Raw genomic sequence first — 57,135 nt, forward strand, 5'->3', positions numbered from 1 at the left:
GATGGGGACTCAGCAGGCGCTCTGGACCGTGGCTCAGCTATTGCTCAAGCCCGGTCGCCGCCTGGGCATGGAAAACCCGGGGTATGTCGACATGTACAACATCGCCCGCCTTTTGACCGACGACATCCAGCTGCTGCCGGTCGATGCGCAGGGGATGCGCCCGGATGACTCGCTCGGCCAGTGCGACCTCGTGTACGTAACGCCCAGCCACCAGTGCCCCACAGCCGTCACCATGCCGCTGCAGCGTCGCCGACACCTGCTGGATCTCGCAGAAGTGAATAACTTCCTGGTTGTCGAGGACGACTACGACAGCGAGACCAACTATCAAAACAACCCGACACCGGCCCTCAAAAGCCTGGACCGCCACCAGCGGGTGATTTATCTGGGCAGCCTGTCAAAAACGCTGTCGCCAGGACTGCGCCTAGGTTATATGGTGGCCCACCCGACGCTGATTCGTGAAGCACGCGCCATTCGGCGTCTGATGCTGCGCCATCCGCCCACCAACAATCAGCGGACCCTGGCGCTATTTCTGGAGCGCGGCTATCACGACGCGCTGCTGCGCCAGATCCACCGCACGTTTCAGCGCCGCTGGCAGCGCATGAGCGAGGCGCTGGCCACACACTTGCCGGACTTCCACACTTCGTCAACCATGGGCGGCACCAGCTTTTGGCTGCGGGCGCCCCAAGAGCTGGACTTCCGCAAATGGCAGGCACTGGCCAGAAAGCAAAGCATTCTGATCGAATGCGGCGATATCCATTACTTCGACCGCTCCTGCAGCGCCCATTTGCGGCTGGGCTTTTCCGCCATCCACGAAGACAGGATAGAGCCAGGTCTCAAGCGCCTGGCTGACTTGCTGCCGGAGGCCATGACTGCTCGCCGCTGAGCCGGCTTATTTACGCTCGTCCTTGAAGTTGTACCAGTGGTACAAAAAGCGCTGCCCGATACGGCGAAACGGAGCAAACGCCTGGGACTCCACCATCTCCTTGACGTTGGGGTACGGCAGCTTTGAAGTGAAGATCGGCATGTCCAGCCCGCCGCCGTCGCCGGCGATAAGCTGCGCCAGGCGCCGCCCTGCCTGGGCCGAGTACATCACGCCGTTGCCGCCGTAGCCCAGCGCGTAATAAACCGTTCTGGTCGGGTCCGGCTGAAAAATACGCGGCATCAGATCATGGCTGACGTCAACCCATCCCCACCAGGAGTAGTCGATCCGGGCGCCCTGCAAATGAGGGAATTTGCGATGCATGTCGCCAATGAGCATGTCCTCATATTTTTTGTTGGGCGCTTCTTTCCCGGTAATGGCGCTGCGGCTGCCAATCTGCAGCCGGTTGTCCGGCAGCAGACGGTAATAGTGGCGCAGTATCCGGGCATCGGTAATCACCTGGCGCGTATGCAGATGGCTGGCCTGTATTTCCTCGTCGGTCAGCACCCGGGTCACAATCGAGTTGGACAGGATCGGCATCAGGCGATTTTTCAGCTGGGGATGCAGGCTTTGCGACGTGTAACCCCCGGTGGCCATGCCCACGGCGCCGGCCTTGACGGTTCCACCGGGGGTTTTCAGATAGTGTACGCCGTCGCGGGTTTCCCAGCTCTGCACCGGGCTTGAAGGATGAATCTTGACGCCCAGCGCGCGCGCCTTGCGATGATAGCCAAAGGCCAGCTTGCCGGCGTGAACGCCGATGCCTTCGGGTTCGTGCATTGCCCCTACCGTCTCCTGGTCACCCAGCCATTCATTTTTGACGGTGTCGGCGTCCAGAATCTGCGCGTCGTAATGGAACGTATCGCGCAGCAGCCGGGCCTCCTTTTCCAGGTCCGGCATCTGCCGCTTGCGGTGGGCAATATAGAGATGGCCGCCGGGCTGCGGTTCGCAGTCGATGTCCTCGATCAGCTCCTTGAACGTGGCCATACCCGCCAGGCACTCCTCGTGCAGCCGATGGGCGGCATCCAGGCCGTAACGCTCGATCCACTGCGAACGCGACAGGCGCCCCATGGCGCACTGGGCCTGCCCGCCGTTGCGGGTAGAGCATCCCCAGCTGGTACGGTTGGCTTCCAGCACCGTGGCCTTGATGCCATGGTTTTGCGCCAGGAAGATGGCCGCGGTCAGCCCGGTAAACCCCGACCCCACAATCACCACCTCGGCGTCGGTATCGCCCTGTATCGGCCCGTCATCCGCCGGCGGCTCGCCGGCCGTGTCGATCCAATAGGTGGGGGCGTAGTCACGCCCGGTGCCGGGCGTGGGGTTTTTCAGCGGGTCGTACATGGGGTCGTAAGGCAGCGACGGCGCGGTGCTTTGCTGCCCTACGTTACTGTCAGCGGTCGCGTTTTGTTGTGCGGTTTGCATAGCGGGCTCCTCGCGATCGGGTGGCCTTGTCCTGGAACGGACAGTTCCAGCGTGAAAACTCAGGCGTTAACCGGAGGACGGTTCTTGCGGAACGCGTTCTTGACGGCAATTTTGCCATCGCGGAAAGTAAAGACGTCGATCATGCGGGCTTCGGTCCGCGCGCCGTCCGTCGTGGTCCCTTTATAGGTGGTTTCGGAGAACCCCTTGTCGCCGCTGACGTGAAGCTCGGCATCGACCCAGCAGGCGTCCGGCGCCGTTTTCCAGGCGTTTTCCAGACCCGCGCGCACCTCCTGCTGCCCGACAAAGCTTTTGCCTTGCAGCTCCGGGCCGGCCACGGCGTGGAACACGCAGTCATCGGTCATCATTTCCATGATCGCATCGATATCGTGGTTGTTCAGGGCTTCATTGAAAGCCTGGAGGAAAGCAATGCTTGGCTGGCTCATCGTAAACTCCTGTTGGCAGAAAACATTGTCGTTGTTGTCACAAGCGCTGTTGCCACGCTCGGGGAAGGCGCTTAATGACAGCCAGTCTACTCCCCGATTTTTATGCGCATTAGCGCCAGTTACAGGTCTTTATTTGGGCCAGAAGCGCCTTGCTGGCTACGCACCGCGCCACTCAGAAGCCCCACCCGTATCTTAAAACGAAACTTTCCATTCCACTTTTTATATATAGCCAGATAGGCTAGGCTGCACAAAGAACACACAGACGGCTTGAAGGGCCACTGACCGCTGCCCCTGCACCCGGTGTCCCCAAGGAGACAGACATGACAGATTTAGCCGACATGAAGCCTGATACCTTGCGCTCGGTGCGCGATCTCTTCGGCATCGACAGCGACCTGCAGGTGCCCGCCTTCAGCCAGAAAAACGACTATGTGCCCGAGGTTGACGAGGCCTACCGCTTCAACCCGGACGTTACTCTGGCCATTATCGCCGGCTTTACGCGCAACCGCCGCGTCATGGTTCAGGGGCTGCACGGCACCGGCAAGTCGACGCATATCGAGCAGATTGCCGCACGTCTTAACTGGCCGTGCATGCGGGTGAACCTGGACGGCCACATCAGCCGCCTGGACCTGGTGGGCAAGGATGCCATTGTGGTCAGGGACGGCGTACAGGTGACCGAGTTTCAGGAAGGCATTGTCCCCTGGTCGCTGCAGCGTCCCGTGGCGCTTATTTTTGACGAGTACGATGCCGGCCGCCCCGATGTCATGTTCGTCATCCAGCGCATCCTCGAGCGCGACGGGCATTTTTCGCTGCTGGACCAGAACCGGGTTATCCACCCACATCCGTACTTCCGCCTGTTCTCGACCGCCAACACCGTCGGACTGGGCAATATGTCCGGCCTTTATCAGGGCGCCCAGGTGCTGAACCACGCCCAGATCGACCGCTGGAATATCGTCGCCAAGCTGGACTACCTGGACGCGGAGGAAGAGGCCGCCATTGTTTTGTCGCGCGTACCCGAGAAGGATACAACCCAGGGCCACGAGCTCATTGCCGCCATGGTGGGCGTCGCCAACCTGACGCGCAAAGGCTTTGCCGCCGGCGATATTTCAACGCTGATGTCGCCACGCACCGTCATTACCTGGGCGGAAAACTGCGAGATTTTCCGCGATCCGGCACTGGCCTTCCGGCTGTCCTTCTTGAACAAGTGCGACGCCACCGAACGCCAGACGGTTGCTGAATACTACCAGCGCTGCTTTGGCCAGGAGCTGGACGAAGCTCGGTTCATGGAGTAACGCGACATGAGCAGCAGTGTTCAGCAGCAAGCCCGCCGCCAGCAGCAGGTGGAAGCCCTTTGCGCCGCCGCCATCCGTGCGCTCAGCGGCCGGTCGGATCTTCATTTCCGGGGCAAGCAGCTGTATCAGGGCGAGCGCCGACTTCCCATGTACGCCCCTCACCATCGAATCGACACGGCAACAGCGCCGTTTGCCGACTGCCGCGCCGCGGCGGACGGCATGGCCCTGCGGCTGCTTTACAGCGATGCCGACCTGCATCGGGCGAGCTGCCCGGAAAGGCCCGTGGCGCGGCTGGTGTTCGAACTGCTGGAGCAGCTGCGGGTAGAAACCCAGGTGCCGGCGCAGCTGCCGGGCATGGCCGCCAATCTGGAACAGCGCTTTATCCGCTGGTCTCTGGACTTTCATCGCTCGGGACAAACCGAAACCAGCAGCGGCCTACTGGTCTACACGATTGCCCAGATGAGCTGGTCGCGGCTGAACGCGCGTCAGGTGCTCGAGGAAACCGAAGACCTCATCGAAAGCACGCGGTTTTCCCTGGCGTCGTCCATGGGCATGGCGCTGGCCGGCCTGCGCCATCACCGCCACGACCAGGCGGCCTTCATCCCCCATGCCCAGGCCGTGGCCAGGCTGGTCGACGACACGCTGGAATCCTGGCAGGAAGGCGAAGACGACAGTGACCGCGAGCGTCAGGATGACGACGAGGCCGATGACCGGAAAAGCCTGGCCCTGCTGCTGGACTTTGATCAGGAAGGGGATGAAGAGCGCTTTGCCAGCGCCCGCAGCGGCACCAGCAAGGCACTTGGCGAAAGTCGGCAGGGCTATACGGTGTATACCACCGCCCATGACCGCGAAATTGTCGCCTCGGACCTGGTGCGCAAGGCACAGCTTGAAGAATTTCGCCGGCGGCTGGATACCGGCATTGCCGAACAGGGCATCAACGTACCGCGCCTGGCGCGTCAGCTATCGGCCATTCTGGCCACGCCCCAGTACGACGGCTGGCAATACGGCGAGGAAGAAGGACGCATCGACGGCCGGCGTCTGGCCCAGCTGGTGAGCTCGCCGACGGAGCGGCGCCTGTTCTACCAGGATCGTCAGCGCCCGGTTGCCGACTGCGTGGTCACGCTGCTGGTGGACTGCTCCGGCTCCATGCGCCACCAAAGCGAATCCGTCGCCATGCTGGCCGACTGTTTGATCCGCGCGCTGGACATCGCGGGCGGGCGCAGCGAGCTGCTGGGCTTTACCACCAACGCCTGGAACGGCGGCAAACCTTACCAGGAATGGATGCGCCAGGGGCGCCCGCCTGCTCCGGGGAGGCTCAATGAGGTCTGCCATCTGATCTTCAAAAAAGCCGGCCGCGGCTGGCGCCGGTCTCGTCGCGACATCGCAGCCATGCTGAAAGGCAACCTGTTCCGCGAGGGCGTGGACGGCGAAGCCGTGGACTGGGCCTGCTCGCGTCTTTTGGCGCGCGAAGAGCAGCGCAAGATCCTCATCGTGATCTCCGACGGCAGCCCTTCGGACACCGCCACCAACCTGACCAACGACGCCTATTACCTGGATAACCATCTGAAATCCGTCCTCGCTCGGCATGAGCGCCAGGGCGAGATCGACATCCTGGGCCTGGGGGTCGGTCTGGATTTAAGCCCCTTCTATCGCCACAGCCTGGCGACCGACATGTCCCAGGCGCTGGATAACCACTTGTTTGACGAAATCGTGCAGCTGATAGCTCAGCGCATACGCCGCTAATATCAGCTGAACAGAGCCGTCATCAGCTATACGAATACAGGAGTGGCACCTAGGGCGTGTTGACGTTTCACATGGGCAGCCATAAAAAGCCGCAGGCCAAGGCCACCATGCTTTCGTAGTTTCGCTTGAGCTTGTCGTAACGCGTTGCGATGGCGCGATACGGCTTCAATCGAGCAAAGGCATTCTCAACCAGATGCCGATAGCGATATAAGCCTCTGTCCAGATTGGCATTTCCTTTCTTTGAGTTGCGTTTGCGTGGAATGACGGCAGCCATGCCCTTGGCTTCGATCTGTTCACGGATACGCTCGCTGTCATAGCCCTTGTCAGCCACCAATGCATCACCCGCTGGCAAATCGTCAATCAATGCCCGGGCTTCCGTGCTGTCGTGCACCTCACCCCCGGTTATTCTGAAGGTGATCGGTAGCCCATAGGCATCTACGGTCAAGTGGATCTTGCTGGTATTGCCTGCACGACTTTTGCCAATGGCTTCTGCGTCTTCCGTGGCAGCTCCGGTGCTGTCCTGGTGGGCCTTGACGTAGGAGCCATCAATGAACAGCCACTCAACATCAGGCTCCTCCACCAGAGAGCTGAAAAGCCTCATCAGCTTTCCACTCGCTGACCAGGCGTTAAAACGCTTGTAGACCGTGTTCCAGGGGCCAAACGTCTCCGGTAGGTCCCGCCACGGGCAGCCGGTGCGCATCCGATAAAGGATGCCTTCTATCGTGGTACGCAAGTCGGCCTTGTCATAAATACCTTGTTGAAGCAGGATAGGTTTCAGCTTCGACCAGTGTTCATCCGTGAGCATTTGTCGGGGCATGGCAGGCTTGCAGTTTGTTGGTGTGGGAACCTTTATTCTGCGAGCTTGCCCCTATCCTGCCAATACCCCTGCCATGAAACGTCAACAGGCCCTAATGGCCAACGCCCCCTTGGTACATCAGTTCGGCACCGGGACCTCTATCCGCAGCCGCGACTATACTGCAGCCTGCGTCCGGGCCATCCGCGATGCGCTGTGGCACAACTCCCTCAGCGTGGCCGAGGTCTTTGACTCTCCCCGCGAGGCGATGATGATCGACGTACAGCTCGGCATTCCCCGCCCCGAAGAAGTGGACACCCGGAAACTGCCGGATGTCTTTCCCTACGGCAAACCCCGTATCACGCTGACTCGGGGCGGGCTCGAGATTCTCAAACCCGACGGCAGCGGCGCCAGCGTTATCGCCAACGCCGTCCTTACCGTTTCTCTGGCGAGGGAGTCCGACAATGGCTGAGAAGCGACTTATTCTGGCCATGGGCAGCGGCCATGCCGGCCTTCACGAAGGCTATACCCAGGCTGCACGCCACGCCGTCCACGATGCCCTGAGCCACTCTTCGCTGGCCCTTTTTCAATCGCTCAAGCTGGATGAGCGCCAAGCGCGGACCGAAGTGACGATTGGCGTACAGCAGCCGGACAGCATAGACGAGCAAGCCATTATCTCCGAGTTTGCGACCGGGGAGGTAAGCGTTACGGTACGCCACGGCGGCCTTGACGTGCAGGAAACAGACGGCAGCCCATCGCGCCTTGTGGCTGCCGCGGCAGTGGCCGTCTTTTTAACCACGTAGCCAACGCGGCTCGACCGCCTCAAAACGTCAGGCCGGCCGCTATCAGTGACGCACCGATTATCATCAGCATGGCAAACACCAGCCGCCGCATGGCCAGTGCCGAGAGCGGCGGCGGCCAGCGCCGGCCAACCCAGGTTGCCGCCACGACGGCCGGCAAGGACCAGCCGACAAGGGCCAGAATATCCAGGCTTAGCTGCCCCTGAACGGCGATAAACAGGGTGCGCATCCCCGCCGTGACGGCAAAGAGCAGAATCAAGGTGTTACGAATACGCGCGGGGGGCAGCGGCTGGCGATAGTAATGATAAATCAGCGGCGGCCCGGCGATGCCCAAAAGCCCGCCGAGAAAGCCGGAGAAGCCGCCGAACAGGGTGAAGCTGGCAGGGCTGGCCACATGCGCCTGGTGCGTCGGCTTCAGCAGCAGCCCGGCGGCGCCGTAAAGAATGACCCCGCCCAGCACGACCCTGAGCACTGACGAGGCCTCATCGCTGAGATAGTGCAGCATCGCCACCCCGGCCAGAATGCTCGGCACGACGCCCACCATCACCGCCCCCGCCGAAGGCCACTCAATGTGCTGCAGGCGCCCGGGAAGCGCCACCACGCAGTTGATGAGCAGCATCAGGCTGATCACCGCGGCAACCGTTGCCACCGAGGCCACTTCCAGACCGCCGGCCAGGCCCATGACCACCATCCCCAGGCCAAAGCCCGTCACCGTTTGCAAATAGCCGCCCAGGCCGGCAATGAGCAAAAACAGCCACGGCACCTCAGCGACGATATCCATCGGTGCGTCAGCCCTTGGCGCCGGCGCGCTTGTCACTCGCCTGAGCCTGGACCGACGTCACGGCAATGACGTGGTAGATATCGTCGACGCTACAGCCGCGCGACAGATCGTTGGCCGGCTTGTTCAGCCCCTGGAGCAGCGGGCCAATAGCGTCTGCGCCGCCGATACGCTCCGCCATTTTATAGCCGATGTTGCCAGCGTTCAGGTTGGGAAATACCAGCACGTTGGCCTGGCCCTTGACGCGGGAGTCCGGCAGCTTTTTCGCGGCGATGTCGGGCACAATCGCGGCGTCCAGCTGCACGTCTTCATCGATGGCCAGCTCCGGTCGCTGCTGCTTGACTGCCCGGGCGGCATCACGCACGCGATCCACGTGATCGTGCTGAGCGCTGCCGCTGGTGGAAAAGGACAGCATGGCCACTCGGGGCGCTTCATCCAGCAGCGTTTCGGCACTGTCGGCTGCCGCCAGCGCGATCTGGGAGAGCTGGTCGGCGTCGGGGTCGACCATCAGCCCGCAGTCCGCAAAGATCACCCCGCCCTTGGGCTGGTGAAACGGCTGGCACAGCATCATCAGAAAGAAGCTGGATACCAGCGAGTACCCCGGCGCCAGCCCCAGCGTCTGAATGGCGTTACGCACCACGTCGGCCGTCGTGTTGACCGCGCCGGCAACGGAGCCATCAGCGTGACCTTCGCGCACCAGCATGTGAGCAAAGCACAGCGGCTCACGCACGCTGGTTTCGGCCTGCTCGCGGGTCATGCCCTTTTTCTCGCGCAGCGCGTGTAGAGCCTGCGCCAGGCTTTCCGTCAGCGGCGAAGTAGCGGGATCCACCACCTCAATCGCCGAAACGTCAACGCCATGTTCCCGGGCCGCCGCGGCAACGGTTTTTTCCCCGCCTACCAGCATGACTCGTGCAATGCCTGCCTTGGCTGCCTTGGCCGCCGCGCGCAGTACGCGCTCGTCTTCGCTTTCGCACAGCACAATGCGCTTGGGGTCCCGCCGGGCATTATCCAGTATTTGATTCAACGCTTTCATGGTACCTGCCTATACCGCCAACGGGGCGGTAGAACGTAAAACCCCCGGCCAGGCCGGGGGTAAAGACATAATAGCGCTTAGGCCTTATACGTAATCCTGGTACTTCTCGAGCAGACGCACCGGCTTTTTCAGCGCGTCACGACGGAAGGGGTCGCCCAGCTCGCGCGTACACATGATTTCGATGACGGTGGTTTTACCTTCGTTCATCTGCATGTCGACGGCCTTCTTCAGAGCCGGACCCACGTCTTCCAGGCGGTCCACGGTAATGCCTTCGGCCCCCATGGAGCGTCCCATCTCCGCAAAGCTCTTGTTCTCCAGCTCGCCGGCAACGAAGCGGTGGTTATAGAACTCCACCTGGTTCTTCTTCTCGGCACCCCACTGGCGGTTGTGGAATACCACGGCGGTGACCGGAATATCGTGACGTACCGCGGTCATGATTTCGGTCATGCTCATGGCCCAGGCGCCGTCACCGGCGTAGGCAATAGCCGGGCGCTCGGGAGCCGCAGCCTTGGCACCGATGATGGTGGGCAGCGCATACCCGCAGTTGCCGAAGCTCATGGGTGCAAAGAAGCTGCGGGGCTTTTCAAAGCGCAGATAGCTGTGGGCTACCGCGTTGATATTGCCGATGTCGGTAGACACCATCTTGTCTTCCGGCATGGCTTTCTCCAGCTCCCGCAACACCTGGCGTGGATGCAGGTAAGCACCGCCGGAGAAGGGCGTTTCACCCTTGGCTTCATCGATGGCGTCAAGGCTGTAGGGATCGTCTTCGTGAGTCCACTCGTCCAGCTCTTTTTCCCAGGCTTCCTTCTCGCTGGCGATGCGCTCGGCGCGCTCGTCGCGAGTGGAATCGCATGCCAGGTTACGCTCCTGCAGACGCTCGGTCAGCGCATCGGCCGCTTCCCGGGCATCGCCGCAAATGCCGACGGCAATCTTCTTCACCAGGCCGAGCATCTTGTGATCGGCGTCCACCTGGATGATCTTGGCATTCTTCGGCCAGTAATCCATGCCGTGCTGGGGCAGCGTGCCGAAGGGCCCAAGACGAGTACCCAGAGCGAGGACAACGTCAGCGTCGGCGATCAGCTTCATGCCGGCCTTCGACCCCTGATAGCCAAGGGGGCCGCACCACAGCGGATGGCTGGCCGGGAAGGAGTCGTTATGCTGGTAGCTGTTGACGACGGGTGCGCCCAGCCGCTCGGCAAGTGCCTTGCAGGCATCAACGCCGTCCGCCATCACCACACCGCCACCGGAAACGATGACCGGGAAGCGCGCCTCGGCGAGAAGCTCGGCGGCTTCGTCCAGGCTCTTGGGTCCGCCGGGGCCGCGGTCGAGCTCCAGCGGCCGGGGGATCTCGGCTTCAATCTCACCGTAGAAGTAGTCGCGAGGAATATTGAGCTGGGTAGGCCCGATTTCCGTCATCGCCCGCTCAAAGCAGCGGCCCGTGTATTCGGCCATGCGCGCCGGATGCGTCACATGCCCCTGATACTTGACGAATTCCTGGAACATCGGCAGCTGGTTACACTCCTGGAAACCGCCCAGCCCGATACCCATGGTGCCGGTTTCCGGCGTGATGGCGACCACCGGGCTGTGCGCCCAGTATGCCGCAGCAATGCCGGTAACGCTGTTGGAAACGCCGGGGCCATTTTGGCCGATCAGCACGCCGTGGCGACCGGATACCCGGGCATAGCCGTCGGCCATATGGGCCGAGCCCTGCTCGTGCACCACCGGAATCAGGCGGATGCCGGCGGGGGCAAAAATATCCATGGCGTCCATGAAGGCCGAGCCCATGATGCCAAAAATATCGGTAACGCCGTTGGCCACCAGCGTTTCAACAAACGCCTCGGAAGGCGTCATCTTCTGCTTGCCTTCAACAACCTGGCGGTTATCTGTGGGGTTCTGCGTGCTCATGAAACATCTCCGGATCAGTACCGAGGCTCTCGCCTGAAAAATTCATTTTATTGTATGTTGAATTCCGGAAAACGGAATAACTTGAAATCTAGACGTTACTCGGCGCAACGTCAACAGGAATTCCGTAATTTTATTCAAATTGATTTATTTTCCGGAATGGAACATACTTCTGCCATATAAGAGGAATCTGCTATGAGCACCACAAAATCTGAGGCGAGCCGCCTGGAAGGCGATACCCCAGCGCAACGGCTGCTAACGCTGCTTGAGGTAATATCCGAGAAAGATCAGTTCTTTACGTTGCAGAGCATGGTGGAGGAGACCCACATGCCCAAGCCGACTCTGCACCGCATGCTGCAGCAGCTGGAAAGCTCGGGAATGCTGCAGCGAGAAGCTGACGGCCGCCACTACAGCCACGGCAGGCGCTTGCAGCAGCTGGCGGAAAACCTGCTGCTAAACGACACCCTGCGCGGCACGCGCCACGCCATCTTGAGCTCGCTGGCCGAGGAAATCGGCGAAAGCTGCAATATTACCGCCCTGTCGCACGGCGAAGTCCTCTACCTCGACCGCGTGGAAACCTCGGCGCCGCTGCGCTTTTATTTGCAGCCAGGGTCGCGCGTCCCCGTTCACTGCTCTGCCAGCGGCAAGCTTTTCCTGGCGCAAATGACGCCGGCACAGCGTCGCCGTCTGCTGTGCGATCTGCCGCTTGAGCGCTTCACCGCCAATACGCTCACCGATCGCCAAGCGCTGGAAGAAGAAATTCAGCACGTCAAGCAGCACGGCTACTCCTTTGATAACGAAGAATTTTTACCCGGCCTTTTGTGCATCGCCGTGCTCGCCTCAAAGCCCAGCGGGGTATCCAACATTGGCGTGGCCGTTCAGGGGCCGATCATGCGCTTTAATCACGACCAGGCACTCGCCTGCCTGCCGGCTCTCAGGCGCGCTGCAGACGCCATTGCCGATCTCTGTCAGGAAGGCGTCTCGACGGCTGACCAAGCCTGACCCCCGCACCGCTCCGCGCCGCTTGCCGGACGACGGCCCATCCAGCCAGCTAGACATCACAAGGAAACACCATGCCCTACGCACAGCTACTGATGACCAAGGCGTACATCGACGGTCAATGGCATGACAGCGCACGTCATTTTGCGGTGGCCAACCCGGCAACGCACGAAACGCTTGCCCAGGTGCCGGATATGGGCGCTGAAGACGCCCGGGAAGCGATTGCCGCTGCAGATCGAGCGTTTGCCGGCTGGCGTAAAAAAGCCGCCAAAGAGCGCGCGGCTCTGCTGCGTCGCTGGTTCGAGGCCATCATGGCACACCAGGAAGAGCTCGCGCAGCTGATGACGCTGGAGCAGGGAAAGCCGCTGGCCGAGTCACGCGGGGAGGTCGCCTACGGCGCAAGCTTCGTCGAGTATTTTGCCGAAGAAGCCAAGCGGATCGCCGGGGAAACCTTGCCCGGCCACGGGGCCGATAAACGCATCCTGGTATTTCGCGAACCCGTCGGCGTTGTCACGGCCATTACGCCCTGGAATTTTCCCCTGGCGATGATTACCCGCAAGTGCGCGCCGGCCCTGGCGGCCGGCTGCAGCGTAGTGATCAAGCCGGCAGAGGCGACTCCCCTGACAGCCCTGGCACTGGCCAAGCTGGCCGAAGAGGCCGGCTTGCCCGCCGGCGTGCTCAACGTTATTACCGCTTCCACCGGGGCTGAAATCGGTGAAGTCCTGAGTACCGATGCGCGAGTCCGCAAAATCTCCTTCACCGGCTCAACCCCCGTTGGCAAAAAGCTGCTTGCCCAGTGCGCCGATACCGTCAAGAAAGCCTCCATGGAACTCGGCGGCAACGCCCCCTTCATCGTGTTCGACGACGCCGATATTGACGCTGCGGTAGAGGGGGCCCTGCTCTCCAAGTACCGCAACACCGGCCAGACCTGCGTCTGCACCAACCGCTTTCTGGTGCAGGATAACGTCTATGAGACTTTCCTTGAGAAGCTGGCCACCCGGGTCAAGGCGCTCAAGGTAGGCAACGGAATGGAGGATGGCGTGGTTCAGGGGCCGTTGATCAACCAGGCGGCCGTGGAGAAGGTCCAGACGCACATCGGCGACGCCCTGGATAAAGGCGGCCGCCTGGTCTGCGGCGGCAAGACCCACGCCCTGGGCGGCACCTTTTTCGAGCCGACGGTCATTGCGGATGCGACCCCGGACATGCGCGTTGCCCGGGAAGAAACCTTTGGTCCGCTGGCGCCGGTGTTCCGCTTTACCACTGAAGAAGAGGCTGTCGCCCTGGCCAACGCCACCGAGTTTGGTCTGGCGGCCTATTTCTACGCTCGGGATTACCGGCGCATCTGGCACGTCTCGGAGAGTCTGGAATACGGCATGGTGGCCGTCAACGAGGGGCACCTTTCTACCGAGCTGGCCCCGTTCGGCGGTGTCAAGGAATCCGGCCTGGGTCGGGAAGGCTCCCGCTACGGCCTGGAAGAATTCACAGAGCTCAAATACGTGTGCATCGGCAGCCTCTGAGCCATGCTTTTTCCCCAGATTCGATAAGCATCGCTTGGCCCTTTGAGCGGGCATAGATTATCCCGGAAGTGCCTCGCCGCACGTAAAGCTTCGGGGTTATACTCTCGGCCTTTTCAGGACATTCCGCTTTTCTGGAGTAGCACAATGCCTATCACAATAAGGCATGCCGACACTATTCGACGGGCTCCAAACGGCTCGTTGAGTAACTTTGTGCCAATCAGGGCAGCGATGATAACGCTCGTTTCACGAAGCGCCGAGACATAGGTCATCGGCGTTATGACCATGGCCCATACCACCAGGCCATAGGAGCCGACATGCAGCACGCCGCTCATCAGCCCCTGCTTCCAGTTTTCCACTAGCTGTGTCTTCAGCGCACCTTGTTTAAGGATGAATATAACGGCCATAAAGCCGACGCCGTCTATGACAAAAAGCCACGACACATAGCTCAGCGCATTACCCGACAGTCTCGCACCCGTACCATCGACAACAGTGTAGGTGGCAATAGACAAGGCAGTCACAAAGGCACACACCACGGCCTTTCCGCTGGTACGCAGGATGGAGGGGTGCAGCGCCAGCATGCAGATCGCCATGGAAATAATACCGATACTGACAACACCCAGAAAAGTTAGCGTTTCTCCTGCCAGCAGAAAGGCCCCAATGGCTACAAAAGGCGGCGCCGCTCCGCGCGCGATGGGATAAATCAGCGATAGATCGGCCGTACGGTAGCTCAAGGAGAGAAAGGAATAATAAAAGATATGCACGCCCAACGACGTCAGCAGATACGGCCAGCTTTCAGGGGCAGGCAGCTCCAGAAAGAAGACCAGCGGAAGCACTACCAGCGCTGAAAAACCGTTTGTAATGGCTAGCCGAATGGCCGGTTCGCCCCCTACTTTGACAAGGGTATTCCAGCCTGCGTGCATGACGGCAGCCATCAGCACCAGGCCAACAACCGTTGGCTCCATCAAAACCTCCACAAAAAAACGCTATTGCGTCCCTTGAGATGCAATAGCGTTTCTGACTTATTGCGTTATAGCATTCAGGCCCGTCTATCAGGCTTTCTTCCCGGCATGCTCCTGAACAAGGCCTTTCAACAGGGGCATATAGTGGCTGAACGGGGGCGTTTCCATGTTGGCATCCTTGCCTTCATCGTCCCATACGCGCAGCCTGAGCGCATCTTTATAATAAGTATTTTTTTCAAACTCCTCGACTTCTTCCCGACTCATGGGGCCGCCCTGAACGTTGAGCGAGTTGACAGAGGCCGGTGACAGGCGCGAAAAGTAGTCGTCACTTGTGGCACACAGGTAGCGCTTGGCGGCCACATGAAGCTCGATAGGCTGGATAACCGACTCCGGAAAAAAATCTTGCAGTACACGAGCACCAGAGGTTTCGTGGTAGTTATCCTGGCCCTGCTCCAGTGACTCTTCGGGAAACTCGCTGGTGTAATGGCCGATATCATGTAGCAAAGCCGCAGCAACCAGCGTGTCCGGTGCCTTGGCCTTTTCCGCCAGCCGAGCACTCTGAAGCATATGCTCCGACATGGTGACGTCCTCCCCCAGATAGGAGTCTCCACCGCGCCGGGAAAAAATATCGGCAATGAACTCAACGATATTATCGGCGTTAAGCGATTCGAAACTCATGGCGTTTATCCCCACTCCTGGTGCAACGTCGCAAGTTTTGAGCGCAGGCTGTCCGTATCCGCATAGCAGCCCTGAAGCCAGCGGGAACCTGACCCCTCGTAGGCAACTCGCCCGTGCAGCACGCGCGTATTGTCGACGATAAACAGCTCACCGGGCTTCAGCTTGAAGGTAACCTGCAGCTCGGCACGCTCGACGATTTCCGCCAGATGCCGGTAGGCGTCGTAATAGGCCGCCATCTTGTCGAAGGGGATCTCGGTTAATGGCCCGATGGAGCGGTTATTGAAGCGTACCGCCTTCAGCTCACCATCCGGGCCCAGCTCGATCATTGGCCGCTTCGAGGCGAGGTAAACGTCTGCCGCCCCCGCATAGGTATAGCAGGCGGGATAACCGGCCAGCAGATCGAATTTCTGCGGCGCTTCCTCACGCAGCACTTCGACGGCCTTGAAAGCGTCAACCACCACGGAGTCACCGCCTTCGACGGAGTTGTCCAGGCAGGACAGCAGCTGCAGCGTCGGTACCGGATCGCGGTAAGGGTTGTCCGTATGAACCTGCAACCCCAGGCCGGTATAGGCCAGGTTCACCGGGTTGACTTCGGTGCGAACTTCAAAGTAGCGGCCATAGTTTGTTTCACGAACAAACCCGAAAAGGTCCACCACCTGACAAATGGCCCCGCTTTCGACCGGCATATCGACCATCTTGGCCACGCCATAGCGGTCTACATCCCGCAGCCAGCGGTAGAGCTCGACACCCTGCTCGCGCGCTTTTTCAAAGCTTTCAACGGGTAGCTCCGGCTCCAGCTCGGATCCCCAGCGTACGACTTCCTTGCGCGTCCACCCCGGCGCCCGACTGGCCAACTCCGGCCGATCATAACGATTCGCCCACAGCCAGTCGGCATCAAACGCTACGGTCTTGTTTTCGGGGCCGAAGGTCACGCTGATTTTCCCGTCATCTTTACGCGATACAGCCTCAATCCGCACGTCGGCAGGAATATCCTGAACCCGGATGAGCCTTTGGCCGTTTCCCGGTGCCAGAGTGTCCTTGTCGGGGGCATGGTCCCGCAGCCAAACCGCATGAAAGCGCGCCCGGCTTTCGTTTTCCCATACCACCTCAATGCCTTCATCCCGCTTCAGGGATTGAACACTGTCCACGCTCAACATCTATGATGACTCCATTTGCCAATTGATCCAGGTCATGATATTTGTCTTTTTGACCTAAAAAAAATAATCGTTTTTACCCCTTTGACGATAAAATATCTATAGGAGGTGCCATGACGTCCCCTGACACCAACCAGCACATCCCGCCCCTCAACTGGCTCCAGGCCTTTGAGGCGGCAGCCCGGCTGGAAAGCTTTACCCTGGCCTCGACGGAGCTTAGCCGAACCCAGGCGACCATCAGCCAACAGATCCGCAACCTGGAGTTGCACCTGGCAACCGAGCTGTTCCAGCGCCTGCCCCGAGGCGTGGAACTGACGCTTGACGGCGCTGCTTATCTGCCCCACGTCCGCTCGGCTTTTCAGACCATCGCCGCTTCCACCCGGGACCTGTTTGCTCACGACCAGTCGCAGTCCGTCTCGCTTTCCAGCCCGGTGTCTTTCGTGGCTGCGTGGATTGCGCCTTTACTGCCCGAGCTGCGCCGGCTGGACGACAGAATCAACCTGTCCATCGTCAGCATTCAGCGGCCGGTGGATTACACCGTCGAAGATGCCGACCTTGAAATTCGCTACGGCAACGGGCCCTGGCCCGGCACGGAGGCAACGCTGCTGCTTGAGGACGTGCTGGTACCGGTATGCGCACCGGCATTGGCAAACAGTACGGGTGACTGGCGTAACCTCCCGGTCATCGCCCTTGCCGGCGCGCGAGCAGGGTGGTCAGACTGGTGTGCCCACGCCGGTATTGCTCCGCTATCCAACCCGGTGCTGCGGTTTGACAGCTTTATTCTCGCGCTGGAAGCGGCCAAGGCCGGCGGCGGTCTGCTGCTCGCTCCCCTGTCATTGATCCGAGCGACGCTTCGGGAAGGCGAACTGGTCCGCCTTTCCGACATCGAGCTGCGAACCGAGAGCGGTCACTGGCTGCTCCGCGATACGCAAAAGCCGTCCACGCAAGCGATCGACAAGATACGCGCCTGGCTCATCAACAAGGCCAGGGCCTCTCGTTAGTCAGCCGCCAGGACACGATCCAGCCAGGCAGGGTCCATATCCGGCACCGAGTTGAGCAGCCGCTGGGTATAGTCGACGTGCGGAGGCGTAAACACATCCTGCTTCGCCCCCTGCTCGACCACTCGGCCGTGCTGCATGACCACGACCTCGTCTGCGATGGCATCCACCGTGGCCAGATCATGGGTGATGAACAGATAAGACATGTTCAAGTCCCGCTGCAGCTCCATCAGCAAAGACAGAATTTGCTCGCCCACGATCTGGTCCAGCGCCGAAGTTACCTCGTCGCAGATGATAATATCCGGATTAGCGGCCAGCGCCCGGGCAATACACACCCTTTGTTTCTGCCCGCCGGAGAGCTGCCACGGATAGCTTTCCATGAAAGAACTATCCAGGTACGTCATGGCCAATAGCTCTTCGATCCTCTGCTGCTTATCCGACCCCTGAAGGCCCAGATAAAACTGCAGCGGACGACCAATGATCTCTTCGACCTTCTGGCGGGGGTTGAGCGCGGTATCCGGGAGCTGATATATCATCTGCAGCCGGCGCAAGGTGTCTTTGTCCCGATGCTTAAGCTGGGGCGACAGCGGCGCTTCGTGCAGTTTCACGCTCCCTTCGACTGGCGGCAACAGGCCGGTCACCACCCGGGCAAGCGTGCTCTTTCCAGACCCGGACTCCCCGACAATGGCCACCGTCCGGCCCAGGTCCACCTGCAACGAGACATCGTTCAGCACCGGCACGCCTCGCTTGTATTCGGCCGATAGACCACTCAGCGTCATGACCGGTGTCCCGGCCGGCGAGGCCTCCTTGTGCAGGTGACGCACACTCACCAGCTGGCGGGTGTAGTCCTCCGCTGGCGCTTCCAGCAGGGCCCGGGTATCACCCTCTTCAACCAGCTCGCCGTTGCGCAATACCATAATGCGGTTGGCCAGCTGGGCCACCACGGCCAGATCGTGAGTAATATACAAAGCGGCCGTATTGTGCAGGCGGATAGTCGCCCTGATAGCCGCCAGCACTTCAATCTGCGTCGTGACGTCAAGCGCCGTGGTGGGTTCGTCGAACACCAGAATATCCGGCCGGCAGGCCATCGCGGTTGCCACCATGGCACGCTGCAGCTGGCCCCCGGATACCTGATGCGGATAGCGCTGGCCAAACGTTTCGGGTTCCGGCAGCCCCATTTCCCGGTATAGTTCAACCGCCTCCGCCCGAGCCTCTGCTGCGCTACACACCCCGTGGTAGACCGCCGCTTCCACATACTGATCGATCAGCCTGTGGGCCGGATTAAAAGCCGCCGCCGCACTCTGGGCAACGTAGGCAATATGGCGACCTCGATATGCGCGCTTTTCCCGTTCGGAGAGCTGAAGGAGATCAACCCCGTTGAATATGACCTCGCCCCCGGCGATCACGCAGCCGTCGCGGGCATAGCCAAGGCTCGCCAGACCGATGGTGGATTTACCCGCCCCGGATTCGCCGATAACCCCCAGCACCTCGCCGCGATGCAAGCCGAGGCTCACGCCTTTGACCAGCTGCCTGGGGTTCTTTTTGCTATCCGTTTCGATCACCAGGTGGCGGATTTGCAGAATGTCGTTATCCGTTGTCTTGCTGTTGCCATGCGTCATTTTGAAAGCCCGCTTGCCTTGTTCAAAAACCAGTCCACAACCAGGTTGACGGAAATCGTCAATACGGCGATCGCGGCGGCGGGTAATAGCGGCGTGAACTTGCCAAAGGTAATCAGCATGGCATTTTCACGCACCATGGCCCCCCAGTCTGCCGTTGGCGGCTGAAGGCCCAGTCCGAGGAAGCTCAGCGAGCTGACCAGCAGAAAGATAAAGCAGAAGCGCAGCCCGAATTCGGCAAACAGCGGCGCCAGGATATTGGGCAGGACTTCTCGGCGAACGATCCACAATAGCCCTTCACCCCGCAGCCGAGCGGCTTCGACATAGTCCATTACCACCACGTTCATGCTGACTGCCCGGGCAAGCCGGAAAACACGCGTCGATTCCAGAAAGGAGACGATCAGTATCATCGCCGGGATCGAGCTACCAAAGATCATTAGCAGCAGTAGCGCAAATATCAGCAGCGGAATGGACATCAGGATGTCGACAACACGGGATAGAATCTGATCGACCCAGCCGCCGAGAACCGCCGCCACAATGCCCACCGACGAACCCAGCACAAACGTCAGGACGGTGATGAGAAAGGTCATGCCGACGGTGTTGCGCGCGCCATAAATCAAACGGCTGAAAATATCCCGTCCGAGACTGTCGGTACCCAGGAGATAGGAGCTGCCCCAGGGCTCGAACGCCCCGCCCACGACAGTAGCTTCGCCATAGGGCGCAAGCCACGGCGCCAGAACAATCACAAACAGGTAAAAGAGAATAATGAGCAGGCTGATCTGGCCTGTCAGTGGCGCTTCTGCCAGCGAGCGATACAGCCTGAAGCCCAGAGACGGCCGCGGCAACGGTGGCGCGGCCCCGGACCCTTCGGTGGGGGAATACGCAGTATGTGTCATTTTGGGTGCAATAACTTGGGGTTACTGACAATGGCAATCACGTCAGCAACGAGGTTGAAAAGAATATAGGTGGCCGCAAAAATCAGGCTCGCCGCCTGCACTACCGGCAAATCCCGCTTGGAAACCGAATCAACCATCAGCTGGCCAAGCCCCGGGTACACAAACACTATTTCCACCACTACAACGCCGGTGATCAGGTAGGCCAGGTTCATGGCAATCACGTTGACGATAGGTGCCCAGGCATTCGGCAGGGCATGATGGATAATCACTTGCCAGGCGCCAAGGCCCTTGAGCCGGGCCATCTCTATATAAGAGCTCGATAGCAGATTGATCAGTGCGGCTCGCGTCATGCGCATCATGTGAGCACAGGTGACAAAGGTCAGCGCCAGCGCGGGCAGCAGCGTCATGTGCAGCCGTTCCCAAAAGGGCATGCCCACTTCCACCTTCGACATGCTCGGTACCCAGCCAAGCTGAACCGCCACAAACAGGATCAGCACGTAGGCAATAAAGAACTCCGGCATGGAGATGGCGGACAAGGTAAACATCGACACGGCACGATCCACCACCGAGTTACGGTAAAGCGCCGCGGTAATGCCGAGCGCCAACGCCAGTGGAACAGAGACCGCCGCGGCAAAGCCGGCGAGATAAAGCGTATTGACCAGCCGGGAATCCAGCATATCCATCACGTCACGGTCAGTGGCAAGCGACTGGCCGAAATCCCCCTGGAAAATGCCCAGCATCCAATCCCAATAGCGAACATGAAGCGGCTGCTCGAGACCCAGCTTTTCGCGAATGGAAGCCACCGTTTCCGGCGTTGCCATCTGACCGAGGATTTCCGTTGCGATATCGCCCGGCAGCATTTCGACCGCCAGAAAGATCAGCAGCGATATGATCCACAGGGTAATCAGGCCAAGCCCCACTCGCTTGGCAACTGTCAGCAATAACTTATCCATGATCAGCCCTTGAACCACCAGCGTTCCGCGATCCGATTACCGTCCATGTCGCGGTTGGTACCGATGCGTCCGTGTCCGACCTTTCTATTGGCCGCGCTGACATAGCTGGAAAACATCGGCGATACCCGGCCGCCCTGCTCATGGATCAACGACTGCATTTCCGCGTACATCTGCGCCCGGCGCTCTTCGTCAAGCTCCGAGCGCGCTTCGTTCAGCAAATGATTGAAGCGATCGTTGTTCCAGTTAGTATCGTTCCAGCTGGCATCGCCTGCAAAATACTGAGAGAAGAACCAGTCTGCCGTCCCCCGGGGGCTTGAATAGGACATGCACCAGGGACGCTTCATCCAGACGTTTTCCCAGTAGCCGTCTGCCGGTTCGCGGATGACATTGATATTGATCCCGGCGTCAGCCGCATGCTCCTTGTAAAGCACGGCCGCGTCGACCGCACCGGTAAAGACCGCATCCGACGTGCTCAGATCGAGATTCAGCGAATCGTAGCCGGCCTTTTTCAAATAGTGGCGCGCCTTGTCAGGGTCATACTGGCGCTGGGGCAGATCGGCAAAGTAACGATAGGAGCCGCCGATTGGATGGTCGTTGGCGACCCGACCATAGCCCTTGAGCACCCGCTCGACCATATCCTCCCGGTCGACCGCATGCTTGAGCGCCAAACGCACGTTGTTGTCGTCAAAAGGCTTGGCCTGGACGTTCATGGGAAAGTAATAGATCTGATCGCTTTCTACCGTATTCACCTGAATATCAGGATCCATTTCCAGCAGATTGACGGTTTTCAGATCGACTCTGTCCATGGCATCGATCTGACCGGTCCGCAGCGCATTGGTCCGCGCAGCTTCATCGGTAATGGACAAGAAGCTGACGCTGTCAAACCAGGCCCGATCGGACTTCCAGTAATCGGGATTGCGCTCGACCACGGCTTCGACGCCGGGTTCAAAACTTTTTAGTTTAAAACCACCGCAGCCAATACCCGAAGCGGGATCAATCTTTCCTTCATTTGAAGGAAGAATGGCCAAATGGTAGTCGGAGGTAATGTAGGCAAAGTCAGCATTACCTTCTTTCAGGGTAAACACAACTTTATGTGGACCATCCGTAGTAATACTTTCAATCGGATCCACCATACCCTTGGCGGCTGAAGTTGAATCGTCGCCGCGGTGATGATTAAAGGAAGCGACAACGTCTTCAGAGGTTAAAGAACGGCCATCATGGAAAGTTACCCCTTCACGCAGCTGGAAAACCCACTGTTTGGCATCTTTACTGGGCTCCCAGCTTTCAGCCAGCTCGCCCTTGAGCTGACCTTCCTCATCAATCTCGGTGAGATAGTTATGAATGGCAAAGCCAAGGCTTTGCATGAAGACATCAGCGAAGTGCGCCGGATTCAGAGTATCGCTGGTGGAGCCGCGTGAAAGCCCTAGACGGAAGTGCCCGCCGCGCGCCGGGGTAGCCGTTTCGCTGGCGAAAGCAGGAAGAACAAGGGAGCCGGCCGAGGTGGCAGCGACGCCTAACGCGCCCCCCATCCCCAGAAAAGAGCGGCGAGTAATTCCTGCTTTAACTGCTGAACATTTCACTTCTTTCATTCACCAAACCTTCTTCAAGACAGCATAAATTAATAGACACAATAATTAGCATTTGTGCCGACATCTAAAAAAAGCCGAAATATTTCATAAGGGCGAAAAGATGTCAAGAAACCACAAACTCGCCCTAACAAAGGAAGCTACTATAAAGAACTCCTTCCGGACATTCAATTACCTTAACTTCTAATGGCGATAAAGATAAATTGATATCACACAAAAAAAGGGAGTTCAACAAACTCCCTGATATAGATATATTGACCCCACTTCATTATTTAAATGAGGGTCAACTTTCAACTTTATATAATATTGCGAAGAGCAAGCAGGAGAGTGAAGGCAGGAGAAGAGCGCCAGCTCGCTTCGCCATGTACTGGCCGCAGCGAGTCGCAGCTGAAGCATCTTTGATACGGCCGTGTCGCAAGGCGACGGGCGTAAGCCAAGGAGAGCCTGCCCGGCAGGCAGGCGAGCATGGAAAACGCCAGCTTCGCCAAACTGGCGCTTTCTGGCATCGATTGGTAGCTAATATCGCCGCCCCACGGACGTTGGCAGCCGCGGGACAGCCCGGCCTCAGCCCTCGTCGTCGGCGCTGGCGCAGTCCGGTTGTTGCTGGCTGTAGTACGCGGCGATATCGGCGATATCCTCGTCCGACAAACTCGCTGCCTGAGGCTCCATGACCGAGGACATGCCGCCCTTGCGGTTGCCTTCGCGGTAGGCCGTCAGCGCGCTTTTCAGGTAGGTAGCCGACTGGCCGGCCAGGTTGGGATAGGTGTCGGCCGAGGCCATGCCGTCCTGGCCGTGGCAGGCGGCACAGGCAGCCACTTTCCCCTCTCCGGCTTCCGGATCGCCGTCTGCCACGACGGTACCGGAAAGCGCGGCGGTGCTCAACATGATGGCAGCGGCCAGCGCTGCCTGCGGAATGGTTCTCATAGTGCTCTCCCTATTGGGCTAATGGCTGACAGGCCACTCTTGGCCGTCATTAAACAGCGACTTTTCCCGGGCAGCAAGCGGCATCGAAGTCGCTATCTTCCAATGCTTGACTCACGTCAACCATCGCCACGAAAAGCCGATCGCGTTCTATCGAGCCTCCGGGCGGCGATGGTATTCTGCGCCCATCCTGATAAGCGCATTAATCGATTTTGTTACCCAAGCATGGCCACCCGGTCAGATGAGCGCCGGCATCAGGCGACAGCCCGGCACCCTGGCGGTAGCAGCAGACGAGGAGAAAACCATGGGGATGTGGAAGGTAAAGCGTCGTGACTTCCTGAAAGGCCTGGGACTGACCGGCACCGGCGCCATGCTCAGCGGCAACGTCTGGGCGCTCAACCGGCTAGAACCAATCGGCGATACCCTGGCAAGCGAATACCCCTACCGCAGCTGGGAAGACCTGTACCGCAACGAGTGGACCTGGGACAGCGTAGGCCACGCCGCCCACTGCATCAACTGCATGGGCAACTGCGCCTGGAACGTCTACGTCAAGGACGGCATCGTCATCCGCGAGGAGCAGATCGCCAAGTACCCCCAGGTCAACCCCAACGTCCCCGACGCCAACCCCCGGGGATGCCAGAAGGGCGCGATCCACTCCACCGCCATGTACGAAGCCGACCGCCTGCGCTACCCGCTCAAGCGCGCCGGCGAGCGCGGCGAGGGCAAATGGCAGCGCATTTCCTGGGATCAGGCCACCGAGGAAGTCGCCGACAAGATCATCGACATCTTCGAGAAATACGGCCCGGGCAAGCTCAAGACCCACCAGGGCTCGGGCAACCAGACCATGGTGCGCCAGTCCGGCCCCGCGCGCTTTGCCGCCCTGGTCGGCGGCATTCAGCTCGACGGCTTCACCGTGGTCGGCGATCTTTTGACCGGCGCCCACCTGGCCTACGGCAACCCGCTGGAAAGCTTCACTTCGGACGCCTGGTTCGACGCCGACTACATCATGCTCGGCATGATCAATCCCAACGCCACCCGGATTCCCGATGCCCACTACATCTGGGAAGCCAAGTACAACGGCGCGCGCATCACCAGCACCGCGCCGGACTATAACCCCAGCTCGATTCACACCGACCTGTGGATGCCGATCAAGCAGGGCACCGACCCCTTCCTGGCGATGTCGCTGGTCAACGTCATCATCGAAGAAAAACTCTTCAAGCCGGCCTTCATGAAGGAGCAGACCGACCTGCCCATGCTGGTGCGCGTGGACAACGGCAAGCTCTTGCGCGAGGCCGATCTGGTCGAGAACGGCTCCGACGAGGTGTTCTATCACTGGGATCTGAACAGCGGTCAGGGCGTCAAGGCCAAGGGCTCCATGGGCGACGACGACAAGACGCTCAAGCTCGGCGACGTAGACCCGGCCATCGAAGGCGAATTCGACTTCGACGGCATTCGCGTCACCACGGTGTTCGAGCAGGTCAAGCGCGAGGCGGCCAAGTTCACTCCGGAAGAAACCCAGGCCACCACCAATATTCACCCGGGCATGGTGCGCCAGGAAGCCCGCCACCTGGCGGCGGCCAACAAGGCCATCATCATGCTGGGCTACATCACCTCCAGCTACTCCAACTGCCTCTACACCTGCTGGGGCTACGCGCTGACGCTGGCACTGACCGGCCACGGCGGTCGCACCGGCGGGCTGGATACTTCCTGGGTGGCCTGGAACCATCCGCGCTGGAACGAGCTTGCCGGCTTTGAAGGCAAGTCCGCACGGCTGGAGCCCGGCGGCCTGGGCGAGTTTCTGCGCGGCGGCATGATGGAAGGCGCGCGCCAGCACTTCGACAACGCCAAGCTCAAGGAGCGCGTGGGCTTCGATCTCGACGAGATGGAAGAAATGATGCAGGAGTCCATCGACGAAGGCTGGATGCCCTACTACGGCGAGATCAAGGGCATGATATCGATTGCCGACAACACCTTCCGCCGCAACAAGATGTCGGAAACCTACCGCGATGAGCACCTGCGCCAGGCAAGCGAGCTCTACGTCAACATCAACGTGCGCATGGACTCCACCGCCGAGTGGGCGGACTACATCCTGCCCGCGGCCAGCCACTACGAGGCCTGGGACATCCGTACCCAGGGCTACCACCGCTTTGCCAACATCTTTACCCAGTCGGTGCCGCCGGTAGGCGAGTCCAAGCCCGACTGGGACATCATGGCCCTTTTGACCCAGAAGATTCAGGAGCGCGCCATCGCCCGGGATATCGGCCCCATCGAGGACGGCGACGTGACTCGGGACCTGCACACCATTCACGACGACTTTACCCGCCAGGGTACGCTCAACACCGACCACGACGTGCTCAAGCACATCGTCGAGGATTCGCCGGAGTTTGGCGGCGTGACGCTGGAAGAGGCCGCCGAGCGGGGCTTTATCGTGATGAACGAGCACGCCGGCAGCAACCAGCCGCTCAAGCCCGACGAGCCGTACAACCCCTTCACCGCGCAGACCGACGGCAAAAAGCCCTACGACACCCTGACCGGGCGGATTACCTTCTACTGCGACCACCCGCGCTTCGAGCAGCTGGAGTCCACCGTACCCACCGCGCGCCTTTACGCCGGCCCGGAGGCCTCCAACTACCCGCTGCACTTCTACTCGCCGCACGCGCGCTGGGGCATTCACTCCAACTGGCGCAGCAACAAGTACCTTCTGCGCCTGCAGCGCGGCGAGCCCAACATCTACATCAACCCGCAGCTCGCCGACGAGCGCGGCATCAAGGACGGCGACCGAGTGCGGCTGTTCAACGGCGTCGGCGAGTTCTTCGCCCAGGCCAAGTTCTACCCCAGCATCCCCGTGGACTCGATCATGATGGAGCACGGCTGGGAGCCGCACCAGTACATTCAGCGCAAGAACATGAACATGTCCAACGCCGTCTTTTTGCAGCCGCTGGAGCTGGTCGGCGGCTGGGGACACCTGAAATTCATCTACGCCATGTGGAACGCCAACCAGCATATCCACGAAAGCTGCTACGACATCGAGCTTGCCAGGGCGGAAGACATTGCCGAGCCGCGCGCCGTTTAAGAGGAGATACCCATGGCTGTCAAACGCCAACTCAGCATGGTGCTGGATTTGAACAAATGCATCGGCTGTCAGACCTGTACCGCCGCCTGCAAGCTGATGTGGACCAACCGCAACGGCCGCGAACACATGTACTGGAACAACGTGGAGACCCAGCCCGGGCTTGGCTATCCGCGCGACTACCAGAACATGGGCGGCGGCTTTGACGACGACGGCGCCCTGCGCCTGGGCCGCCAGCCAAGCCAGGAAGACTACGGTATTCCCTGGGAGTACAACTACTCCGAGGCGCTGATGACCGGCACCGACCCCTGGCTCAGGCCCAACGTCAAACCCACCTGGGGGGCCAACTGGGACGAAGACGAGGGCGAAGGCGACTATCCCAACAGCTACTATTTCTACCTGCCCAGGCTTTGCAACCACTGCGCCAACCCGGCGTGCCTGGCGGCCTGTTCGCGCAACGCCATCTACAAGCGCCAGGAAGACGGTATCGTGCTGGTGGATCAGGAGCGCTGCCGGGGCTATCGCTACTGCGTCAACGCCTGCCCCTACAAGAAGATCTACTTCAACGAGCAGATCTCCAAGTCGGAGAAGTGCATCTTCTGCTACCCGCGCATCGAGAAGGGCCTGCCCACCGCCTGCGCCCAGCAGTGTGTCGGCCGTATCCGCTGGATCGGCTACCGCGACGACGAGGACGGCCCCATCCACATGCTGGTGGACAAGCACAAGGTCGCCCTGCCGCTGCACGCCGAGTGGGGCACCCAGCCCAACGTCTTCTACGTGCCGCCGACCTCGCCGCCCAAAATCGGCCCCAACGGCGAGGAGCTCGACGAGTCGCGCATTCCGCTCGACTACCTGGAAAGCCTCTTCGGCCCCCGAGTGGGCGAAGTGCTGGACACGCTGGCCGAGGCCCGCCAGGCCAAGGCCGACGGCAAGGAAAGCGAGCTGATGGATACCCTGATCGGCTTCAAGCACGCCGAAATGTTCAAGCTGAGCTGAGGGAGAGGCGCCATGACCCAATCAACCGTCGCTCCCGCGGCCTCGCCCGAGGCCGCGCACCTGGCCGCCGAAGCGACGCTTTATCGCCTCGCCGCGGTGCTGCTGAGCTACCCGCTGGCCGAAACCCAGCAGGCGCTGGAAGACGGCCGCCTGAGCGCCACCCTGGACCCGGCCTGGCAAACGCTCACCGGCGAGGCCTGGCCGGCGCTCCCCCCGAGCGCCAGCCTTGAAGCGCTGGAGGTCGGCTACATGGCGACCTTTATCCACGGCCGGCGCGGCAAGCCCCGGGTACCGCTGGTGGCCAACGCCTACGAGGCGCTGCTTGCCGGACAGACCCCCGGCAGCTACATGCTCAACGTCCAGGCCTTTTATCGCCACTTCGACCTCCAGGCGGCCCAGGGCGACGAAGGACATACCGACGAGCCCGACCATTTGGCGACCATGCTCGAGTTCTGCACGCTGCTCTGCCATCTGGAGTCCCGGGCCGACGCCGACGGCCGAGATGCCTCGCCCTATCGCCGCGCCCGGCGCGACTTCATCGCCCGCCACCTGGCTCCGCTGCTGCACGCGGTCAAGGCCAGCTACGCCGACGCCGCCGACCAGGGGCTGGATGCCACCCTGGCCCATCTGATCGAAGTATTGCCCGACTGGGCCGATCGCCAGCGTGCCAGGCTCGAAGCCCAGGCGGGCCCCTGCCCGGCGCCGGGCAGCAAGGCGGCGGCCGGCGCTGCCAACCAGGCCATGTGGGACTGAGCGCCGCTCACCCCGCGCTCCGGGCGATTTTCGCCCGGCATCCCTACACCGTTGAGGAACATGCCATGAAACTGCGTCACTTGTTATTCGGCACGGCCGCGCTGGCATTCGCCACTGCCGCCACCGGGGCCCTGGCGGACCATGACGAGCGCGACCCCAACGTCACCGAAGTCAAGCCCGGCGATATCGTCAAGGTGGCCACGGTGCCGGGCAATATCTACCTGCGCACCCAGGACGACCCCGACGATTTGATCTGGGATCGCCTGCCCACCTATCGCACCGCCCTGCAGCCCGCGCCGCCGGTGCATCAGTCGGTCAAGCTGCGTTTCGCCGACGAGATCGAAGCCGGCAAGCAGCTGTACTTCCAGGTCGCCCGCACCGACGAGCGCTTTTATCTCCGCCTGCGCTGGAAGGACGCCACCCGGGACGACAGCACCACCGTGGACGCCTTTCGCGACGGCGTGGCGGTGCAGTTTGCCATCAACGGCGCGGACACCTCGTACATGATGGGCTCGGGGCCGGACAATCCGGTCAACATCTGGTACTGGCGCGCCGACCACGAAGAGCAGATCGACAACCTCGCCGCCGGCGGCTACGGCAGCACCACCACCCTGCCCGCGCAGAACGTGGAAGGGGCCAGCGCCTACATCACCGAGGAAAACCGCGCCAACAGCGAATGGCATGTGGTAATGTCGCGCCCCCTCGACGTGAAAGACGACGAGCACAGCGTCGACCTTGATCGCGACACCGTGCCCATGGGCTTCGCCCTGTGGCAAGGCAGCGACAACGAGCGCGACGGCAATAAGCGCGTGACCCACACCTGGATCATGCTGGATACCGGCGTTGGCGAAGACGCCGAGACATCAACAGAAGGTTAACGAGGTAACGACGATGTCGGTTTCCCATTTCTCGCCCGATGAGCGCGACCCTCTGGCGCTGGCCCCGGCCGACTGCGGCCGCGGCCATTCCTGCCAGTTTTGCCCCCACGAGAGCACCTGCAGCCTCGACAAGCCGGCGCACGAGAAGCACCTGATCGAGTCGCGCCTGGGCCAGATCGGTCAGATCCTGCTGGTCATGGCCAACAAGGGCGGCGTGGGCAAGAGCACGGTGTCGGCCAACGTCGCTGCCGGGCTCGCCGCCCGGGGCTACCGCGTGGGCGTTGCCGATGCCGACATCCACGGCCCCAACCAGAGCCGCTTTTTCGGCTTTGCCGGCCAGCGCATCCGCCTGAGCCAGGAAGGGCTTTCCACCCAGGCGTTTCACGCCGAGGGCATCGAGCATCCGGTCAAGGTGGGCTCGCTGGCCTTCATGATGGAAACCGACGACACCCCCATCGTCTGGCGCGACGCTTACAAGCACGACTTCATGCACCACCTGGTCGGCTCGTTTGACTGGGGGCCGCTGGACTACCTCGTCGTCGACATGCCCCCGGGCACCGGCAACGAGCTGATTACCCTGGCCGACATGCTCGAAGGCCAGGACGTTGCCGCCCTGCTCGCCACCACGCCCCAGGAAGTGGCGCTGATGGACAGCCTCAAGGCGGTGCGCTTCTGCCAGGAGCGCAGCCTGCCCCTGCTCGGCGCGGTGGAGAACATGTCCGGCGTCGTCTGCCCGCACTGCAGCGGCGAGTTTCATCTCTTCCCCCGGGCCCACCTGGCCGAAGCGCTGGCCGAACACGACATTGAATCGCTTGCGCAGATTCCGCTGTCGCCGGCGCTGGCCAGCGGCTCGGATAGCGGCCGCCCCGTCGTCATCGACGCCCCGGAAAGTCCCGAGGCCAAAGCGTTTGCGCCGGTGATCGACGCCTGCGTCGAACACGCCCGGGCGATGTTTGCCGAGGCCGCCGTGGCTTCCCTTGATACCCTGGAACAGGGCGCCGGCAGCGACTTCGACGCCGCCATTGCCGACCTGCCCCGGGACCAGCAGGACGAGCTGCGCGGCCAGCTGGCCGATCTGCTGCGGCAGTAACCCTCTTTGCTCTTCGCCAGGACGCTTTCATGACCCAGACAGCCAATCCGGATCGCCGTCGCTTCTTTCGCCAGCTGCTCGACGGCGCCAACCCCAACGCTCCCCAGCGCGCGGCCTGGCACCGCGTGCCCGAAGTCGGCGCCGGCGACGGCGACGTGCTGTGGTCCGGCTGGGCCGGCGACGGCGAGGTCTTCGTCGTCGGCGACGAAGCCATGGTGCTGCACTTCGACGGCCAGACCGACGCACACGGTCGACTGTGGAAGCCCATGGCAACCCCCGGCAATCTGCCGCTCCACGATATCTGGGGGCTATCCCGGGACAGCCTCTTCGCCGTGGGCTGGATGGGCTGCATTCTGCACTTTGACGGCACCCGCTGGACGCAGCAGCGCGGCGGCGTCATCGACGACGAGAGCCAGGCTTTTACCCCCTGCGCAGAAAACACGCCGCTTTTTGCCATCGACGGCAACGCCAATGGCCAGGCCTGGGCGGTGGGCGACGACGGCATGATCCTGCACTACGACGGCGACGCCTGGCAGCGGGAAAAAAGCCCCACCTATATCAACCTGCGCGCCGTCGCCTGTACCCCGAACGGCAGCGTCTACGCTGCCGGCGGCGAAGGCACCGTCCTCCACCGCCCGCCAGGCGGCGGCTGGGAAGCGCTGGACTGCCCGCTGGGCTCCGGCTTTCAGACCCTGCTGGTGGTCGACGACGACACTCTGCTCCTCGGCGGCGGGCGCTACTTCATCGACCAGGGCGGCTTTCGCGGCGAGCTGGTGAGTTACGCAGGCGGCCGTTTCGAGGCCGTCGAGGTCGACACGCCGATGCCGCGGCTGCGCTCGCTGCGGCCGTACAAGGACGGCGTGCTGATCGTCGGCGACCGCGGCTATCTGTTCTACCTGCGCGATTATCTGACCGGAGCCCGTTTTGCCACCCGCAAGCCGCGGCTCTATCAGCTGGAGAGCAACTGCCACCACGATCTGATGGATATCGTGGCGCTCTCCACCGGCGAGGCGCTGGTGGTCGGCGACTTCGGCACCATCATGACCGCCGCGCCGGACTTCATCGACGCCCTCGCCCCGGCGGTGAGCGCCGAGGCCCGCAAGCCCCGCTGGGAGGCCATGGACTCGCCCACCGACCGCCAGCTGTGGAACCTCTGGGAAACGCCCCAGGGCGTGTGCTACGCCTGCGGCGAAGCGGGCACGGTGCTGCGCCTGGCCGGGAACGGTGCGCAGTGGGAGCAGCTTCCCGCGCCCACCGAGCTCAACCTGCACTGCGTGTGGGACGCAGGCCGTGGCGGGCTCTACGCCGCCGGCCAGTTCGGGCGCATTTTCCGCTTCGACGGCCATGACTGGCAGCTGCACTTTGATCTGCACCTGGACGTCACCATTCTCTCCATGTGGGGCACCCGCCCGGACTCGATCTTCGCCGTAGGCGACGAAGGCCTGGTGCTGCACTTCGACGGCCTGGGCTGGAAGCGCCTGCCCAGCGGCACCGCCTCGGCGCTTTACCATCTTTGGGGCATGGACGACGAGCACCTGCTCGCCGTGGGCGATTTTGGCCTGGTGCTGCGCTACAACGGCCGCGACTGGACCGACTTCGCCGCCGGCACGGAGAACTTCCTCTACGGCGTCTGGGGCGACGCCCTGGACAATATCTACGCCGTAGGGCTCTCCGGCACCCTGGCCCACTTCAACGGCCAGCGCTGGAACCTTTTGCCCATCCGCGTGCGCGACGACCTGTTATCGATTTCCGGCTCCGCCGCCGCCGGCGTCTACGCCGTGGGCACCCACGGCTGCGCGGTACGCCTGGAAGGCGGCCAGTGGCAAAGCGAGCCCACCGGCACCGAGCGCGGCCTGCGCTCGGTGATCGCCACCCGGGGCGGCGCCGTCTACGCCGTGGGCGACCAGGGCATTATTTTACGCCGGCGCTGATCGCTCGGCGCGCCGCTTTTTACGGCACGATAGATAATACGGATGGGTAAACGGCAGCCCCTTGCAGGGGCTGCTTTTTTGTATGAGCGCTTCATAGGATGACTTGGTGTGAGCCCACAAGCGCTCGTCAGATAACGCCGGCCTCTAAACTTGCCGCCATCAATAGCCCCAACTCTTCACACTGTTCGACAAAGTCTTTTTGAAACTCGCCCCGGCAAATCAGAGGCTCCTGCACCAGCTTCCAGCTCATTCCCTGAGTAATACTCTCAATCGCTCGCCTTGTGCCGGTGCCATCGTGGCCGGCCCGAACATAAAACGCGAACGGCATCCCCTCGTTTTTCTCCAGGCACGGGTAATAACAGCGGTCAAATACGTCCTTCATTAAACCGGCCATATAGCCAAGATTTTCCGTGGTGCCCAAGATAACGGCATCGGCGTTGTTGATGTCGTCGGGCTGAGTATCAAGCGGTGCCAACGACCGCACGGCGACGTTGTCGATGTCGGCATCCGACGCGCCGCTGGTAATGGCGCGGGACAGCCTCTGCGTATTGGGAGACGGCGCGTGCGTAATAATCAGAAGCGTTTTTCTTTCCGGCATGAGGGCTCCGAACCGATTGAGGGCGACTGCCATTGCGAGAGCGGACTGCCGCAGGCCTTATAGCGTCCTCCGACCTCTTCACGGTACCAGACCCGGCATTTTCTTGAACGGCTATTCCAGGCCGGATACCGTCACCCGGCCCGCCCTGGCCACTACGCCCACTAAAGTAGCAGGCAAGCGAATTGTTCATCCCGACAGGGCTGACTAGGATCAATAGACAGACAGCAAAAAAACAACGCCCAGGAGGCCGGCCGTGGACGCTTTCATCTCGCTATTGCCCCCGCTTTTTGCGGTAGCGCTTGCCCTCGCGACCCGGCGAGTCAACATCTCGCTGTTTGTGAGCATCTGGATAGGCGGCTGGATCCTGACGGGCAACCCGATTACGGGCATCGCCCAGACCTTCGACTGGTTCGCCGCGGTCATGACCGATGAGTGGAACGCCCGCTTTCTGGTGCTCGTCTCTCTGCTCGGGGCCGGGGCCGCCTTCATGCACCGCACGGGCGGCTCCCAGGCGCTGGCCCAGTGGCTGTCCGGGAAAATCTCCACCTCCCGGGGCTCTCTGCTGCTGACCTGGGCGCTCGGCGTGCTGATCTTCTTCAACGACTACGTCAACTCGGTCATCGTCGGCAACGCCTCGCGCGAACTGACCGCCAAGCAGAACGTCTCCCGGGAAAAGCTCGCCTGGGTCATGGACGCCACCTCCGCCCCCATGGCAACCATCGGCCCCGTTTCGGACTGGATCGGCTACCAGGTCTCCCTGATTGCCGGCGCTTTCGCCGTCATCAGCCTGACCGACGAAAAGCCCTACTGGGTATTTTTGCAGTCCATCCCCTGGAACTTCTATTCCCTGCTGTGCCTGATCTCCGTTCCCATGATCATCCTGATGGGCGACTTCGCCTCCATGCGCAAAGCGGAGGTGCGAGCCGGCGAAACGGGCGAGCTGATAGCGCCCGGAGACACGCCGCTTTCCAGCGTGGAAGACGACCTGGGGGAAGTCCCTGAAGGACGCGGCAGCGTGTGGAACTTCCTCGTGCCGCTGGTGGTGCTGATCGGTTTCGGCTGCTGGGCGCTCTGGTATACCGGCGGCGGCAGCGAAGGCAAGCCGCTGATGGACGCCATTGCCGATACCGACGTCAGCGTCGCGCTGAGCTGGGCGGCCTTTGCCATGGTGGCGGTGGGCATGGCCATGGCCCTGCTGCAGAAACAGACCCTGGAAGACTGCGAGAAAACTCTGCTGGCAGGTTTCAGAACGATGCTGCCCGCTCTGGTGATCATGGTGCTGGCCTGGTCAATCGGCACGGTCACCGACGATCTGGAGACCGGGGATTACGTCATCGAGGCGACCCGCGAGTGGCTGTCGCCCAACCTGCTTCCGCTGCTGATCTTTCTCATCGCCATGGTCATTTCCTTTTCCACCGGCAGCTCCTGGGGCGCCATGGCGATTCTGACGCCCATCGGCGTTCCCCTGGCCTTCAACATCGGCGACATGACGCTGGTCAGCATGGCCATCGGAGCTATCTTTTCGGGCTCCATCTTTGGCGACCACTGCTCGCCCATTTCCGACACCACGGTGATGGCGTCCATCTTCTCAGGCTCAGACCACGTGGCCCACGTGCGCACGCAGATCCCCTATGCCGCGGTACCGGCGGCGGTAAGCGCTCTGCTTTACGTGGGCTCTATCGTCGTCGCGTCGCCCTACCTGCTGCTGCTGATTGGGGTGGTAATCCAGGGCCTGCTGATCAAGTTTCTGGCTTCCCGGAAAACGCCGAAAACGTCATGACCCGGCGACCCCGCAAAGGCTTGCCTAACAAAGCCTCCCAGCCTCTTTGATGGCTGGTTTGATGGATAAACGGCAGCTCCTTTGGGAGCTGCTTTTTTTATTGGCAAGCACTAGGGGGCGTTAACAATTAGGCCAGCCATATGGCGGCTGACACGAGGCAGAGGAGTGACTGGTAGTTTCTTGCCAGTCGCTCATAGCGTGTAGATAACCGCCGGAACTTCTTGATTTTCTGAAAGAACCTCTCCACCAGATTGCGATCTTGGTAACAGTGCCAGTCTACTTCAATGCGCGCCAAACGATTCTTTTTCGGAGGAATCACCGGCTCGGCACCTGCGGCCTGAATCATGTCCCGCAGAGCAGTGGAGTCATACCCCTTGTCGCCCAGCACCGCTTGCGGGGAAAAACCTTCCAGTAGAGCGGGAGCAGCACCATACTCCGACGCCTGGCCCGGTGTGAGAACCAATCGTACTGGGTTACCTAACGCATCGACTGCGGCATGAATTTTGGTGCTCAATCCGCCTCGAGATTTGCCCATGGCTTCGACGTCTTGCGTGTTTTTTTTGACGCTCCATGCTGGTGCACCCTGACGATGCTACCGTCGATCATCAGCTGCTCTAGATCGGGATCGTCGGCTACTGTGTCAAAAATACGCTGCCAAACGCCCTTTCGTGACCAACGGTTATACCGCATGTAGACGGTGTGCCAGCGCCCAAAAGATTCGGGAAGATCACGCCACGGGGCGCCGGTCCGAGCGATCCAGAGCACGGCTTCCACGAACAGGCGATTGTCCTTGGCAGTTACCCCACAGTCTGAGGCTTTGCCGGGGAGCAGGTGCTCGATTCGCTCCCACTGATCATCGCGTAACTTCAACCGACTCATGGCCCACCAAAATCTATGAATACTAAATCAGTTTAAACGAAACTAATGATTGTTAACACACCCTAGGGCCTGTTGACGTTTCATGGCAGGGGTATTGGCAGGATAGGGGCAAGCTCGCAGAATAAAGGTTCCCACACCAACAAACTGCAAGCCTGCCATGCCCCGACAAATGCTCACGGATGAACACTGGTCGAAGCTGAAACCTATCCTGCTTCAACAAGGTATTTATGACAAGGCCGACTTGCGTACCACGATAGAAGGCATCCTTTATCGGATGCGCACCGGCTGCCCGTGGCGGGACCTACCGGAGACGTTTGGCCCCTGGAACACGGTCTACAAGCGTTTTAACGCCTGGTCAGCGAGTGGAAAGCTGATGAGGCTTTTCAGCTCTCTGGTGGAGGAGCCTGATGTTGAGTGGCTGTTCATTGATGGCTCCTACGTCAAGGCCCACCAGGACAGCACCGGAGCTGCCACGGAAGACGCAGAAGCCATTGGCAAAAGTCGTGCAGGCAATACCAGCAAGATCCACTTGACCGTAGATGCCTATGGGCTACCGATCACCTTCAGAATAACCGGGGGTGAGGTGCACGACAGCACGGAAGCCCGGGCATTGATTGACGATTTGCCAGCGGGTGATGCATTGGTGGCTGACAAGGGCTATGACAGCGAGCGTATCCGTGAACAGATCGAAGCCAAGGGCATGGCTGCCGTCATTCCACGCAAACGCAACTCAAAGAAAGGAAATGCCAATCTGGACAGAGGCTTATATCGCTATCGGCATCTGGTTGAGAATGCCTTTGCTCGATTGAAGCCGTATCGCGCCATCGCAACGCGTTACGACAAGCTCAAGCGAAACTACGAAAGCATGGTGGCCTTGGCCTGCGGCTTTTTATGGCTGCCCATGTGAAACGTCAACACGCCCTAACAGGCGAGCATTGACAGGCACCGCCTTAAAAGAACGACAGCCATATTAAGATGCAAGCTACATACTTCTTTCACCCTTATAAAGGGCGTTTTAAAAGCATCTTTTTAACAACGAATAAACTTGCCGAATTGGTTAAAACGTCAAAAATAAAAAGCTCTCTTTTTTGACTCACATCAACCAAAGTCCAATTGAAATGCCACCGCTGTTGTCACTAGTGTCGCCCACCTTTAGCGTAAAAGAATATAATAATGAATAGACAGTGCAAGGAAACTTGATGACCCACTGGTCGGGCGCTTGAGCATAACCGATCCCCAAGCGGGATACTGCGTGAGTCATGCGCATCACCATTGCGGCAACCATGGGAGCAAGCCATGCCAAGCAAAGGCAAGAAAATTTCCGTTGCGGTGGTGGTACTCGCCATCATCGGCATCGCCGGATTCCTCGTCCTGACCTCCCCCTGGATGTGGTCAGCGACACACGATATCCCCGATATTGAAAGCGCCGAGGGCGAGGCGGACCTCAACAACGGCCGGCGCATTTTCGTCGCCTCCGACTGCGCTACCTGCCACGCCACCACCGATCAGGAAAGCGACGAGCAGCTGGGCGGCGGCATGGTGCTGGATACCGCCTTCGGCAAGTTTCACATGCCCAATATTTCGCCCGACCCGGAACACGGCATCGGCGACTGGTCGCTGGCCGAATTCGATCGTGCGCTGCGCGAAGGCGTGGGTCCCAGCAGCCTCTGGCCCGACGGCAAGAATCTGTATCCGGCGTTTCCCTATACCTCCTATGTGCGCATGGAGCCTGACGATGTACGCGACCTCTACGCCTACATGATGGAACTGCCCGAAAGCGACAAGGTCGTGCCCGACCACGAGCTCAAGTTCCCCTACAACCTGCGCCGGGGCATCGGTGTCTGGCGGCTTGCCTTTCTCAACGACAAGAGCACCGCAGAAGTGGGCGTCAGCGCTGACAGCCTGCCCGAAGACGTCGACCGCGAGCAGTTCGACAAGGGCCGCTACCTGGTGGAAGGCGCCGGCCACTGCGTGGAATGCCACTCGCCGCGCACCTTCATGGGTAACGTCCCCGGCGACAGGCGCTACGCCGGCGGTGAAAACCCCGAAGGCACCGGCCACTACCCCAACATCACCCCGGACGAGACCGGCATCGGCTTCTGGTCGGCCGCTTCCATCGCCAACTACCTGCATACCGGCATCAGCCCCATCGGCCGTACCGCCGGCGGCGACATGGCCGAGGTTATCGAGAACACCTCTCAGCTCCCCTGGGAAGACCTCCAGGCCATGGCCGTTTACCTGAACCACCTACCGCCCATTGATAATCCGGCCCCGGGCATGCCCGAACCCAACCGCACCGAAGAAGTGGTGATGCTCGATAACGTGGTGGACAACCGGCCGCCGCTGCCGACCAGCGAGCCGCAGAAGATCGACGTGGGCGACAGCGTCTACGTGGCCGGCACCAAGTCGCTATATCTTTCTTCACAGGCCTCCGCCTCGAAGGAGCAGGACGGCGAGGGCGAAGACGGCAAGCTGCTGGGCGGCGCCTCTCTTGAAGTGCTGGACCGGGAAAACAACAGGCTCAAGTTCGAGATCAAGGGGTGGCAGCCGGAAAACTCACCTACGGTCATTTATCAGGAAAAGGGCCAGCGGGTGATCATGGCCGCCCTTGGCGATCAGGCCATTGAAGCCACCCAGCGCGGCGAAAGCGAAACCGACCCCGACACCGATCAGGTCTGGCGCCCGGTCACTCTGGAAGCCTGGTCCAGGGCCGACGAGGTCAACCTCGACCTTGATGAGCTGTGGAGCTACAGCAAGAACGCCTATGAGACCAGCTGTTCGTCCTGCCATACGCTGCCGGATAAGGAGCATTACACCGCCAACCAGTGGATCGGTACGCTCAAGTCCATGAAGCGCTTTACCACCTTCAACGACGACGAATATCGCCTGATCCTTTCGTACCTGCAGAACCACTCAAGCGACCTGAACCCCGAAACAGCCGGCGAGGCAGTGCCGAAGCATGCCAGTGAAGGAGTGCCGCAATGAGTCGCGACAGCGCAACCGACGTCAGCACGCTGATGACGGCGGCAGACTGGCTTGGCGGCGTGTTCGCCGCGCCGCCCGAAGCCGAGCTGGTGGAGGCGTACGCCGCCCCGGCCGGGCGCGACGCGCTGGCCCGAATGGGGGAATGGCTGAACGCTCGGGAAGCAGCTCGGGCTCTGGACCAGGCCCTGACTCGGGAAGCGCCGGCAGCGCTTGCCGTCACCCTGCAGCGCCGCTATACGGCGCTGTTCGAGGGCATCTTCCCGTCCAGCGCCGTACTGCCCTACGAAAGCGCCTGGCAGCCCGGCGCCGACGGTACGGTGCTCGGCGGCACGCCGGTCACCGAAATGGAAGCCACGCTGCGCGAGCTCGACCTGCACGTCAGCAGCGAGTGCTGCGAACCGGCCGACCACCTGTCCATCGAGCTTGCCGCCCTTGCCATGGCGCTGCGCGACGGCCAGAAACGCCTCGCCCGGGCGCTGATCCGCCGGCTCCAGGGCTGGGTGCCGGCCTTCTGCGCGGCGCTTGCCCGCCAGGACAGCGGCGGCTTTTATGCTGCCGCCGGTGATTTACTGCTTGCCCTGATCCATGAGTCATCCGCTGCGCTCGAGAGGGAAAAAGCGATAGCGACCGAACGAATTGAAGGAGAGTTCGCATGAGTACCAAGTATCCCGACGCGCCCGTCAGCGCCTTCTCCCGGCGCCGTTTTCTCCAGGGCTCTGCCGCTACTGTGGCGCTGGGTTCCATGCCGTTTTCGATGTCGCTGCTGAGTCGCGGCGCCCTGGCCCAGACCGGCCAGCAGGCCATTCTTTCCGGCAGCCACTGGGGCGCCTTCAAGGGCATCGTCGAAGACGGTCGCGCCGTTGAGTTCAAGCCCTGGGCGAAGGACCCGCACCCCACCCCGATGCTTGAGGGCGTGCGCGACTCGATCTATTCCGCTTCGCGCATCCGCTACCCCATGGTGCGCCGCGCCTGGCTGGAGCAGGGGCCGGGGGCCGACCCGGACAGCCGCGGCGATGGCGACTTCGTCCGCGTTTCCTGGGAAGAGGCGATTGACCTGGTCGCCAAGGAAATTACCCGAGTACGCGACACCTACGGCCAGCAGGCGGTGTACGGCGGCTCCTACGGCTGGAAAAGCCCCGGCAAGTTGCACAACTGCAAGACGCTGCTGCGGCGCATGCTGAACCTGACCGGCGGCTTTACCTCGAGCATCGGCGACTACTCCACCGGGGCGGCCCAGGTGATTCTGCCCTACGTCAGCGGGTCCATCGAAGTCTACGAGCAGTGCACCACTTACCCGGTGCTCGCCGAGCATACCGAGCTCATGGTGTATTGGGGCTGCGACCCGCGCAACAACTCCCAGATTTCCTGGCAGATCGCCGACCACGGGGCCTTCGAGGGCATGGAATCGCTCAAGGAAGCCGGCGTCGACACCATTTCCATCGACCCGCTGCTGACCCAGACCTGCGACTACCTGGACGGCGAGTGGGTCGCGCCCAAGCCGCAGACGGACGTTCCCCTGATGCTGGGCATCGCCCACACCCTGTACAGCGAAGACCTCCACGATCAGGACTTTCTCGACCGCTATACCAGCGGCTTCGACGAGTTTCTCCCCTACCTGACCGGCGAAGCCGACGGCCAGCCCAAGGATGCCGACTGGGCGGCGGAGATCTGCGGCCTTGAGGCCGATACCATCCGCGATCTGGCCCGGCGCTTTGCCAATAACCGCACCATGCTGGCGCTGGGCTACTCCATGCAGCGCCAGCACCACGGCGAGCAGTCCACCTGGATGCTGGTCACCCTGGCCTGCATGCTGGGCCAGATCGGCCTGCCCGGCGGCGGCTACGGCCTCAGCTATCACTACTCGTCCGGCGGCGCGCCGACTCACGAAAGCCCCATACTCAAGGCCATCGGCGATGCCGCCGGCGGCGGCGACGGCGGCTCCGTCGACGAGTCCGGCAGCGACATCATGATCCCGGTAGCGCGTTTCGTCGAAACCCTGCTCAACCCCGGCGAGACCATGGAGTTCAACGGCAACGAGATTGAGCTGCCGCTGGTCAAGCTGGCCTACTGGGCAGGCGGCAACCCCTTCGCCCACCACCAGGATCGCAACGAGATGCTCCGCGCCTGGCGGGAGCTGGAGACCTTTATCGTCCACGACTTCCAGTGGACGGCCACCGCGCGGCACGCGGATATCGTCCTGCCCACCACCACCTCCTACGAGCGCAACGATATCGAGCAGCTCGGCGACTACGCCCTGAGCCACGTCGTGGCGATGAAAAAGATCGTCGAGCCCCAGTTCGAAGCGCGCAGCGACTTCGATATTTTCGCCGACATCGCCGACAAAATGGGCAAGGGCTACGAGTTTACCGAGGGTCGCTCCGAAATGGACTGGATTCGCGGCTTCTACGAAGGCGCCAAGATCGAAGCCCGCGCCAAGGGCATGGAAATGCCGGTCTTCGACGTTTTCTGGGAGTCCAACGAACCGCTGGGCTTTCCGCTGAAGGACGAGCAGAAATACTTCGTCAGGCACGAGGCCTTCCGCGAAGATCCGATTCTCAACGCCCTGGGCACGGCAACCGGCAAGTTCGAGATCTACTCCCGGGCCATTGCCGAGTACGGCTACGACGACTGCCCGCCGCACCCCACCTGGCTCGAGCCCATCGAGCGCCTGGACGGCCCGACCACCCGCTACCCGCTGAGCATTGCCAGCAACCACCCGCGCGGCCGCCTGCACTCGCAGATCTGCGGCACCCCCTTCCGCGAGACCTACGCCGTGCAGGGACGGGAACCCTGCTGGCTCAACCCCCAAGATGCCGCGGAACGCGACATCAGGGACGGCGACGTCGTCAGGGTTTTCAACGATCGCGGGCAGCTGCTCGCCGGCGCGGTAGTCACCGAGGCCATCATGCCCGGGGTCATCCGCGTTCAGGAAGGCGGCTGGTTCGACCCCGTCAAGCCGAGCGAAATCGGCAGCCTTTGCAGCTACGGCGACGTCAACGTCCTGACGCCGGGCATCGCCACCTCGAAGCTGGCCCAGGCCAACTGCGGCCAGACCGGGGTGGCCGACGTCGAGAAGTTTACCGATGACCTGCCCGAGGTCACGGTGTTCTCCCAGCCGTCGCCGCGCGACGCCGGCTGACGCTGACAAGCGCAGCGCCTGACGCCTCCCCATACCGGGCCGCCAACGCGGCCCGGTTTTTTTGCGCCAGTCTTTTGCCTCCGGTCCTCGTTGACCACCGCGCCTCGGCGCGGCCGCGGCATCTTTAGCGTTAAAAAGTTCCGCGCATGAGCTCGATAGTTATTGCAAATAAAAAGTATTCCCATTATTTTATGTTGCGCTGCTAATTCATATACCGCATCCGCAAGGGAACATCATGTCATTTCTTCCGCCCCGGCAGGCCTCACGACCCCACCACCGGCTTTCTCGGCGCGGGCTGGCGCTGGCCATGGCCGGGCTTGCCAGCGCCGCTGTCCAGGCCCAGGAAACCGCCGAGCTCGACGACGTCGTGGTCACCGCAACGGGCTACCAGCAGCAGACCCAGAATGCGCCGGCCTCGATCAGCGTCATCGACCGCCAGACGCTTGAAGACAAGGCCTACCGCGACGTTACCGACGCGCTGAAAGACGTGCCCGGCGTGGTCGTCACCGGCGGCGGCTCATCGAAAGACATCAGCCTGCGCGGCATGGGCGCCAAGTACACGCTGATGCTGGTAGACGGCAAGCGCCAGGGCTCGCGCGAAACGCGCCCCGGCAGCGACGGCCCGGGTATCGAACAGGGCTGGCTGCCGCCGCTCTCGGCCATCGAGCGCATCGAGGTCATCCGCGGGCCGATGTCGGCGCTTTACGGCTCCGATGCGCTGGGCGGCGTGGTCAACATCATCACCCGCAGCGTCGAGCGGGAGTGGGGCGGCAGCGTGACCGTCGACACCACCGTTCAGGAAGACGCCGACTCCGGCAACCGTCAGCAGAGCCGCTTCTACGTCGGCGGGCCGCTCAGGGAAAACGTGCTCGGGCTCAAGGTCTACGGGCAATACTCCCAGCGCGACGAAGACCGGATCGTCAACGGCTACAACGATCAGCGTCTGGCCAACGCCACGGCCGAGCTGAGCTGGAACGCTTCCGACGATCACGATCTGTCCCTGGAAGCCGGCTATAGCGAGCAGGAGCGCACCGCCAACCCCGGCCAGTCCATCGCCGAAGAAGGCCGGCGCGGTCCCAACACGCGCACAAAGGATGAATACGACCGCCGCCATTATACCCTCAGCCACCAAGGCCACTGGGACATCGGCACCTCGGACAGCTACGTCCAGCACGAGAAAGTCCGCAACCCCAACGCCCGGGGCGGCATCGACTACGAAGATACGGTGTTCAATACCCAGACGGTGCTGCCCCTGGGCATGCACATGCTGACGCTTGGCGGCCAGTACGAGACGCAAAAACTTACCAGCCAGGGCAATACCCTGGCAGACGGCGAGGGCAAGATCGATCGCTGGCAGTGGGCGCTGTTCGTGGAAGACGAATGGATGCTGGCCGAGGACTTCTCCCTCACCGGCGGCGCACGCCTGAACAAGGACGAAAACTACGGTACCCACTGGACGCCGCGCCTTTACGGCGTGTGGAACACCACGCCGCAGTGGACGATAAAGGGCGGAGTCACCAGCGGCTACCGCGCACCGGACCTGCGCTATACCGCGCCGGGCTGGGGCCAGGCCACCGGCGGCCCCGGCGGCAACGCGCTGCTCATCGGCAATCCGGATCTGGAGCCGGAAAAGAGCCTGAACAAGGAGCTGGGGGTGCTCTGGAACAACGACGGCGGCACCCAGGTAGGGCTGACGGTTTTCCATAACGAGTTCAAGGACAAGATCGCCGAAGATCCGGTGTGCTATAGCGGTGCCTACCGCGGCGACGACGTGGCGCCGGAGTGCGTGGTAGCCGGCGATGACCACGAGTACGCCTATATCGACACCCGCAAGAATATCGACAAGGCCGTGACCCAGGGCGTCGAAGCCACGCTGACCCTGCCGCTGGCCAGGGCCTACTCGCTCACCGCCAGCTACACCTATACCGACTCCGAGCAGAAAAGCGGCGACGATGAAGGCGAGCCGCTCAATAACCTGCCCGAGCACATGGCCAACGCCACCCTGGACTGGGAGCCGGAAGGCCCGCTCTCGGCCTGGACCCGGGTCAACTTCCGCGGCCGCTCCAGCGGTGCGCCGCAGTTCCACGGCAGCAGCGGTCGGGAAATTCCCTCCTACACCTTTGTCGACGTGGGCGGCACCTACCAGCTCACGCCCAGCGCCAAGCTGTTTGGCGGCGTATACAACGCCCTGGACAAGGACGTGAACTACGCCGACTTCGAAAAGGTCCTCGACGGGCGCCGCTACAACCTCGGCGTTACCGTGGCGTTTTAACCGTCCGGTGCCCGTGCCGAGGCGCGGGCACCGTGCTGCCTTGCCCTCTTTACATTTCCCCGGCGGGTGCGTATTAAAGCCTCTGGCAGCGCCGCAACGACCGCTGCCGCCCAAGACGACAACGCAACGCGCAGGGGATAACCATGGGTCTGATCGTGACATTACTGCTGGTGGTAGGCTTCATTGTGCTCGCCACCAGCCAGCTCAAGCTGCATCCGTTTCTCGCCCTGCTGGGGGCGGCGTTCATCGCCGCGTTTGCCTACGGGCTGCCGATCGACTCGGTGGTCGAAACCATTACCTCGGGCTTTGGCGGCATTCTGGGCTATATCGGCCTGGTCATCGTGCTGGGCACCATCATCGGGGTGATACTGGAAAAAAGCGGTGCTGCCATCACCATGGCCGACGTCATGATTGCGAAGCTGGGGGACCGTTTCCCTACGCTTACCATGTCGGTGATCGGCTATATCGTCTCCATTCCGGTATTTTGCGATTCCGGCTTTATTATCCTCAATTCGCTGAAAGAGTCGCTGGCCAAAAAGCTCGACACCTCGCCTATTGCCATGAGCGTGGCGCTGGCCACCGGGCTTTACGCCACCCATACCTTCATCCCACCCACGCCCGGGCCCATCGCCGCGGCGGGCAACCTGGGGCTCGAATCGAGCCTGGGGCTGGTCATTGCCGCGGGTATTCCCGTGGCCGCCGTGGCCGCACTCGCCGGCATGCTCTGGGCACGGCGCTTCGTCAATACCCAGCCGGACGTGGACGATACTCTGTCAGAAGCGGAAGCCCGCCACCAGCAGCAGGACTGGGAAGCGCTCAAGGCCAGCTACGGCCGCCTGCCCCGGCCGCTGGCGGCGTTTGCACCGATCATCGTGCCCATTGCGCTGATCTGCATCGGCACCGTGGCCCGACTGCCCGCCGCGCCCTTCGGTGAAGGCACCGCCATGGCGGTACTTAGCCTGCTGGGACAGCCGCTGACCGCGCTGCTCATCGGCCTGCTGCTGGCCACCGCGCTGCTCAAGAGCGAAAACCGAATCGTCGAATTCAGCGACCGCATCAGCGAAGGCATCGTCTCCGCCGCGCCCATCCTGCTGATCACCGGTGCCGGCGGCGCCTTTGGCGCGGTGCTCAGCGCCTCGCCGCTGGGCGACTATCTGGGCAGTACGCTTTCTACCCTGGGCATCGGCATCTTCATGCCGTTTATCGTCGCCGCCGGGCTGAAATCTGCCCAGGGGTCGTCCACCGTGGCGCTGGTCACCACCTCCGCTCTGGTGGCGCCGATGCTCGACTCGCTGGGGCTAGGCAGCGACATGGGCCGCACGCTCACGGTGATGGCCATCGGCGCCGGAGCGATGACCGTCTCCCACGCCAACGACAGCTTCTTCTGGGTGGTCTCGCGCTTCAGCCGCATGAGCGTGGGGCTTGCCTACCGCGCCCAGACCCTGGCCACCCTGATACAGGGCGTCACTGCCATTCTGCTGGTCTACCTGCTGTCGCTGGTACTGCTGTAGCCACTTTTTTTGCCCTCCGTGCGCTTTGGCGGGTAAGGTTTGGCTCTATCCTTTATTCGTGGACTTTCAAGGAGCCCGTCATGTACTCCCATCAGCGCTTTGTTCCGCCTGCCCTGGGCACCGCCATGCTCGTCGGCATGCTTGCCACCGGCACCGCCGCCGCGGCCGAAGAGCCCGCCGACGTGCGCTTTGCCGTACCGTCCTGGCCCGGCGTGACCGTCAAGAGCGAGCTTGCCGGCCAGCTGCTGGAAGCGCTGGGCTATACCCCGCAGCAGCAGGAGCTGGGCTCCACCATCGCCTACGAGGCGCTGAACCAGGACGATGTGGACGTCTACCTCGCCGCCTGGCTGCCCGGTCAAAGCACCTCCTACGACCCCGCCATGGAAGAGGGCGTCATCAAAGACCTTGGCAACAACGTCGACGGCGCCCGGCTTGGCTTCGCCGTGCCCGAGTACGTCTTTGATGCCGGCGTAACCTCGGGCGAAGACCTCAAGGACCCCGAGGTGCGCGAGAAGCTGGGCGGTACCATTTATGCCATCGAAGTGGGCTCGGGCATCAGCGAGATTCTCGATGACAACATGGAAAAGGACACCTACGACCTGACCCAGTGGGAGGTCTCCGAGACCTCCACGCCGGGCATGCTGAGTACGGTGGAGTCTGCCCTGCAGCGCGAAGAGTGGCTGGTGTTCACCGCCTGGACACCGCACTGGATGAACATTGAATACGACGTGCGCTACCTGGATGATCCGGAAGACTTCTGGGGCGACGAAGGCGGCCGCAGCAACGTGCGCACCCTGGTTACCCAGAACTTTGCCGAGCGCCAGCCCAACGCCACGCGGCTACTCGACCAGCTGAACTTCAGCGCCGACGACCAGAGTGCGATGATCTACGGCTACAGCTTTGACGAAAAGCCCGCCGACGAAGTGGCGTTGACCTGGCTTCGTGAGCACCCCGAAAAGGTCAGAACGTTTGTTGACGGCGTCACCACCCGCAGCGGCGAGGAGAAAGCCTGGCCCGAGATACAGGACGCCCTGGAAATTCCCGCGCCCTGACTTGCCCTGCGGCAAAGCGCAGCGCGGCCGCCCCATCCCGGAGCGGCCGCTTGCTTTCATACCTTTATGCAACGGCCGGCGGCGGCCTATAGGGCAGGCTTATCGGCCCTGAGCGTCCAGCCCGTCGAGCAGGCCGGCCATGTCGTCGGCGTGCTCTTCTTCCTGGGCGAGGATGTCTTCCATCAGCCGGCGCGAGGTGGGGTCCTTGTCACCCAGATAGGTGGCAATCTCGCGGTAGCTGTCCACGGCGATGCGCTCGGCGACCAGGTCTTCCTTGATCATATCGCGCAGGGAATCGCCCTCGGTATATTCCGCGTGGGCGCGGGTCATCAGCCCTTCCGGCGAGAAGTTGGGCTCGCCGCCCAGCTGGACGATGCGCTCGGCCAGCCAGTCGGCGTGCTGCTGTTCCTGCTGGGCATGCTCCAAAAACTCTGCCTGGGCCACGCTGGCGCTGAGCCCTTCGGCCATGTAGTAGTGGCGCTTGTAGCGCAGGGTGCAGACGATTTCGGTAGCCAGCGCCTCGTTCAAAAGGCGGATGACGTTTTCACGGTCGGCCGTGTAGCCCTCCGTCACCGCACCCTGCTCGATGTGCCGACGGGCCCGCTCGCGAATGGTCTTGATATCGGTCAGAAACGGCTGATCAGCCATGGCGTCTCTCCTTTGTGGATTGGCATGCCTCGGCGAGTGGCCGGGGCTTACGGTGTTTGCAGTATTTCACCTTAGCGTGATAAACCACAACCCTACAAAGCCGCCACCGCGTTCATCCACCCGGTAGCCAGTCAGGAAAGCAAAGAGAGGCCGCTATGCGTATCGTTCCCGCATTGATTCTGGGCGCCGCCGGCGTCATCGCCGCCACCTTCATCGGCAGCGGCCTGACCGATCTGGGTACCGGCGATCGCTACGTGACGGTAAAAGGCCTGGCCGAGCGCGAGGTCACCGCCGATACTGCGCTCTGGCCGCTGCGCTTTGTGGCCACCGGCGACACGCTGAAAAAGGCCCGGGCCAACGCCCGGGAAAGCCAGCGCGCCGTGATGGCCTTTCTTGATCGCCAGCAAATAGATACCGACGCCGTGGAGCTGCAAAAGCTCAGCGTCAACGATACCAGCGCCGACCCCTACCAGAGCAGCGACGGCGGGCCGACTTTCATCATCAACCAGACCCTCACCGTGCGCAGCCAAAACGTCGAGCGCGTGCGCCAGGCCGCCCAGGCCATCGGCGAGCTGGTGGATGCCGGCGTGGTGCTGTCGTCCGACTACGGCGATAGCGGCCCAAGCTATCTGTTCAGCCGGCTCAACGACATCAAGCCGGAAATGATCGCCAACGCCACCGCCGCCGCCCGGCAGTCCGCCGAGCAGTTTGCCGAAGACGCCAACGCCGAAGTGGGCAAGCTGCGCCGGGCCAACCAGGGCGTCTTTCAGATCCGCGCCCGGGATCACGCCGCCGGCGTCAGCCAGACCCAGCAGGCCGAAAAAACCGTCCGCGTAGTCACCACGGTGGACTACTATCTGGAATAGGTCTTTGCCAGGCCCCATGGCCTGATTAAAACAGGTTCGCCCCGACGATGGCGAAAGTAGCCGCGGTCAGGCCAAACCCGATCAGCAGCACCAGTCCGTCCCGGGCGACCAACCCCAGGCCCAAAAGCGCCAGCGCAAGCCCCGCGCCGTTGGCGGTAAAGGGAATGAATTCCATGGGCGGCATGGCAAGGGCAATGGCGATGCCGGCAAGCGCGGTCAGGCGGCTGCCCCAGTAACCGGTGAGCCAGGGCAGGCGCACGCGCAGCAGCTTGTCTACCCAGCGGGCGGGCTTTTTCAGGTACGGCAGGGCCTTGTCGAACTTGTCCCTGGAAATATTGCGCTTGAGCAGCCAGCCGGGCAGCCAGAAACGCCGGCGCCCGGCGAGCAGCTGGCCGGCAGTGAGCAGCACCAAAAGCGCCATGAGGGTTGGCATACCGGGGATATCGCCGATCAGCGGCGCCAGAGTGATCAGTCCGGCAACGAGCAGCATGGGGCCGAAGGAGCGCCGTCCGATGGCCGCCAGCACATCGTCCACGCTGATGCGGGGGTTGCGCCGCTCGATGCGCTCCAGCAGCGCCAGAAGCTGGGTGAGGTTGGCGGTTGACGACGTCTCTCCCTCCTCGCTTGCTGCGTCCTCCCCTTCCCGGGACTGGTACCCGCTTGTCTCGGTATCGGACATTCAGCCCTCCTCTGCCGCCAGCTTGGCGCGGATGAAATCGCTGTGGCTGACGTATAAAAGTCCCGCCAGCCGACGAATGCGGTGCTCTTCCAGGGGATCAACCTCGCCGTCGGCCCAGGCCATCTGCCACATCAGCTTGACCAGCTCGAAACGCTGGATCTCATCGTAATGCTCGCTGACAAGACGCACAAACTGGTAGTGATCCACGGATTCCTCGGCCTTTTGCTCGGCCAGCGCCATCAGCTCGTCGACGTCGTCGGCGCTGACGGATAGCCGGGAGACGAGCATGGTACGCAGGGCGGCGCGCTCGTCGGGGCTGGAGTCGAAGTCGGCGCGCATGACTTCACACAGCAGCGCAGCGCAGGCGAGCTCCAGGGTCAGCGCCGGGTCCCGGCTCTGCTCGGGCTCGGCCAGGGCGCGCTGAAAAAACCGGGTGACGGCGTCCAGCATGCGGTGCTCCTGTTTATTCTGTCGTCTTGGAAGAGTATCGGTGGGCTTATCTGACCGTACCGCCAGGCCAGAGTTGCACCGCCGGCTCAGGGCTTGAGGCGATAGCCGGTGCGGAATATCCACGCCACGGTCGCCAGGCACAGGGTCAGAAACAGCGCGATGACCACCACGCTGGCGACGATGCTGACGTCGCCGACGCCGTAGAAGCTCCAGCGAAAGCCGCTGACCAGATAGACCACGGGGTTGAGCAGAGTCACACCCTGCCAGAACGGCGGCAGCATATCGATGGAATAAAAGCTGCCGCCGAGAAACGTCAGCGGCGTGATCACCAAAAGCGGCACCAGCTGGAGCTTTTCAAAGCCGTCGGCCCAGATGCCGATAATAAACCCGAGCATGCTGAAGGTCACCGCGGTGAGCACCAGAAACAGCACCATCCAGACAGGGTGCTCGATGTGCAGCGGCACAAAGAAGTTGGCCGTGGCCAGGATGATCAGTCCCAGTACGATCGACCGAGTCGCTGCCGCGCCGACGTAGCCGATGACGATCTCCAGATACGAGATCGGCGCCGAAAGCAGCTCATAGATGCTGCCGGAAAAGCGGGGAAAAAAGATGCCGAAGGAGGCGTTGGATACGCTCTGGGTCAAAAGCATCAGCATGATCAGCCCGGGAACGATGAAGGCGCCGTAGCTGACGCCCTCGACCTGGTCGATGCGCGAGCCGATGGCCGCGCCGAACACCACGAAATAAAGCGAGGTGGAGATAATCGGCGAGACGATGCTCTGCAGCAGGGTGCGGCGCACCCGGGCAATTTCGGCCATGTAGATGGCACGAACGGGATAGAAGTTCATGCGCGCTCCTCAATGAGGTCAACGAAGATATCTTCCAGGGAGCTTTGCCGGGTGTTCAGATCCTTGACGCGAATACCGGCGGTTTTCAGCGCGCTCAGCAGCGCGGCGATGCCGTGCTCGCCTTCTTCCCGCGCCGCGGCGTCGTAGGTGTACTTGAGCGTTGCGCCGTCGTCGGCAAGCGTCAGATCAAAGGGCGCGAGCGCGTCGGGCACCCGGGAAAGCGGCGTGTGCAGCTGCAGGGTGAGCTGTTTGCGCCCGAGCTTCTGGATCAGCGCGGTCTTTTCTTCCACCAGCACCACTTCGCCGTGATTGATCACGCCGATGCGGTCGGCCATTTCCTCGGCCTCCTCGATATAGTGCGTGGTGAGAATGATGGTCACGCCGTCTTCGCGCAGCCGGCGCACCACGCCCCACATCTCCCGACGCAGGGCGACGTCAACCCCGGCGGTGGGCTCGTCGAGAAACAGCACCCGAGGCTCGTGGGAAAGCGCCTTGGCGATGAGCACCCGGCGCTTCATGCCGCCGGAAAGCGTCATCAAGCGGTTGTTGCGCTTGTCCCAGAGGCTTAGCGCGCGCAGCACCTTTTCAATGTGCGCGGGGCTTGGCGGCCGGCCGAACAGGCCGCGGCTGAAGCTCACCGTGTTCCACACCGTTTCGAAGGCTTCGCTGGTCAGCTCCTGGGGCACCAGGCCGATGAGCTTACGCGCGGCGCGGTACTGGGTGATGGTGTCGTGCCCGGCCACGCGAATATCGCCGCTGCTGGGCGAAACAAGCCCGCAGATAACGCTGATCAGCGTGGTCTTGCCCGCGCCGTTGGGGCCGAGCAGGGCAAAAATTTCGCCGCGCCGGATCTCGAGATCCACGCGCCTGAGCGCCTCAAAGCCGCCCTCGTAGGTCTTGCCCACGCCGTTGATACGGATGATGGGATCCTGCACCGCACGCTCCTTGCCACCGTGTAAGACAGCCTAGGTTAGGTGTATGGTCCCGGGAAGTAGTGGTCTGGGGCATCATGAAAACGTTCCGGTTCAACTGCCCATCGGTCGAGTATAAAGCCGATAGGCGACCGGCCCTTCAGTGAGCGTAGCGGACGAGCGCTATTATAAGCCCACAGATAGTCTTTCAGGTGCGAGGCCAGCTCGTCCAGCGTGGCGTAGTGGAAGTGACGAACAGTCGCCTCCTTGAGCGTGCGATTCATGCGCTCGACCTGTCCATTGGTCCACGGATGGAAGGGGCGTGTTAAGCGATGTTCGATACCATACCGATGACAAATGACGTCGAACGGATGTGGTTTGTAATGTTCGGTGCCGGGCCGCTTGGTGAACTGCACGCCATTGTCGGTCAGCACGGTGTGAACCCGGTACGGTAGCTGTTGCAGCGTGTCGTCGAGGAACTCAGCCGCCTGCTTCCGCTGCGCCTGGCGATACAGCCGGGCATGGACAAACTTGGACGTTCTGTCGACGGCCACGAACAGATGGACTTTGCCTTCTCCGGTACGCACCTCACAAATATCCAGATGCAGATAGCCAATTGGGTAATGCCTGAAGGCTGACTTGCCGGGCTTCCTGTCAATCGGGCGGGGTATCCGGCTAATACCGTGGCGCTGATACAGACGATGTAGGCTCGAGCGCGTCAGGTGAGGAATGAAACGCTGCAGGGCAAAGCAGCAGTCATCCAGAGGCAGCCATGTGGTGCGCCGGAAAGTAACAGCGGCGGCTTCCTCAAGATCCGACAATGAAGTAGAGCTTGGCCGCTTGGGGCCCATGCGGTCGTCCTCAACGGAGGAGCGAGACCGCCACTTGCGCACTGTTTTAGGGTTGAGGTCGTAACGGCGACTTAACGCTGCGACCGAAGCTGACGATCGCTGTATGTCTTCTCGGATGGCGTGCGTGGTCTTGGCGCGTTGATGAAGTATCTGAGCCATGGATCCTCCTCGGACAATGGTTCATACCATGGACCATTACACCCCGGGACCATACACCTAGCACGCTTGATGGATACGCCGGCATCCGGCGTGTCTCGGCGCCTTGCACGCGGCCGGTCGCAGGCGCCCTTGCCGCCGGGAAAGCGCCTCCAGCATGGAGGAGCAGACGCCTGATTTAAACTTGAGTCATCCTTTATATTCGTGATATTTTCAGCGGATTTTTACGCCGGCCGATAAAAGGGTAAGCCCTTTATACGGCGGTCAACTTATCGCCCAGCACTTGATGCGTAGCCCCCGGGAACAGCATGTCCGACACCACCCCCTCCGCCCCTCCTGCCCGCGGTCCACTGACCCATGGCCCCTATCCGGAACTAACGCTGCATGCCGTTATTGTGGGTTATTTTCTGGGCATTATTTTAGCGATTTCTATTGGCTATGCCTCCCTGAAGCTGGGCTTTTCCATTGAGGGCTCGGAGCTGGCCGCGATTTTGGGCTTTGGTATTTTGCGCGGCATGCTGCGCCGCCGCTCCATCGTGGAAAACAACGTGGTGCAAACCGTGGCCTCCGGCGTTAACGGGGCCTCGTCCGGCATGATGTTTTCGGTGCCGGCCATTTTTATTCTGGGCTACGGCACCGAGTTCAACCCTTATGTCTTGACCTTCGGCGCCATCGCCGGGGCCTTTTTGGGAATCGCCTTTATCATTCCCCTGCGTAAACAGATGATCGACTATGAGCGCCTGACCTACCCCGGCGGGGTAGCGGTGGCGTCGATCCTGAAGTCACCCGGGGCGGGCATTCGCAAGGCGTCGCTGCTGGTGGGCGCCATGCTGCTGTCCGGCATCGTACACGTGGTCTCCCTGGTGTCCGGGGTGGAATACTGGCCGCTGTTCGAGCAGCTGGGCCTGCCGGCCTACCTCAACGGCACCTGGTATCTGTCCTTGATGACCGCCGCCGTGGCCTTTATTGCCGGTCGCGGCGGGCTTGCCTTTATCATCGGCGGCTTTGTCTGCTACTGGGTGCTGGCGCCGCTGCTGGATATCACCGGCATGTTTCCCGTCATTGACGGCGTCACCATCACTGATCCGAACCAGTTACGGCTGATACTCTTCAGGCCTACCGGGATCGGCATGCTGATCGGCGGCGCCATTGTGGGCGTTTTCTTTGCCCTGCCGCTCATCGCCTCGGCGATCAAGTCGATGCAGTCGTCGGCCAAAAGCAACGCGGCGCTGAGCCGTGACGAAATGCCCATCAAGCTGCTCTACTTTGCCGTGGTGGGCGCGGCGATTTTGCTCGGCGTGATGGCCGTGACCTCGGCGCGCGAGGTGGGCCTTTTGCGCGGCGTGACCATGGCGGCGCTGGGTACCCTGTGGATCTGGATGGCGGGGATCATTCTCTCGGAGTCCATCGGCCGCACCAACTGGTCGCCGCTGTCGGGGATCACCCTGATCGCGGTGACCCTGCTGATCATGGTAACCCAGATGTTCGGCGGCATGAGCACCGGCCCGGCCATCGTCGCGGCGATCACCGTGGGCGCTGCCACCTGCGTGGCGATGAGCCAGGCCACGGATTTGATGCTGGACCTGAAAACCGGCTACCTGGTCGGCGCCACGCCGCGAAAGCAGCAGCTGGGGCAGTTCATGGGGGCCTGGCTTGGGCCCATCGTGGTGATCGCGCTGATTTTCATGCTGCACAAGGCCTTTGGCCTCGGGGGCACGGAGTTTCCCGCGCCCCAGGGCCAGGCGCTGGCCTCCATGGTGGAAGGCATTACCGGCGGCGACGTGCCGGCCGCCAAGTATATCGCCGGGGCGATGCTGGGCGGGCTGCTGTCATTACTGCAAACCGGCCTGGGCATCACCGTTGGCCTGGGCTTTTACCTTCCGTTCAGTATCGTGCTCACCTACGCCGTGGGCACGCTGATACGAGAGGTGGTGGATCGCACCAAGGGTAAAGTCTGGGCGGAAAACAAAGGCATCCCGATCGCTGCCGGCCTCATCGTCGGCGAAGCCCTGGTAGGCGTGGGCAACGCCGTTTACGTTATTGCAGCGGCCTGACAAGGAACAAACAGATGAAAAACGCAGCTTTCACGTTGGTGATTCTTGCCTTTCTGGGCGGTGCCTACCTGACCTCTCTGGATGAAAACGACGTCAACTGGTTGTTTTTCATACCGCTCATGATCGTCGGCTTTGTCAGCGCCTTTCTCTATATCAGGGAATCCAATCGGGCGGCATTTCACAGCGATACGCTGCAGAACAACCGGGAGATCATGAGCACGTCGCTGGACAATATCGTGACTCGTCTGGACGCCCTGGAAGGTCGTAAAGACAGGGTCCCCACCTACGACATGCGCTTTGAAATTGACCGTTTGTTCCGTGATGACCTGATGCAGTTTGCCGATGCGCGCAACAGCATGAAGCACCTGTTCGGCATTCAGCGCTTTGCCGACATCATGAGTTCCTTCGCCGCGGGCGAGCGCTATATCAACCGCATCTGGTCAGCCTCTACCGATGGCTATGTCGACGAAGTGCTGCTGTATGTGTCCAAGGCCAACGCCCAGTTCAAGCATGCTCAGGAAATGTTCGACTCGGCGCAAAAGCAGGCAAGCGCCTGATCTCTGCAGCCTGAAAGCGGCCCGAGCGGGGCGCCTCGCACAGCACCGCCTATTGATATCGGCGACCCCGGTGCTCAAGCCAGCCCCCCGGATGGCTGCCCTGGGGATCGCGGTGAGTCCAGTGCAGTACGCCGCCTTGCTCGTTCCAGACATATTCACCGTAAAACGAGACGCTGTCCCCGACGTCCAGCCGGCGAACCCGCGGAGCCAGATCAATATTATGGGCTACCAGCAGGGTTTGCCCGCTGGCCAGGCGCAGAATAAATCGCTGATGGCGGCTGCCGTCGCGATCATCGGCCAATAAAGCCACGACGCGGCCGCTGCCGGTAATTTGCTGGCGGTGGTGGTGGCGCTGATAAGTAGGGTGGGCGTCGTCGGTTCGCGGTTCATCGACGGCGGGCGGCGGCGTATCGACGCCGCCGGTGAGCCGCGACAGCAGCGACGGGCTATATTGCGCCATGCCGGCGATAAGCATTACCAGCAGCAGCCCCAGTACACCCGCCCTTTTCATCCCCGCCCTTTTCATCCCCGCCCGCTCCTTCACACCCGCTCCTGGAACACGATGCCCGGGCCGCTTACCCTCCCTTGATCCACAGGCAGGTCACCGCGTCACCCTTCGCTACCGCGGTATTGGCCGGGACGACCACCAGCACGTCGGCGCCCACGCACGATGAGAGCACGCCGGAGTTCTGATCGGCAAAGGCCGTGGCCACCGGGCCTTCCGGGGTAAACGCAAGCGCGGCGCGCATGTAGTGGCTGCGCGGGCCGGTACGGGTGGCAAAATCGGCGGTGGCGGTGATCGCCGGCAGCGCGTCAAGCGTCGGGCATCCGGAAAGCGCGCCCATCAGCGGGCGCAGGAACAGCCAGGCGCCGACGAAGCTGGAAACCGGATTGCCGGGCAGGCCGATAAAGCGGGTGTCGCCGTGCCGGGCGGGCAAACGCCCAAGCGCCAGCGGCTTGCCCGGGCGAATCGCCAGCCGCCAGAGATCCAGCCGACCAAGGCTTTCCAGGGCATGTTTGACGTGATCTTCCTCGCCCACGCTGACCCCGCCGGTGCTGATGACCACGTCGGCATCAAAGGCAACCTCGCCAAGGATCGCCCGGGTCTCGTCGAAGTCGTCGGGCACGCTTACGCAGCGGCCAACCTCGGCTCCAAAGCTTTCCAGCAGGCGCGTGAGCATCGGCCGGTTGGTGTTATATAGCTGGCCGGGGCCCAGCGGCGTGCCGGGGTCGATGACCTCATCCCCGGTGGATAAAAGCGCCACCCGGGGCCGGCGGCGCACCTCCACTTCGACCACGCCCTGCCCGGCCAGATGGCCGAGCGCGGCGGCGTCCAGCCAAGTGCCGGCGGCAAGCAGAACGCTGCCGCTGGCGACGTCCCGGCCGCGCCGGCGGATGCTGTCGCCGGCGGTGAGCTCGGCGGGAAAGCGCGCGCGCTCGCCCTCGCGCTCGACGCGCTCCTGCATCACCACGCAGTCGGCCCCCGACGGCACCGGGGCGCCGGTAAACAGCCGCGCGCAGGTCCCGGGTTCAAGCGGCTCCGGCGCGCTGCCGGCGGCCACCCGCTGGCTCACGGGCAGCCACTGGCCGGCGTCCGCCGCGCGCAGGGCATAGCCGTCCATGGCGCTGTTATCGAAGGCGGGAACGTCCAGCCGAGCCATCTGGTCGCCGGCCAGCACCCGCCCGCCGGCCTGCGCCAGCGGAAGCGTTTCGCTTTCCAGCGGAGAGACGTCTTCCAAAAGGGCGCCGAGCGCCTGCTCGACGGTACCCAGCGCGTCAGAGGACTGTTCAGCCATGCTGCCTCCGCCCCGGAATCACCAGGTCGGCAAAGTTGCACGGCCTGTGGCGGCTGTCGAGCTGCTCGGCGAGAATGCTGTCCCAGCCGGTGCGGCAGGCGCCGGTGGAGCCCGGCAAACAAAAGATCACGCAGCTGTTGGCCAGCCCGCCAAGCGCGCGGCTTTGTACCGTGGAGCTGCCGATCTCGTCGCCGCTGAGCTGGCGAAAGCGCTCGCCGAAGCCCTGAATCTCCTTGTCCAGCAGCACCGATACCGCCTCGGGGGTCGAATCGCGGCCGGTAAAGCCGGTACCGCCGGTGGTCAGCACGACCTGGATGTCGGGGTCGGCGATCCAACCGGCGACAATGGCGCGGACGCGGTAAACGTCGTCGGCCACCAGGCGCTTTTCCACCACCCGGTGGCCGTACTCTGTGGCGCGCTCCACGAGCGTTCGGCCGCTTTTGTCGGTGTCTTCGGTACGGGTGTCCGAAACGGTCAGCACCGCAATATTCAGCGGTATCATCGGTTCGCTCATGGCGTTTTTGCCCTCTGTGATCGGTGGCGTGGTATTTTACGCCTGGTGTGTCAGCCCTGCTTCCGTGCCTGACGCGCCTCGAAGGCGGCCAGCTGCTCCGGCGTGGCCTTTTCCTGATAGCGGGCCTTCCATTCGCTGTACGGCATACCGTAGACGTATTCCCGAGCGGTTTCGTAGTCCAGGCTTTCGCCGCGCTCCTCGGCCTCGGCCACCAGCCACTTGGACAGGCAGTTGCGGCAGAAATCGGCCAGGTTCATCAGCTCGATATTCTGCACCTCCTTGTGCGCGTCAAGGTGACGCAGCAGCCGGCGAAAGGCGGCGGCTTCAAGCTCGGTGCGGGTAGCAGGGTCAAACGAATGCATGGAGAACTCCTTCAGAAAGGCCGCGTGCCAGGCAGCCAGCATGACGATAGGGCAAGGCTGCCGACCAGCTTAACAAAATGCGCGCCGGCAGCCAGCAGCCGGCATATCCGCCG

General features: G+C 61.9%; 51 protein-coding genes (1 of these 51 cut by a window edge). 25 read left to right on the top strand and 26 right to left on the bottom strand.

The genetic code is table 11. The features are described 5' to 3' along the window. On the top strand, positions 1 to 883 hold the 3' portion of the coding sequence (pdxR, locus tag P1P91_RS13900; protein WP_311883366.1) for a MocR-like pyridoxine biosynthesis transcription factor PdxR. It extends 587 nt beyond the left edge of the window; the window shows 883 of its 1,470 coding nt (coding positions 588–1,470); the start codon falls outside the window, past its left edge; the stop codon is at positions 881 to 883. A gap of 6 nt (positions 884 to 889) precedes the next feature. On the opposite strand, the gene P1P91_RS13905 is transcribed toward pdxR, so the two are convergent. Next, positions 890 to 2,338 carry an NAD(P)/FAD-dependent oxidoreductase gene (locus tag P1P91_RS13905; protein ID WP_311883368.1) on the bottom strand — a complete coding sequence of 483 codons (1,449 nt, stop codon included), beginning with the start codon at positions 2,336 to 2,338 and terminating at the stop codon, positions 890 to 892. Between the two features lie 59 nt (positions 2,339 to 2,397). Further along, the gene (locus P1P91_RS13910) at positions 2,398 to 2,781 is read right to left on the bottom strand and encodes a nuclear transport factor 2 family protein (RefSeq protein ID WP_311883369.1); all 384 of its coding nucleotides are present in this window, start codon (positions 2,779 to 2,781) and stop codon (positions 2,398 to 2,400) included. Between the two features lie 320 nt (positions 2,782 to 3,101). On the opposite strand from P1P91_RS13910, the gene P1P91_RS13915 reads away from it, so the two are divergent. Together P1P91_RS13915 and P1P91_RS13920 are read left to right on the top strand one after the other, a co-directional pair. Next, positions 3,102 to 4,070 (top strand): MoxR family ATPase, encoded by a 969-nt coding sequence (locus P1P91_RS13915; RefSeq protein ID WP_311883370.1) that lies wholly within the window; start codon positions 3,102 to 3,104, stop codon positions 4,068 to 4,070. Positions 4,071 to 4,076: 6 nt separating this feature from the next. Beyond that, on the top strand, positions 4,077 to 5,813 hold the full coding sequence (locus tag P1P91_RS13920) for a cobaltochelatase CobT-related protein (protein ID WP_311883371.1): 1,737 nt from the start codon (positions 4,077 to 4,079) through the stop codon (positions 5,811 to 5,813). Between the two features lie 67 nt (positions 5,814 to 5,880). Here P1P91_RS13920 and P1P91_RS13925 read toward each other — a convergent pair whose 3' ends face one another. Continuing rightward, on the bottom strand, positions 5,881 to 6,630 hold the full coding sequence (locus tag P1P91_RS13925; protein ID WP_311881892.1) for an IS5 family transposase: 750 nt from the start codon (positions 6,628 to 6,630) through the stop codon (positions 5,881 to 5,883). A 73-nt stretch (positions 6,631 to 6,703) separates the two neighbouring features. Between P1P91_RS13925 and P1P91_RS13930 the strand changes: the two genes are divergently transcribed. Together P1P91_RS13930 and P1P91_RS13935 are read left to right on the top strand one after the other, a co-directional pair. After that, on the top strand, positions 6,704 to 7,078 hold the full coding sequence (locus P1P91_RS13930; RefSeq protein ID WP_311883372.1) for a Lin0512 family protein: 375 nt from the start codon (positions 6,704 to 6,706) through the stop codon (positions 7,076 to 7,078). After that, positions 7,071 to 7,409, top strand: coding sequence for a Lin0512 family protein (locus tag P1P91_RS13935; protein ID WP_311883373.1), 339 nt, complete (start codon positions 7,071 to 7,073; stop codon positions 7,407 to 7,409). The genes P1P91_RS13930 and P1P91_RS13935 overlap by 8 nt, the downstream gene beginning before the upstream one ends. Positions 7,410 to 7,428: 19 nt before the next feature. Here P1P91_RS13935 and P1P91_RS13940 read toward each other — a convergent pair whose 3' ends face one another. The 3 genes from P1P91_RS13940 to xsc all read right to left on the bottom strand — a co-directional run bounded on the left by P1P91_RS13940 (position 7,429) and on the right by xsc (position 11,122). Beyond that, on the bottom strand, positions 7,429 to 8,187 hold the full coding sequence (locus P1P91_RS13940; protein WP_311883374.1) for a TSUP family transporter: 759 nt from the start codon (positions 8,185 to 8,187) through the stop codon (positions 7,429 to 7,431). A gap of 7 nt (positions 8,188 to 8,194) precedes the next feature. Beyond that, a complete protein-coding gene (pta, locus tag P1P91_RS13945; protein WP_311883375.1) occupies positions 8,195 to 9,217 on the bottom strand; it encodes a phosphate acetyltransferase in 1,023 nt (340 codons plus the stop codon). An 84-nt stretch (positions 9,218 to 9,301) separates the two neighbouring features. After that, positions 9,302 to 11,122 (bottom strand): sulfoacetaldehyde acetyltransferase, encoded by a 1,821-nt coding sequence (gene xsc / locus P1P91_RS13950; protein WP_311883376.1) that lies wholly within the window; start codon positions 11,120 to 11,122, stop codon positions 9,302 to 9,304. Between the two features lie 192 nt (positions 11,123 to 11,314). Between xsc and P1P91_RS13955 the strand changes: the two genes are divergently transcribed. Further along, positions 11,315 to 12,121 (top strand): IclR family transcriptional regulator, encoded by an 807-nt coding sequence (locus P1P91_RS13955; RefSeq protein WP_311883377.1) that lies wholly within the window; start codon positions 11,315 to 11,317, stop codon positions 12,119 to 12,121. 92 nt (positions 12,122 to 12,213) lie between these two features. Then, the gene (locus P1P91_RS13960) at positions 12,214 to 13,635 is read left to right on the top strand and encodes an NAD-dependent succinate-semialdehyde dehydrogenase (RefSeq protein WP_311885811.1); all 1,422 of its coding nucleotides are present in this window, start codon (positions 12,214 to 12,216) and stop codon (positions 13,633 to 13,635) included. A gap of 113 nt (positions 13,636 to 13,748) precedes the next feature. Here P1P91_RS13960 and P1P91_RS13965 read toward each other — a convergent pair whose 3' ends face one another. The 3 genes from P1P91_RS13965 to tmpA form a co-directional block, all read right to left on the bottom strand. Continuing rightward, a complete protein-coding gene (locus P1P91_RS13965) occupies positions 13,749 to 14,597 on the bottom strand; it encodes an EamA family transporter (protein ID WP_311883378.1) in 849 nt (282 codons plus the stop codon). Between the two features lie 87 nt (positions 14,598 to 14,684). Then, on the bottom strand, positions 14,685 to 15,272 hold the full coding sequence (locus P1P91_RS13970) for an HD domain-containing protein (RefSeq protein ID WP_311883380.1): 588 nt from the start codon (positions 15,270 to 15,272) through the stop codon (positions 14,685 to 14,687). Between the two features lie 5 nt (positions 15,273 to 15,277). After that, entirely contained in the window at positions 15,278 to 16,429 is a 1,152-nt protein-coding gene (tmpA, locus tag P1P91_RS13975; RefSeq protein ID WP_311883382.1) for a 2-trimethylaminoethylphosphonate dioxygenase, read from the bottom strand. 110 nt (positions 16,430 to 16,539) lie between these two features. Between tmpA and P1P91_RS13980 the strand changes: the two genes are divergently transcribed. Then, positions 16,540 to 17,427: a LysR substrate-binding domain-containing protein gene (locus P1P91_RS13980; protein ID WP_311883383.1), complete on the top strand. Its 888-nt coding sequence runs from the start codon at positions 16,540 to 16,542 to the stop codon at positions 17,425 to 17,427. Here P1P91_RS13980 and P1P91_RS13985 read toward each other — a convergent pair. The 5 genes from P1P91_RS13985 to P1P91_RS14005 form a co-directional block, all read right to left on the bottom strand. Further along, entirely contained in the window at positions 17,424 to 19,043 is a 1,620-nt protein-coding gene (locus P1P91_RS13985; RefSeq protein ID WP_311883385.1) for an ABC transporter ATP-binding protein, read from the bottom strand. The genes P1P91_RS13980 and P1P91_RS13985 overlap by 4 nt on opposite strands. Beyond that, on the bottom strand, positions 19,040 to 19,936 hold the full coding sequence (locus tag P1P91_RS13990; protein ID WP_311883387.1) for an ABC transporter permease: 897 nt from the start codon (positions 19,934 to 19,936) through the stop codon (positions 19,040 to 19,042). Before P1P91_RS13990 ends, P1P91_RS13985 begins: the two co-directional genes overlap by 4 nt. After that, positions 19,933 to 20,889 (bottom strand): ABC transporter permease, encoded by a 957-nt coding sequence (locus P1P91_RS13995; protein WP_311883388.1) that lies wholly within the window; start codon positions 20,887 to 20,889, stop codon positions 19,933 to 19,935. The genes P1P91_RS13990 and P1P91_RS13995 overlap by 4 nt, the downstream gene beginning before the upstream one ends. Before the next feature lie 2 nt (positions 20,890 to 20,891). Next, positions 20,892 to 22,478: an ABC transporter substrate-binding protein gene (locus P1P91_RS14000; RefSeq protein WP_311883389.1), complete on the bottom strand. Its 1,587-nt coding sequence runs from the start codon at positions 22,476 to 22,478 to the stop codon at positions 20,892 to 20,894. Between the two features lie 561 nt (positions 22,479 to 23,039). After that, positions 23,040 to 23,399 carry a c-type cytochrome gene (locus P1P91_RS14005; protein ID WP_311883390.1) on the bottom strand — a complete coding sequence of 120 codons (360 nt, stop codon included), beginning with the start codon at positions 23,397 to 23,399 and terminating at the stop codon, positions 23,040 to 23,042. A gap of 301 nt (positions 23,400 to 23,700) precedes the next feature. Here P1P91_RS14005 and clrA point away from each other — a divergent pair, with 301 nt between their 5' ends. From clrA to P1P91_RS14035, 6 genes are all read left to right on the top strand, one after another. Continuing rightward, positions 23,701 to 26,469 (top strand): chlorate reductase subunit alpha, encoded by a 2,769-nt coding sequence (clrA, locus tag P1P91_RS14010; protein ID WP_311883392.1) that lies wholly within the window; start codon positions 23,701 to 23,703, stop codon positions 26,467 to 26,469. A 12-nt stretch (positions 26,470 to 26,481) separates the two neighbouring features. After that, the gene (clrB, locus tag P1P91_RS14015; protein WP_311883393.1) at positions 26,482 to 27,462 is read left to right on the top strand and encodes a chlorate reductase subunit beta; all 981 of its coding nucleotides are present in this window, start codon (positions 26,482 to 26,484) and stop codon (positions 27,460 to 27,462) included. A gap of 12 nt (positions 27,463 to 27,474) precedes the next feature. Continuing rightward, entirely contained in the window at positions 27,475 to 28,215 is a 741-nt protein-coding gene (locus tag P1P91_RS14020) for a molecular chaperone TorD family protein (protein ID WP_311883395.1), read from the top strand. A 65-nt stretch (positions 28,216 to 28,280) separates the two neighbouring features. Continuing rightward, a complete protein-coding gene (locus P1P91_RS14025; protein ID WP_311883396.1) occupies positions 28,281 to 29,093 on the top strand; it encodes an ethylbenzene dehydrogenase-related protein in 813 nt (270 codons plus the stop codon). 13 nt (positions 29,094 to 29,106) lie between these two features. Continuing rightward, the gene (locus P1P91_RS14030) at positions 29,107 to 30,183 is read left to right on the top strand and encodes a P-loop NTPase (RefSeq protein WP_311883398.1); all 1,077 of its coding nucleotides are present in this window, start codon (positions 29,107 to 29,109) and stop codon (positions 30,181 to 30,183) included. A 29-nt stretch (positions 30,184 to 30,212) separates the two neighbouring features. After that, positions 30,213 to 32,114 (top strand): WD40/YVTN/BNR-like repeat-containing protein, encoded by a 1,902-nt coding sequence (locus tag P1P91_RS14035; RefSeq protein ID WP_311883399.1) that lies wholly within the window; start codon positions 30,213 to 30,215, stop codon positions 32,112 to 32,114. 127 nt (positions 32,115 to 32,241) lie between these two features. On the opposite strand, the gene P1P91_RS14040 is transcribed toward P1P91_RS14035, so the two are convergent. Beyond that, on the bottom strand, positions 32,242 to 32,712 hold the full coding sequence (locus P1P91_RS14040; protein ID WP_311883401.1) for a flavodoxin family protein: 471 nt from the start codon (positions 32,710 to 32,712) through the stop codon (positions 32,242 to 32,244). A 253-nt stretch (positions 32,713 to 32,965) separates the two neighbouring features. On the opposite strand from P1P91_RS14040, the gene P1P91_RS14045 reads away from it, so the two are divergent. After that, positions 32,966 to 34,492 carry a Na+/H+ antiporter NhaC family protein gene (locus P1P91_RS14045; RefSeq protein WP_311883402.1) on the top strand — a complete coding sequence of 509 codons (1,527 nt, stop codon included), beginning with the start codon at positions 32,966 to 32,968 and terminating at the stop codon, positions 34,490 to 34,492. A gap of 127 nt (positions 34,493 to 34,619) precedes the next feature. Here the strand turns inward: P1P91_RS14045 and P1P91_RS14050 are convergent. Then, a protein-coding gene (locus P1P91_RS14050) for an IS5 family transposase (protein WP_407650535.1) occupies positions 34,620 to 35,371 on the bottom strand; the annotation gives its coding sequence in 2 pieces (ribosomal slippage) (positions 34,620 to 35,036 and positions 35,039 to 35,371; 750 coding nt in all). A gap of 157 nt (positions 35,372 to 35,528) precedes the next feature. On the opposite strand from P1P91_RS14050, the gene P1P91_RS14055 reads away from it, so the two are divergent. The 7 genes from P1P91_RS14055 (at position 35,529) to P1P91_RS14085 (ending at position 46,330) form a co-directional block, all read left to right on the top strand. Next, complete coding sequence (locus P1P91_RS14055; protein ID WP_311881892.1) at positions 35,529 to 36,278, top strand: IS5 family transposase; 750 nt, start codon at positions 35,529 to 35,531, stop codon at positions 36,276 to 36,278. Between the two features lie 389 nt (positions 36,279 to 36,667). Further along, positions 36,668 to 38,356 carry a c-type cytochrome gene (locus P1P91_RS14060; RefSeq protein ID WP_311883404.1) on the top strand — a complete coding sequence of 563 codons (1,689 nt, stop codon included), beginning with the start codon at positions 36,668 to 36,670 and terminating at the stop codon, positions 38,354 to 38,356. Then, a complete protein-coding gene (locus P1P91_RS14065; protein WP_311883405.1) occupies positions 38,353 to 39,012 on the top strand; it encodes a TorD/DmsD family molecular chaperone in 660 nt (219 codons plus the stop codon). Before P1P91_RS14060 ends, P1P91_RS14065 begins: the two co-directional genes overlap by 4 nt. Beyond that, positions 39,009 to 41,495, top strand: coding sequence for a trimethylamine-N-oxide reductase TorA (torA, locus tag P1P91_RS14070; RefSeq protein ID WP_311883406.1), 2,487 nt, complete (start codon positions 39,009 to 39,011; stop codon positions 41,493 to 41,495). Before P1P91_RS14065 ends, torA begins: the two co-directional genes overlap by 4 nt. 235 nt (positions 41,496 to 41,730) lie before the next feature. After that, complete coding sequence (locus P1P91_RS14075; RefSeq protein WP_311883408.1) at positions 41,731 to 43,767, top strand: TonB-dependent receptor domain-containing protein; 2,037 nt, start codon at positions 41,731 to 41,733, stop codon at positions 43,765 to 43,767. 143 nt (positions 43,768 to 43,910) lie between these two features. Beyond that, the gene (locus P1P91_RS14080; RefSeq protein ID WP_311883409.1) at positions 43,911 to 45,278 is read left to right on the top strand and encodes a GntP family permease; all 1,368 of its coding nucleotides are present in this window, start codon (positions 43,911 to 43,913) and stop codon (positions 45,276 to 45,278) included. Positions 45,279 to 45,358: 80 nt separating this feature from the next. Further along, on the top strand, positions 45,359 to 46,330 hold the full coding sequence (locus P1P91_RS14085; protein WP_311883410.1) for an ABC transporter substrate-binding protein: 972 nt from the start codon (positions 45,359 to 45,361) through the stop codon (positions 46,328 to 46,330). A 99-nt stretch (positions 46,331 to 46,429) separates the two neighbouring features. Here the strand turns inward: P1P91_RS14085 and P1P91_RS14090 are convergent, their stop codons facing one another. Next, a complete protein-coding gene (locus tag P1P91_RS14090; protein WP_311883412.1) occupies positions 46,430 to 46,978 on the bottom strand; it encodes a ferritin-like domain-containing protein in 549 nt (182 codons plus the stop codon). A gap of 155 nt (positions 46,979 to 47,133) precedes the next feature. Between P1P91_RS14090 and P1P91_RS14095 the strand changes: the two genes are divergently transcribed. Then, positions 47,134 to 47,844 (top strand): SIMPL domain-containing protein, encoded by a 711-nt coding sequence (locus P1P91_RS14095; RefSeq protein WP_311883413.1) that lies wholly within the window; start codon positions 47,134 to 47,136, stop codon positions 47,842 to 47,844. A gap of 25 nt (positions 47,845 to 47,869) precedes the next feature. Here the strand turns inward: P1P91_RS14095 and P1P91_RS14100 are convergent, their stop codons facing one another. From P1P91_RS14100 to P1P91_RS14120, 5 genes are all read right to left on the bottom strand, one after another. Next, positions 47,870 to 48,523: an exopolysaccharide biosynthesis protein gene (locus P1P91_RS14100; protein ID WP_311883415.1), complete on the bottom strand. Its 654-nt coding sequence runs from the start codon at positions 48,521 to 48,523 to the stop codon at positions 47,870 to 47,872. Further along, positions 48,524 to 48,973, bottom strand: a complete 450-nt coding sequence (locus tag P1P91_RS14105) for a tellurite resistance TerB family protein (RefSeq protein WP_311883416.1) — start codon at positions 48,971 to 48,973, stop codon at positions 48,524 to 48,526. Between the two features lie 86 nt (positions 48,974 to 49,059). Next, a complete protein-coding gene (locus P1P91_RS14110; RefSeq protein ID WP_311883417.1) occupies positions 49,060 to 49,821 on the bottom strand; it encodes an ABC transporter permease in 762 nt (253 codons plus the stop codon). Next, entirely contained in the window at positions 49,818 to 50,756 is a 939-nt protein-coding gene (locus tag P1P91_RS14115) for an ABC transporter ATP-binding protein (RefSeq protein WP_311883419.1), read from the bottom strand. Before P1P91_RS14115 ends, P1P91_RS14110 begins: the two co-directional genes overlap by 4 nt. 35 nt (positions 50,757 to 50,791) lie before the next feature. Next, a complete protein-coding gene (locus P1P91_RS14120; protein ID WP_311883421.1) occupies positions 50,792 to 51,742 on the bottom strand; it encodes an IS481 family transposase in 951 nt (316 codons plus the stop codon). A 305-nt stretch (positions 51,743 to 52,047) separates the two neighbouring features. Between P1P91_RS14120 and P1P91_RS14125 the strand changes: the two genes are divergently transcribed. Together P1P91_RS14125 and P1P91_RS14130 are read left to right on the top strand one after the other, a co-directional pair. Continuing rightward, positions 52,048 to 53,793 carry an OPT family oligopeptide transporter gene (locus tag P1P91_RS14125; protein ID WP_311883422.1) on the top strand — a complete coding sequence of 582 codons (1,746 nt, stop codon included), beginning with the start codon at positions 52,048 to 52,050 and terminating at the stop codon, positions 53,791 to 53,793. Positions 53,794 to 53,807: 14 nt separating this feature from the next. Continuing rightward, positions 53,808 to 54,350 carry a hypothetical protein gene (locus tag P1P91_RS14130; protein ID WP_311883423.1) on the top strand — a complete coding sequence of 181 codons (543 nt, stop codon included), beginning with the start codon at positions 53,808 to 53,810 and terminating at the stop codon, positions 54,348 to 54,350. 49 nt (positions 54,351 to 54,399) lie between these two features. On the opposite strand, the gene P1P91_RS14135 is transcribed toward P1P91_RS14130, so the two are convergent. The 4 genes from P1P91_RS14135 to P1P91_RS14150 all read right to left on the bottom strand — a co-directional run bounded on the left by P1P91_RS14135 (position 54,400) and on the right by P1P91_RS14150 (position 57,022). Continuing rightward, the gene (locus P1P91_RS14135) at positions 54,400 to 54,861 is read right to left on the bottom strand and encodes a DUF3465 domain-containing protein (RefSeq protein WP_311883425.1); all 462 of its coding nucleotides are present in this window, start codon (positions 54,859 to 54,861) and stop codon (positions 54,400 to 54,402) included. Positions 54,862 to 54,925: 64 nt separating this feature from the next. Then, entirely contained in the window at positions 54,926 to 56,146 is a 1,221-nt protein-coding gene (locus P1P91_RS14140) for a molybdopterin molybdotransferase MoeA (RefSeq protein WP_311883426.1), read from the bottom strand. Then, the gene (gene moaB, locus P1P91_RS14145) at positions 56,139 to 56,660 is read right to left on the bottom strand and encodes a molybdenum cofactor biosynthesis protein B (RefSeq protein WP_311883427.1); all 522 of its coding nucleotides are present in this window, start codon (positions 56,658 to 56,660) and stop codon (positions 56,139 to 56,141) included. Before moaB ends, P1P91_RS14140 begins: the two co-directional genes overlap by 8 nt. A 50-nt stretch (positions 56,661 to 56,710) precedes the next feature. After that, positions 56,711 to 57,022, bottom strand: coding sequence for a DUF1244 domain-containing protein (locus P1P91_RS14150; protein WP_311883428.1), 312 nt, complete (start codon positions 57,020 to 57,022; stop codon positions 56,711 to 56,713). Positions 57,023 to 57,135: the final 113 nt, after the last annotated feature.

The sequence above is a fragment of the Halomonas piscis genome, from assembly GCF_031886125.1.
GTDB lineage: Bacteria > Pseudomonadota > Gammaproteobacteria > Pseudomonadales > Halomonadaceae > Vreelandella > Vreelandella piscis.

Bases quoted from the DNA above. Each gene is read 5' to 3' on its own strand.
- tmpA (WP_311883382.1), bottom strand. From the start codon at position 16,429: ATGTTGAGCGTGGACAGTGTTCAATCCCTGAAGCGGGATGAAGGCATT.
- P1P91_RS14125 (WP_311883422.1), top strand. From the start codon at position 52,048: ATGTCCGACACCACCCCCTCCGCCCCTCCTGCCCGCGGTCCACTGACC.
- P1P91_RS13955 (WP_311883377.1), top strand. From the start codon at position 11,315: ATGAGCACCACAAAATCTGAGGCGAGCCGCCTGGAAGGCGATACCCCA.
- P1P91_RS13910 (WP_311883369.1), bottom strand. From the start codon at position 2,781: ATGAGCCAGCCAAGCATTGCTTTCCTCCAGGCTTTCAATGAAGCCCTG.
- P1P91_RS13920 (WP_311883371.1), top strand. From the start codon at position 4,077: ATGAGCAGCAGTGTTCAGCAGCAAGCCCGCCGCCAGCAGCAGGTGGAA.
- P1P91_RS14000 (WP_311883389.1), bottom strand. From the start codon at position 22,478: ATGAAAGAAGTGAAATGTTCAGCAGTTAAAGCAGGAATTACTCGCCGC.
- P1P91_RS13930 (WP_311883372.1), top strand. From the start codon at position 6,704: ATGAAACGTCAACAGGCCCTAATGGCCAACGCCCCCTTGGTACATCAG.
- P1P91_RS14080 (WP_311883409.1), top strand. From the start codon at position 43,911: ATGGGTCTGATCGTGACATTACTGCTGGTGGTAGGCTTCATTGTGCTC.
- P1P91_RS14130 (WP_311883423.1), top strand. From the start codon at position 53,808: ATGAAAAACGCAGCTTTCACGTTGGTGATTCTTGCCTTTCTGGGCGGT.
- P1P91_RS13935 (WP_311883373.1), top strand. From the start codon at position 7,071: ATGGCTGAGAAGCGACTTATTCTGGCCATGGGCAGCGGCCATGCCGGC.
- P1P91_RS14025 (WP_311883396.1), top strand. From the start codon at position 28,281: ATGAAACTGCGTCACTTGTTATTCGGCACGGCCGCGCTGGCATTCGCC.
- P1P91_RS14120 (WP_311883421.1), bottom strand. From the start codon at position 51,742: ATGGCTCAGATACTTCATCAACGCGCCAAGACCACGCACGCCATCCGA.
- P1P91_RS14005 (WP_311883390.1), bottom strand. From the start codon at position 23,399: ATGAGAACCATTCCGCAGGCAGCGCTGGCCGCTGCCATCATGTTGAGC.
- moaB (WP_311883427.1), bottom strand. From the start codon at position 56,660: ATGAGCGAACCGATGATACCGCTGAATATTGCGGTGCTGACCGTTTCG.
- P1P91_RS14065 (WP_311883405.1), top strand. From the start codon at position 38,353: ATGAGTCGCGACAGCGCAACCGACGTCAGCACGCTGATGACGGCGGCA.
- P1P91_RS14150 (WP_311883428.1), bottom strand. From the start codon at position 57,022: ATGCATTCGTTTGACCCTGCTACCCGCACCGAGCTTGAAGCCGCCGCC.
- P1P91_RS14100 (WP_311883415.1), bottom strand. From the start codon at position 48,523: ATGTCCGATACCGAGACAAGCGGGTACCAGTCCCGGGAAGGGGAGGAC.
- P1P91_RS14090 (WP_311883412.1), bottom strand. From the start codon at position 46,978: ATGGCTGATCAGCCGTTTCTGACCGATATCAAGACCATTCGCGAGCGG.
- P1P91_RS14095 (WP_311883413.1), top strand. From the start codon at position 47,134: ATGCGTATCGTTCCCGCATTGATTCTGGGCGCCGCCGGCGTCATCGCC.
- xsc (WP_311883376.1), bottom strand. From the start codon at position 11,122: ATGAGCACGCAGAACCCCACAGATAACCGCCAGGTTGTTGAAGGCAAG.
- P1P91_RS13960 (WP_311885811.1), top strand. From the start codon at position 12,214: ATGACCAAGGCGTACATCGACGGTCAATGGCATGACAGCGCACGTCAT.
- clrA (WP_311883392.1), top strand. From the start codon at position 23,701: ATGGGGATGTGGAAGGTAAAGCGTCGTGACTTCCTGAAAGGCCTGGGA.
- P1P91_RS14085 (WP_311883410.1), top strand. From the start codon at position 45,359: ATGTACTCCCATCAGCGCTTTGTTCCGCCTGCCCTGGGCACCGCCATG.
- P1P91_RS13970 (WP_311883380.1), bottom strand. From the start codon at position 15,272: ATGAGTTTCGAATCGCTTAACGCCGATAATATCGTTGAGTTCATTGCC.
- P1P91_RS14040 (WP_311883401.1), bottom strand. From the start codon at position 32,712: ATGCCGGAAAGAAAAACGCTTCTGATTATTACGCACGCGCCGTCTCCC.
- P1P91_RS14060 (WP_311883404.1), top strand. From the start codon at position 36,668: ATGCCAAGCAAAGGCAAGAAAATTTCCGTTGCGGTGGTGGTACTCGCC.
- P1P91_RS13980 (WP_311883383.1), top strand. From the start codon at position 16,540: ATGACGTCCCCTGACACCAACCAGCACATCCCGCCCCTCAACTGGCTC.
- P1P91_RS13905 (WP_311883368.1), bottom strand. From the start codon at position 2,338: ATGCAAACCGCACAACAAAACGCGACCGCTGACAGTAACGTAGGGCAG.
- P1P91_RS14020 (WP_311883395.1), top strand. From the start codon at position 27,475: ATGACCCAATCAACCGTCGCTCCCGCGGCCTCGCCCGAGGCCGCGCAC.
- P1P91_RS14105 (WP_311883416.1), bottom strand. From the start codon at position 48,973: ATGCTGGACGCCGTCACCCGGTTTTTTCAGCGCGCCCTGGCCGAGCCC.
- torA (WP_311883406.1), top strand. From the start codon at position 39,009: ATGAGTACCAAGTATCCCGACGCGCCCGTCAGCGCCTTCTCCCGGCGC.
- P1P91_RS14035 (WP_311883399.1), top strand. From the start codon at position 30,213: ATGACCCAGACAGCCAATCCGGATCGCCGTCGCTTCTTTCGCCAGCTG.
- P1P91_RS13915 (WP_311883370.1), top strand. From the start codon at position 3,102: ATGACAGATTTAGCCGACATGAAGCCTGATACCTTGCGCTCGGTGCGC.
- P1P91_RS14140 (WP_311883426.1), bottom strand. From the start codon at position 56,146: ATGGCTGAACAGTCCTCTGACGCGCTGGGTACCGTCGAGCAGGCGCTC.
- P1P91_RS14075 (WP_311883408.1), top strand. From the start codon at position 41,731: ATGTCATTTCTTCCGCCCCGGCAGGCCTCACGACCCCACCACCGGCTT.
- P1P91_RS14030 (WP_311883398.1), top strand. From the start codon at position 29,107: ATGTCGGTTTCCCATTTCTCGCCCGATGAGCGCGACCCTCTGGCGCTG.
- P1P91_RS14055 (WP_311881892.1), top strand. From the start codon at position 35,529: ATGCCCCGACAAATGCTCACGGATGAACACTGGTCGAAGCTGAAACCT.
- P1P91_RS13990 (WP_311883387.1), bottom strand. From the start codon at position 19,936: ATGACACATACTGCGTATTCCCCCACCGAAGGGTCCGGGGCCGCGCCA.
- P1P91_RS13940 (WP_311883374.1), bottom strand. From the start codon at position 8,187: ATGGATATCGTCGCTGAGGTGCCGTGGCTGTTTTTGCTCATTGCCGGC.
- P1P91_RS14135 (WP_311883425.1), bottom strand. From the start codon at position 54,861: ATGAAAAGGGCGGGTGTACTGGGGCTGCTGCTGGTAATGCTTATCGCC.
- P1P91_RS13995 (WP_311883388.1), bottom strand. From the start codon at position 20,889: ATGGATAAGTTATTGCTGACAGTTGCCAAGCGAGTGGGGCTTGGCCTG.
- P1P91_RS13965 (WP_311883378.1), bottom strand. From the start codon at position 14,597: ATGGAGCCAACGGTTGTTGGCCTGGTGCTGATGGCTGCCGTCATGCAC.
- P1P91_RS14110 (WP_311883417.1), bottom strand. From the start codon at position 49,821: ATGAACTTCTATCCCGTTCGTGCCATCTACATGGCCGAAATTGCCCGG.
- pta (WP_311883375.1), bottom strand. From the start codon at position 9,217: ATGAAAGCGTTGAATCAAATACTGGATAATGCCCGGCGGGACCCCAAG.
- clrB (WP_311883393.1), top strand. From the start codon at position 26,482: ATGGCTGTCAAACGCCAACTCAGCATGGTGCTGGATTTGAACAAATGC.
- P1P91_RS13985 (WP_311883385.1), bottom strand. From the start codon at position 19,043: ATGACGCATGGCAACAGCAAGACAACGGATAACGACATTCTGCAAATC.
- P1P91_RS13925 (WP_311881892.1), bottom strand. From the start codon at position 6,630: ATGCCCCGACAAATGCTCACGGATGAACACTGGTCGAAGCTGAAACCT.